Genomic DNA, 53,655 nt, shown 5'->3' on the forward strand with positions numbered 1-53,655 from the left:
TCTGGAAATGTCTTCATGGCTGAGTTATTGGCTCCAGAGTGACTCTGCGAAAGGATTCAGGATCAACTGTGCTGTATTATCGGATAGACCCCCACCAGTGTCCATGGCACGAGACCCACGCCCCTCAAACTCTCCTGGCGCTCGCGGCGCTCGGACAGACCGTGAATTCAACGTCCTTCGTTTGACAAAATTCTGGAGCGCTTTTAGTATCGGACTGACATTCAAAAAGGACTTTCCACATCATGCTTTTCTATCGCCGCCCCGACACCCGCCTTCGTCCTTGTACTCGCCAGCGTACTCCGCAGAACATTGTGACACGCCTCACATTATGCTCCGCGTAATCTTCTTCACCGGTCTTCTACTTTCCGAAACAGGAGCTTATTCCATGGGTTTACTGAACGCTGGGAAAGTGTGTCTTTTTTCCGAAATTTCGGGCGTAATCACGTTAAACGGCGAGCCTGCCGCTGGAGCGGAATTAACACGAACGGCGAACCTCAACAAAGACAAGGTTGATTACACGACCACGGATGATAGTGGACACTTTAAAATGCCGGCGGTCTTCCAACGAACCGTCACTCAGTTCCTGCCGCAGGAGTTCGTCGCCAAACAGGAAATTTACGTTTCCTATCAAGGAACACAGTACAGGATGTGGTCGGGCGTCAAGCGGAAGCCCGAGGAAAATGTGGAGTCTCGGGGAGAACCTTTAGTGGTTCATTGCGAGCTCCGGCTGGAAGAAGAAAATTATAAACGCATCGATGGCTCCCCGATATTTAGTCTTTGCACGTGGAACGCCGAACCCGACCCACCCTTTGAGCAACCCATTTTTGACACTGGCGAGCAGTAGCTAATTAACACTTCATACACAAAGGAATGATCATATGAACACTTTACGCCTACAACCTTCCTTCGTCGCCAGACTGGCTTACGATGTTTATTCATTAACCGGTGCTTCCGATTTAGAATCGGCTTACAAACAACTTAACAATGATTACAAAGGGGTTTTCGACATTTCCGAAAACCAATTAATCAAGGGAAAAACAGGTGCTTTCAAGCCCATAAGATCCAGGACAGCGTTTGGCTTCACGATAACAGGAAAGAATCAACTCAAAAATCATGCATTCATATTACTGCGGGGCTCTCACTATCTCGCAGACTGGCTAACCAATCTCAATGCAACATGCTCTCGCTCTGCATTTAATCAACTGGTCCACGACGGTTTCAACCAGGCGTTCAAAAGCATGATGCCGCAAATTGCAAAGTTTATGGAAACCTCGGTCGCCTCGGAAGGTATTCATACCATCCACTGTGTCGGACACAGCCTTGGTGGAGCTCTCGCCTCTTTGTGCGCGGAGTGGATAAAAGCGAACTATGGTCGACGATCATTGACCTACACGTTCGGCAGCCCCCGCGTCGGGCTTGAAGGATTTGCCAGCAACAGCACCCGCGAACTGGGCGGGGATTCCATGTTTCGCGCCTACCATAAAACGGACGTTGTACCCTATTTACCCGTATGGCCCTACGTGCACACCCCGAGCAATGATGCTTGCTATTACCTGCCCTCTCCGGGCGTTCTGCCCGGTGCCAAATATCACTCCATGAGCGAATATATGACTTCCGTCCGGGATAAATCCTGGCTGGCACTGTCGGCTTATCGTCCAGAGAATAAAAGTGATTTCAGTATAGCGGCATGGCTGAAAGAAGAAGGATGGATCTGCAGCACCGGATGAATAACATCGCTCGCCGAGCTCTCGATCAAGCGCTGGTCAATGGCAAGGCCGTTTAATGGAGAACGGCAAAAAAGAGGCAGGTTGAACACCAGAAACGAAAAAACCCTTGAACATCGACAGGACATTCAAGGGCTTAGACATCGGTATTTGGTCGGAACGGCAGGATTTGAACCTGCGACCCCTACACCCCCAGTGTAGTGCGCTACCAAACTGCGCTACGCTCCGATTGTGGCTGTGAGCGGCGTTCTCAGAGGGTTGGCCGTCACAGGGATGGGCATGATACCGCAATTTTGGGGTTTTGCAAGTGCCTGATTTAGCGGGTTTTCAGCACTTCCAGAACCTCTTCCAGCTCGGCGATCATCTGGTTGACGAGCTGGCCAAACTGGCTCGCATCGTGCTGCGCGGTTTCGCCTTCCATCTGTTGGCGGGCGCCACCAATGGTAAAGCCCTGATCGTACAGCAGCGCGCGAATCTGGCGGATAGTGAGCACGTCCTGGCGCTGGTAATAGCGGCGATTACCGCGGCGCTTGACAGGCTTGAGCTGGGGAAACTCCTGCTCCCAATAGCGCAACACATGCGGCTTGACGGCGCACAGGTCGCTGACCTCTCCGATCGTGAAGTAACGCTTGCCGGGGATGACCGGCAGCTCGTCGTTATGGCTTGGTTCCAGCATAGGCTTCTACTTTGGCCTTGAGTTTTTGTCCCGGTCTGAACGTTACGACCCGTCGGGCGCTGATGGGGATTTCTTCCCCGGTTTTCGGGTTGCGCCCCGGGCGCTGGCTTTTGTCTCTCAGGTCAAAGTTGCCGAAGCCGGACAGTTTTACCTGTTCGTTACTCTCCAGCGAGCGCCGGATTTCCTCAAAAAACAGTTCGACAAGCTCTTTGGCCTCACGTTTGTTGAGGCCAAGCTCGGTGTGCAGTTTTTCGGCCAGATCGGCTTTGGTCAGTGCCCCGCCCGACATAGTTCCTATCCCTATCTGAGGGTGGCAGAAAACTCCTCCTCAAGGCGCTTCACCACACGCTCAATGGAGGCGTTGATCTCTTCCTCGTTAAGAGTGCGCGATGGATCCTGAAAGGTCAAGCCCAAGGCGACACTTTTTCGTTGCGTATCAATACCTTTGCCCATATAGACGTCAAAAACCTTTAAGTCTTGAAGCTGCTCTCCCGCCGTGTTTTTAACGCAATCCAGCAGGCTCTGCGCCGTCACTCCCCGATCCACCAGCAGCGCCAGATCCCGACGCACAGAGGGAAAGCGCGACAAGGGTTGGAAGACCGGTTTACGGGCCGATTGCAGCCCTGCCAGAGACACCTCGAACACGAAAACATCACCGGGGATATCCACCTCCCGTTGCACCTGCGGGTGCAAGGTGCCCAGCACGCCAATGACCTCACCATCGCGCAAGATCTCGGCGCATTGCCCCGGGTGCAGCGCCGGATGGGCACCGGCCTGCATACGGAAACTGTCGGGCTCACCGGTCAGGGACAACAAAGCTTCGAGGTCGCCTTTCAGATCGTAGAAATCCACCTTGTCCTTGCGGTTAGCCCAGGCTTCGGCGTCGCGGGCACCGTAGATCAAACCGGCCAGCATGGGCTGCTGGCTCAAGGCCCCGGCTTCACCGGGCACAAAGCGCTGACCGCTTTCAAAGAGGCGCACGCGCTCTTGCTGGCGATTCAGGTTGCGTTGCAAGGTGCTGACCAAACCGGGCAACAGCGTGGGCCGCATCACGCTCATATCGGCGCTGATGGGGTTGCGTAGCGCCACCGGCTCCACTTCCGGTGCAAACAGTTTGCTCAGCCTGGGCTCAATGAAGCTGTAGGTGATGGCTTCCTGGTAGTCACGGGCCACCAGTTCACGGCGTATCCGTTCGATGGACAAGTGCGCTTCCGTTCGGGCGGGAATCGGCAAGGCCGCCGCCAGGCTGCGGCTCGGCAGGTTGTTGTAGCCATGAATTCGGGCCAGCTCTTCCAACAGATCCGCTTCAATTTCCAGGTCGAAACGGTAGCTGGGAATCGCGAAAGTCCAGCTGTCCTCGGAGCGATCACTCAGCGTCAGCCCGAGGCCGAGCAAAATGGCTTCCACTTCGCTGTCCGGCAACGCCAGACCCAGGCCGCTGGCCACGCGCTCGCGACGAAGCGTGACGGTGCGTCCAGCCGGGAGATGCTGTTCATTCGTCGCTTTGACCAGAGGCCCGGGTTCACCGCCGACAATCGCCAGCAGCAGCCCGGTCGCGCGCTCTATGGCCTGCTCCTGTAGTTCGTAGTCCACACCCCGCTCGAACCGGTGAGAGGAGTCGGTGTGCAAGCCGTAACTCCGAGCCTTACCGGCAATAAAGACCGGGTTGAAGTAGGCGCTTTCCAGGAAAATGTCGCGCGTGTCGGGACCCACGGCGCTGTCACGCCCCCCCATTACACCGGCCATGGCCAGGGGCTTTTCCTGGTCGGCAATCAATAGTGTGCCGTCGTTCAGGGTGACTTCCTGATCATCCAGCAGCACGAGTTTTTCATCCGCGTTTGCCATACGCACGTCGATACCGCCTTTCAGGCAACCGAGATCGAAAGCGTGCATGGGCTGGCCAAGTTCAAGCAATACGTAATTGGTCACATCCACCACGGCATCAATACTGCGCAAACCAGCACGGCGCAGTTTTTCCTGCAACCACAGCGGGCTTGGCTTGCCGATATCGATATTGCGCACGACACGGCCGATATAGCGGCTACATCCTTCGGGCGCACTCAAGGTGACCGGGAATGTGTCATCGACCTGCGCCGGGACCGGCACGATCTGCGGCTCGGTGACGGCAATGCGGTTGAGCACACCCACTTCCCGGGCAATGCCTTTAAGGCTCAGGCAGTCGCTGCGATTCGGCGTCAGGTCCACCTCGATGATGCGATCATTCAGGCTCAGGTATTCGCGAAGGTCCGTGCCGGTCGGGGCGTCAACCGGCAACTCCCACAAGCCATCATCATCCTCACCGGCTTCCAGCTCGGTTTGCGCGCAAAGCATGCCGAACGATTCCACACCGCGCAGCTTGGCCTTCTTGATTTTGAAGTCACCGGGCAGTTTGGCGCCCACCGTCGCAAACGGGACTTTGATACCCTCGCGGGCGTTGGGCGCACCGCACACCACTTGCTTGAGTTCATCACCGTCGCCGGCCACTTTGCAGACCCGCAGTTTGTCGGCGTCCGGGTGAGGCTCCACCGCCACGATTTCACCGACCACCACGCCGCTGAAGTCTCCCGCCACTGGGTCAATAGCGTCTACTTCCAAACCCGCCATGGTAATTTGTGCGGCCAGTTCATCAGTGGAAAGGGCCGGGTCTACCCACTCCCGCAACCAGGATTCACTTACTTTCATAATCGGACTCTTAAAACTGTTTCAGGAAACGCAGGTCGTTTTCGAAGAACAGACGCAAGTCGTTCACGCCGTAACGCAGCATGGCCATCCGCTCGACTCCCAGGCCAAAGGCGAAGCCACTATAGACTTCCGGGTCGACGCCGGATGCTTTGAGAACGTTCGGGTGAACCATGCCGCAACCGAGAATCTCGATCCAGCCGGACTGCTTGCACACACGGCAGCCTTTGCCGCCGCAGTGAGTACAGCCAATATCCACTTCGGCTGACGGTTCTGTAAAGGGGAAGTACGATGGGCGGAAACGAACCGGCACATCGGCCTCAAAGAACGCTTTCAGAAACTCGTCCATGGTGCCCTTGAGGTCGGCAAAGCTGATGCCTTTATCCACCACCAGCCCTTCAATCTGGTGAAACATTGGCGTGTGGGTCAGGTCGGAATCACACCGGTACACGCGGCCCGGACAAATGATGCGAATGGGAGGCTGGCGGTTTTCCATGGTGCGCACCTGCACCGGAGAGGTGTGCGTACGCAGTACGTGGCTGTCGTCCACGTAGAACGTATCGTGCATCGCCCGCGCGGGATGATGCGACGGAATATTCAGCGCTTCAAAGTTGTGGTAGTCGTCTTCGATTTCCGGACCTTCTTCCACGGTATAACCCACCGCGGAAAAGATGGCTTCAATACGCTCCAGGGTGCGAGTCACCGGGTGCAAGCCACCACTCTGGCTGTTGCGCCCAGGCAGCGTGACATCCAATGTTTCAGCGGCGAGCTGGGCGTCAATGGCGGCTTTTTCCAAGGCGGCCTTGCGTGCATTGAGGGCTTCCTGAACCTGGTTTTTGGCTTCATTGATTTTGGCACCCGCGGCAGGGCGTTCCTCGGCAGACAGTTGCCCCAGGGTTTTCATCTGGGCGCTGATACTGCCTTTCTTGCCCAGGTATTCCACCCGAACCTTATCCAGGCTGGCCAAATCGTCGGCGTCTTGCACCTGCTTGAGCGCCGCGTCGGTCAGCGCATTGAGATTTTCCATCAGTCGAAACCCATTTGTTCACTTGAGGGCATTTCACCCAAAACGAATACATCTGTAACCGAGAGAAGCCGCTCCTGCGCATCCATGCGCCCGCGGCATACCGTTCATCCTGAACATAAAAAAGGGAAGGACTGCATCAGCCCTCCCCTTTTGATCGTGCTCACTCGGACACCCCTAAGGGTTGTCTGACGTTGTTGCCGATTAAGCAGCCAGAGCTGATTTAGCCTGTGCAACAACGGCCGCAAACGCGGCTTTGTCGTGAACGGCCAGGTCGGCCAGAACGCGACGGTCCAGAGCGATATTGGCTTTTTTCAAGCCGGCGATCAACTGGCTGTAGGTCACCCCTTCAGCGCGGGACTGAGCGTTAATACGCGAAATCCACAGCTGGCGGAAGTTACGCTTTTTATTGCGACGGTCGCGATAAGCGTACTGACCGGCCTTGATGACCGCCTGCTTGGCTACGCGGAATACCCGTGAACGGGCACCGTAGTAACCTTTTGCAGCCTTTAGAACTTTTTTGTGACGACGGCGTGCTTCCACACCACGTTTTACTCGAGCCATTATTTACTCCTCAGAAAATTTCCAGTGACACAACGATCAGTTGGCACGCAGCATGCGTTTTACCGCCGGTACATCAGCCGCGTTCAGCGTGCTGGTACCGCGCAGCTGACGCTTGCGCTTGGTGGTCATTTTGGTGAGGATGTGGCTTTTGAAAGCGTGCTTGTGCTTAAAACCAGCCGCAGTTTTCTTGAAGCGCTTGGCGGCGCCACTGTGTACTTTAGCTTTTGTTGCCATGGGAATAACTCCGCATTCTAGGTTAGTAAAACAGTAACTCAGGCAGCTAAAAAGCCCAGCTACTTCTTCTTTTTCGGGGCGATCACCATGGTGAGCTGCCGGCCTTCCATCTTCGGCTTTTGCTCTACGGTGCCCAGCTCAATCAGGTCCTCTTCAACGCGCTGCATCATTTCCATGCCGAGTTCCTGGTGAGCCATTTCCCGGCCGCGGAACCGTAAGGTCACCTTGGCCTTGTCCCCGTTTTCAAGGAAACGCACGAGGTTGCGTAGTTTGACCTCGTAGTCCCCTTCCTCCGTCCCTGGACGGAATTTCATTTCTTTAATCTGCTGCTGCTTCTGTTTCTTCTTGGCAGCGGCCTTGGTCTTCTTCAGTTCAAACAGGTGTTTGCCGTAGTCCATTACCTTACAGACGACGGGGTCACTATCGGGCGATATTTCCACCAGATCCAGTTCTGCGGATTGGGCCGCTTCGAGGGCGTCGGCCAATGGTACAACACCAATTTGGTCGCCATTGGGGCCAATCAGGCGCACCTCACTGGCTTCGATTTGATCATTAATCCGAGCTTTTTTGGACTTGCCTTTAGGCGCTGGTCGTTTGATAGCTGTTATCTCCTGTTCGTTGAAAACGTGAGTCTGTATCCACAATGCTACCGGGGTTCGACTCGTCCGCGCCGGGCTACATCCGAGGCCAGGCGAGCGGCGAAATCATCCAGACTCATTACCCCCAGGTCTTTGCCATCGCGTGTCCGAACGGCAACATGACCGGATTCCATCTCCTTGTCGCCTATGACCAGGAGATAGGGAATGCGCTGAAGGGTGTGCTCGCGGATTTTAAAGCCGATCTTCTCGTTTCTCAAGTCCGAAATTGCCCTAAATCCTTTATCTCGCAGGGTTTTCTCTACTTTTTGGGCATATTCGGCCTGATTATCCGTGATATTCATCACAACGGCTTGCTCCGGAGCCAGCCAGGCGGGGAAAATGCCCTCGTAATGCTCGATCAAAATCCCGATAAAACGCTCAAATGAGCCCAAAATGGCCCGATGCAGCATCACCGGCACTTTGCGGGAGCCATCTTCCGCCACATATTGAGCATCCAAACGACCCGGCATCGAGAAATCCACCTGGATCGTGCCCAACTGCCAGACCCGGCCAATACAGTCTTTCAGGGAGAATTCGATCTTGGGCCCGTAGAAAGCGCCTTCGCCCGGAAGTTCCTCCCAATCGAGGTTTTTGGCGTTTAACGCCTCCGCCAACGCCTTTTCGGCCTTATCCCAGCTCTCTTCACTGCCCACGCGCTGTTCCGGGCGGGTAGAAAGACGATAAATGATCTCGCCGAAGCCGAAGTCCTGGTAGACCTCGTGCAGGAAGTCGATAAAGTCCGCCACTTCCGGCTGAATGGCATCCTCGGTGCAGAAGATATGGGCATCATCCTGCGTAAAGCCCCGCACCCGCATGATGCCGTGCAGTGAGCCGGAGGGCTCATTGCGGTGACAGGAGCCGAATTCCGCCAGCCGCAGCGGCAGATCCCGGTAACTTTTCAGGCCCTGATTGAATACCTGCACATGGCACGGGCAATTCATGGGCTTGACGGCAAAATCCCGCTCTTCAGATTTGAGGGTAAACATCCCGTCGCCGAACTTGTCCGCGTGGCCGGACTTCTGCCACAGCGTCATATCCACCACTTGCGGCGTGCGGATCTCCTGGTAGCCATGGCGGTTCTGCATCCCGCGCATGTAGTCTTCCAGGGTTTTGTAGATGGTCCAGCCCTTGGGGTGCCAGAACACCATACCCGGGGCTTCTTCCTGGGTGTGGAAAAGGTTGTGCTTTTTGCCCAGCTTGCGATGATCCCGCTTTTCGGCTTCTTCCAGACGCTGGATATAGCCTTTCAGCGCTTTCTTGTCGTTCCAGGCAGTACCGTAGATGCGCTGAAGCTGCTTGTTGCTGGAGTCACCCCGCCAGTAGGCACCGGAGACCCGCATCAGCTTGAAGTAGCGCATGACGCGGGTATTGGGCACGTGCGGGCCACGACACATGTCGATGTATTCTTCGTGGTGGTAGAGACCCACGGCTTTCTCGCCGGCTTTGATCAGGTCGTCGACCAGCTCTACCTTGAAGTCTTCACCCCGTCTGGCAAACACTTCACGGGCGCGCTCGATGGGTGTCATCTCCTTGATCACGTCGTAGTCTTTCTTGATCAGTTCCTGTACCCGCTGCTCAATGGCTTCTATGTCTTCCGGCGTGAGCGGGCGGGGGAAATCGATATCGTAATAGAAACCGTCTTCGATCACCGGACCAATGGCCATTTTGGCCTCGGGAAACAGCTGCTTCACCGCATGTCCCACCAGGTGGGCGAATGAGTGGCGAATGACTTCCAACCCTTCCGGGTCGCGACCGGTGATCAGGGTAATCTCAGCGTCTTCTTCAATCAGTTCGCAGGCGTCGACCAGTTTGCCATTGATGCGACCGCACACGGTTGCTTTGGCCAAGCCGGGACCAATATCCTCGGCCACTTGCATAAGCGTGACCGGCTGGGCGAATTCGCGTTGGGAACCATCGGGAAGTGTAATAACAGGCATGGTGTATCCTTGTATCAGTGGTGACCCCTACCAAAGGCCACGTGAGTGGAACTCCGCCGCCCTACGGGGCCGAAAGGCCCGGACGACAGCATTGCATCGGGAAAACCGGCGATTATAAAGAGGTATGCACGGCCATGGCAAATTACTGGTTGTTTAAATCCGAACCGGATGAATACGGCATTGAAGACCTGAAAAACGAGCCGCAAGGTATCGGGCGCTGGAACGGCATCCGCAATTATCAGGCCCGGAATTTCCTGCGCGACTCAGTGCGTGAAGGCGATCAGGTGCTGGTGTATCACAGCCAGTGCAAGGTGCCAGGCGTGGCGGGAACCGCCAACGTGGTCAAAGCCGCCTACCCTGACCCGGCACAGTTCGACGCGCAAAGCGCTTACTATGACCCCAAGGCCACGCCCGACAATCCCCGCTGGTTTTGTGTGGATATCCAATTTGCTTCGGTGTTTGATCAGGTAGTGCCACTGAAGACCCTCAAACAACAACCATCACTGAGCGAAATGGTGTTGCTAAAGCAGGGGCGGTTGTCGATTCAGCCGGTCACCGCCCTTGAGTGGCGCCACATTATAGGCATGGCGTCCTGACCAGACGCGCCGACACTATTCTTCCGCCGTGTAATAAACCCCGGGAAGCCAGCTCTTCTTGATGATCAGGGTACGACTCAGGTCATCCGCCATTTGCTCGGTGTATTGCACTGTATGGGTACCAATGCGAACCGATACCTCAGGCCCCAACAACGCCTCGGGCAACCGCTTATCATTCACCCAGACGCCATTGGTGCTGTGCAGATCTCGGATGCGAAACCCCTCGGCGGTGGCCTCGACCACGGCGTGATGGCCGCTCACCGTTGGATCATCCATTACCAGATGATTGTCCGGGCTGCGGCCAATGGTGAGCGCCTCGTTGGTCAACTCGTAATAGCCCACGCTGGAGCCGTTCAATTGATGGTGGAGATACGGCATAGAGCCCCCTTCCTCTTCTGCCGGTTACTGCTAAAGGTTAGCACAGAGTCTGCACTCACTGTGTGACCCCCTTCTCCCGCCGTCCTGCATTATTGCAACACGGACATCATTGTAGGCTAATAGTTAGCATGCTAACATTATGTTCAATACCTATTTTTTGAACAGCCAGAAGACTCGACAGCGAGGCCTCTTTTGAACACTCAATTTGCTCCCTCCCAATTCTTCGACGCCCTGACCACGGTAAGCCGCAAGATGCGCACCCTGTTCAACCAGCGCGTCACCGCGCAAGGCCTCACGTACCCTAGAGCCAGGGCGCTATTTCGCCTCGCCCGCCATCAGCCAATGACACAACGCCAACTGGCCTGTGAGCTGGAGCTTCAGCAGGCCACACTGGTGCGGTTGCTGGACCGAATGGAGGAGCACAATCTGATCGAACGTCGTGCCGCCGCGGGTGACCGACGCATCAAACACATTGTTCTGACCCCGCATGGCGAGCAGCAGGCGGAGCAGGTGCATCGCATTGCGGAGCACATGCGCCTCGAAGTGTTTCAGGACATCGATCCCGACCGGTTGGCCGAGACATTCTCTCTGCTTGAGCAAATCCAGCAACGGATTGCCAAACTGGAGGATACGGATGGCCACGAGCGGTGAGCGCCGCCTATATTCTCGCCGGCATTTTGCTGGCGTTGACGCAAGGGCTGGGGATGAGTTTTATCTCCGGGAACATCCGGGAGATTGCCGGCCCGATGGGGTTGACCCAACAGGAAGCCACCTGGCTGATCGCCGCTTATGTTTTCCCAAACGCCAGCCTGACTCTGCTGCTGTTCAAGGTGCGGGCTCAATATGGCTTGAGGCGTTTCGCGGAGATCACCATTGTGGTTTATGTGCTGGTTTGTCTTGCTCACCTGTGGGTGGACGGCTACCAGAGCGCTCTGATCATGCGATTTTTTGCCGGCGTTGCCGCTGCGCCGATGACCTCTCTCGGGTTTCTTTATATTCTCGAATCGATTCCACCAGAAAAGAAACTGAACGTCGGTTTATGCATCGCGCTGACCGCCATGGCATTGGGCCTGCCCCTGTCCGGGCTGATATCTCCAGCGCTGTTGGAGTCCGGCAATCCTCAGGTGTTGTATTTGATGGAACTGGGGCTGGCAATGATCGCGCTCGGCCTGGTTTATGCCTTTCCGTTGACGTCGCCGCCACGGCGCAAAGTGATCAGTAAACTGGATGTGCTCAGTTTTCTGTTTCTGGCAATGGCACTGGGCACTTTTGCCTCGGTACTGACCGTGGGGCGCGGTTATTGGTGGACCACCACCAACTGGCTCGGCATCTGGCTGATCGCGGGCATCGCGGCGGCGATTATTTTTGCCGTTATCGAATTGCACCGGGAAGAGCCACTGGTCGACGTTCGCTGGATTACGTCCCGGGAAATTCTGCATTTTATCGGCGCACTCATGGTGTTTCGCATTGTGCTGTCCGAGCAGTCTGGCGGGGCCATCAATTTTATGCGTAACGCCGGGCTGCTGAACGAGCAAATCGGTGGGCTGTATCTCGTGATGATCATTGCCACGATAGTCTCCGGCGCACTGTGTGCGGTGATCATGAAACCTGGGCGAGAACCCGCGTTGCACGCGGTGGCTTTATTAATGATTGCGGTCGGCAGTTACATGGACAGCCAGTCCACCATCCTGACCCGCCCGGAACAAATGTATGTCAGCCAGGCGTTAATCAGTTTTGCTGGTGGCTTGTTTCTGCCGCCAGCGCTGGCCATCGGATTAAATTCCGCGCTCAAGCGTGGCCCCAACTACATACTGTCATTCATCGTGGTCTTTCTGACCACGCAAAAAGTGGGAGGCTACCTGGGCAGCGCGTTGTACAGCACATTTGTCCAGTGGCGGGAACAGTTGCATTCAGCGCGCCTGGCCACCCAATTAAACACGACCTCGCCCTTGGTCAGTCAACGTATTGAAGCACTCGGTTATTCGTATCAGGGCGTTGTACAACCCGGTAGTGAGCAATCGACCCTCGGGGCCAATCTGCTGGCGCAGCAGGTGCAACAGCAGGCTTATGTGCTGGCGTACAACGATTCCTTTTTGCTCACCGGCGCGCTTTGCGTATTGGCTCTGATCTGGTTAAGCCTGCACGTACTGTGGCGACATCGACACCAGTGGCTGCCGCATCGGCTGCAAGCGGCGCACGGGTAAATTTTCTGCCAATACGGAGAGCCTTTGTTTTATGAGGAGCACTATTGTTTTATGACTCAAGTACTACGTTCCATTGCCACTTACATTACATTGCTGATCGGTGCCCTCGGGGTCGCTATCGTTTTATACGCCTGGGATCTGCCACCGTTCAATGGGTCGGAACAAACAACGGACGATGCCTATGTGCGAGGTCAGGTCATTCTGATTAGCCCACAGTTATCGGGCTATTTGGTGGACGTGCCGGTACAGGATTATCAACACGTTCGCGAGGGAGACTTAATTGCCAAAGTCGACGACCGAACCTACCGTCAAAAGCTGGCACAGGCCAAAGCGCAACTGGCCAAGGCGGAAGCGGCGCTGGCCAATTCGGAACAAAGCCGACAGTCCGCCCAGGCTCGTATCGAGTCCGCCCTGGCCGCCGTAGACAGCGCCAAAGCCAGGCGTGACGAAACAAAAACACAGTACCAGCGCGTGCATGCATTGCGTGACACGAATATGGCCAGTCAAAGCGAAGAGGAAAAAGCCAAAGCCAACTCCGATCAAGCCCAGGCGGCGCTTCGACAAGCCGAAGCGGCGGTGCAGGTAGCGCGGCAGGAACTGAATACCATTGTCGTCAGCCGCCGCTCGCTCGAAGCTTCTGTAGACAGTGCGCAGGCCGACGTTGAGCTGGCGAAAATCGATTGGCAGAACACCCGAATCACAGCGCCACAGGATGGAACATTGGGCGAGGTCTCTGCACAGATTGGTCAATACGTATCTGCCGGATCACGCCTTGCCTCTATCATTCCCCGACAAACCTGGGTCGTGGCAAACTTCAAGGAAACTCAGTTGCGTGGAATGGTAGACGGGCAAGCGGTCAATTTCACGGTGGACGCGCTGGGTGATCACCGCTTTGCAGGACACATTGAAAGCTTTGCCCCGGCGACCGGTTCAGAGTTCTCTGTCATAAAAGCCGATAACGCCACCGGGAACTTTACCAAAGTGGCTCAACGCCTGGCGGTGCGCATTGCCATTGATCCCGATCAGCCAATGGCCGAACAATTAGTGCCGGGCCTGTCCGTGGTGGTGCACGCGGATACCAATGCGCTTAAAGGGACACGACCGAATGGCACTCGCTCGACGGCAGGCCTCCTTCGTTAATCTCGGGGGCAGATAAGACGAGGCGCTCCAGCGCGGAGCGCGGTCCCAAATTGCGCAATCATTACTGCCATTAATAACCAGAGAGGCACCTGCCAGCTACCGAAGCCATCGTGCAGCGCTCCGAACAACACCGGCCCGACCGCCGCCATCAGGTATCCCACGGATTGGCACATGCCGGATAAACTCGCAGCGGTGGGTGCATCGGCGCCGCGTATTCCGATCAATGTCAGCGCCACACTAATCATGCTGCCCTGCCCCAGCCCCATGCAGATAGCCCATACATAAGGCCATTCCGTGGTCGCCAATACGAAGCCTGCCACACCCACCACGGCGGGCACATGCAACAGCGCCATTGCCAGAGCCTTGTTGCGCATCCGAGTGTAAATCAACGGAGCGAGAAACGTGGCGGGAATACCGAACAGGTTATAGAGCGTCAACAACGTGCCGGACTTTGCCTCACTCATTCCCGCGTCGGCAAATACCTTCGCCAGCCAGGCGATGCAGGTATAAAACACCATCGACTGGCAGCCGAAAAATACACTCAGCCACCAGGCCTCCGTATTGCGCCATAAAGAAACCGAACGGCGGTCCGGCACATCGGCCCGGTGCCGAAAACGCAACATGGGCAACCAGAGCAAAAAAGCGGCCGCCGCGAACAGCGCCCACAACCCGACCGGGTATTGCCAATTCCCTTTCATGGCGTCCCGCAACGGCACGGCGCTGAAGGCCGCCAGTGCGCCGACAGATGACATCGTCAAGGTATACACGCCCGTCATCAACGCAATGCGTGAGGGAAAACTGCGTCGAACCAGCGAGGGTGTCAGTACATTCATGAGCGCGATGGCAGCGCCCAGTATTACCGTGCCCAGCAGCATCACCGTGTAGTGGTCCACCGCCCGGAGTCCCTGCCCCACCGCCACCAAAGCGAGCGCACCCCAAAGCGTTAATTCCAATCCGTGACGACCGGCAATGCGCGGTGCCATAACAGAGAGCAACCCAAAACACAGAATCGGCACGGTGGTCAGCAGTCCCATTTGCACACTGGACAAGCTCAGGTCACGTCCAATGCTTTCAACCAGCGGCCCCACCACAACGAGACTGCCTCGCATGTTCGCGGCCAGCAATAACAGCGCAAGCACAAATCCCACTAACGGCAACCACGGGCGGGAAAAAAGAAACTTCACGATAACCTTCTCCAGGGGCTCCAGGCTCCAGGCGGGATGATTGACGGTAAACGCATAAAGGCCCCGAAGGGGCCTTTATCAACGTAATACTGCTATCAAAATATCACTACCGTCCTGCAATCGGCGCTATCTCAAGCCGGGACGATACCGATCTACTCTTTTTCCCGAAACACCAGCGCTGCCGTTACCGGCACGGCTGTTGCAATCGCATTCAATCCAGCCACTTCACGCAGCTTTTCAATACCGGTATCCAAACCGTGATCAGCCGCGTTCAGCATAATCGGCGTTTCCGTCACGGCCAGGAACGAGCCTTCTTCCAGAACACTGATTCTTAAGGTAGCGGGGTAGGATTTTGATGTGCCGTTCAGATCAACCGTTAGTGCCACTTCTTCCAGCAACAACTCTCCCGGTGCCAATGTCTCCAGCAACTCGGGATCAATATCGGCAGTAATCGTGGCCGTGGGCATTTTGGCTACGTTGAACAACATGTCCCGCATGCGCTCATTGCGGATGGGGATAGCGCTCTCGACGCTGGCCAACTCAATCTCGACCGTTGCTTTTCCCGATGCGTCAATGCCACCGGACAGCTCTTCAAAGTAATGAGCCTCGGCAATCGCATCGTTTTTGACAGAGACAAAGTGCAGGCTGGATTGCCCATCATCCAGTGTCCAGTCCGCCAGTGCGGGCGCTGCCGCAAGTCCTGCCAATGAGGCCGCGAGCATGGATTTGCAGAGCCATTGTTTAATCATACGAATACTCCTGAGCGTGTGGATGCCACTGTGAACAACACTCATAATACCCGTGTTTTCCGACCAGTAACAGGGACCGGGCTTTCCCCTCCCAGTATCTCTTTATTCCAGCACCGCGTCAGCCCAGCCCACGACCACGGGCAGAGGGTCCTGACGGGTTTGCCGCGCGACCAGCTCTACCATATCAACGCCCTGCACATCCACGTCCAGTGTGATCGGCTTATCGCTCACGCCCAGCGGTTTTGTAGCCGCCAGCTCGCGGCCATCACCGTACACCACGAAGGTGACCTCGCCGTCTTTCCCCAGGCTGCTCTCATCCACACCCACAATGGCGCTGAAGCGCGTGAACTCGTCCTGCGCGTTGATTTCCAGCCGTGAATTGGCCAGCGCACCAATCCCGTGACGATACCGTTGCCCGTTCAGCGTAATGGCATCGCCATACGGGGAAACATTGGCTCTCGGTCCGCCGAAACCGGGATAACTCTGTCGGTAACCGCTGCCCTTCCGCGCTGATTCGTGTTTCTCGGCGTGTTTCTGAGCGAGTGTACGGTGGGCTACCGGGTCCAACGACACCGCTTGCAGCCCATCGACGGCCACATTAATGCGGCCCGGCATTTCCGATAAGTAACGCCCCTTTTCCAGAGCCCGTTCGCCGGTCGCTTTAAAGGTCAATGAATCGTGAGGCGGTAATGTAAAGGTTTTTTTACCGACGAACTGGCCAGCCGACTTCTCCTGCCACAAATCCCGAAGCTGGACTGGCTTGTTTTCCTTCATACCCAGATCGGACGCCAACAAGGTGACCTCAACGGCGGCGTCGCTGCGATTAAACAACACCACGGCTTTTTCTCTCGGATGGCTCAGGCTTTTAACGATAACCTGACTGCGCTCATTATCCTGCATCAGCACGCCCTGATGGCCTCCGGCGTCCTGATTAATCGCAATTACCTCTTCCGCGCCCCAGATATCCAACAGAGAGGACGGCGCCTCTCTCAGATCAAAACCAATCATCAACGGCGCCGCCAACACGGCCCAGAGTGAAAAGTGCGTTTTCGCTTCAACCAGGTGATTCTCATCAAAATCCCCATGGCCGATATACAACATATCCGGATCGTTCCAGGTTCCCGGCCCGGCAAACAATGCGCGCGTCACCGCGCTGTCGAACACATGCAGCATGCTGTCCCAACTGGAGCGAATATCTTCGCTGGTACGCCACAGGTTTCCATAATTTTTACCCCAGGCGCGAACGTTCGCGGTTCCCCAGGTACAAATGGACAGCACGTAATCGTTGTCCTCGTTGACCGTCGCCAGCGTTTTCGACAAGTCACCGTAGAGTTTCTGAACGCCTGCAACGTCGGTATTCGGCAGATCCCCTCGTATAATCAGCGGCTCAAGTGGCTGGTAGTCATTTTCGGCGATAAACGGCTTGTCAGAACCATAGTCTGCAATCCCGCAGGCATCGACCTTGACGTAATCGAACCCCCACTCCTCGAAAAACAACGCAATATCCTGCGGCAAATGATTCCATAAACCCACCTCTCGCTCCGCCGTACTCCCTTCTGGCAAATTGGGGCTGTGCAGATCCCATACCTGGGAGCAGGCATTGCGCCCTACGTCGGTGTAAATGCCCGCCTTGAGCCCCATGGCATGCATTCGATCCACAAAGGGCCGAAAGCTGGTGTTCTGGTTCTCGCCCCGATCGGCACTGGGGAACAGCGCTGTGCGAATCACGATACGGCCATCGCTCTGGCGCCGCTTCAGCCACCAGCCATCATCGATATTGATGTACCGATAGCCTTTCCGGGCCAGCCCGGAATCCACGATGGTTTTCGCCGCGCCAACCACCTTGCTTTCATCCACATCGGTTCTGAACGCATTCCACGAATTCCAGCCCATCGGCGGAGTCGGCGCATTGCCTTTGGAGAACGCCGACCATTGGCCGGTAGGTTGCAGCGGGTCAGCATGGGGAGTGGGCGCTTCAGCAGCATGAATGTTCGCCGCCAACAGCAACGTGGACAGGATAATTGATGGCCATCTCAGTTTCATAAAGCGCCCAACATAGGTTTCATAAAGTTTCCTTTATCATAATAAAAGATCGAAAACAAAACAATAAAATGACAGGAAAACGTTTAAAATTCGCAAAAAACGACAAAACGAAACTAGGCACGCAGAATCAGGAGCGTTTTCGGCTTATATTTGGCGCGTAATGCGTTAATGAAAAAACCAATCGGAAAGAGCGGGAAGGTCAGTCTAAACAGGAGAGGTTTAAGAGGGAGCGGCGGTTTTTAAAGTGGCCTCAGCGGCCGACAGGTGCGGCCCTCCGTTAGAGGACCGCCTCATTCATCAATATTCAGCGTTGTGGTAAACATGCTGAACGTCATCCAGATAGTTCAGCAGATCAACCATTTTTTCGAATTGTTCCACATCCTCGCCTTCAATCGCGGTGGTCACCTGAGGAATAAACTGAACATCCTCGACATCAAATTCGATGCCTTCAAAAGCTTCTTTCAGGGCGTTGCGTGTTTTGGCGTATTCGGTCTGCGGAGCAAATACCGTAATCACGTCATCTTCGGCTTCGATATCGGTCACATCCACGTCGGCGTCAGCCAGGGCTTCCAGCACCGCGTCTTCATCCGGTCCGGAGAATCTGAAAATCGCACTGTGGTCGAACAAATGACTGACCGCGCCGGAGGCGCCCAGCTTGGCTTTGACTTTGTTAAAACAGGTGCGCACATCGCCGTAGGTCCGGTTGGGGTTGTCGGTCAGGCAGTCGACAATGATCATGGTATTGCCCGGCCCGAAGCCTTCATAACGCGCTACCGCAAAATCCTCGCCGCCCCCACCGGCGGCCTTGGCAATCGCCTTCTCAATCACGTGAGCGGGCACCTGCTCTTTCTTTGCACGCTCCAGCAGGGACGCCAGTGCCAGGTTGCCGGTGGGCTCGGTGCCGCCGGATTTGGCGCACATGTAAATCTCGCGGCTGTAACGGCTGTAAATTTTGGATTTCATGTCCGACGTTTTGGACATGGATTCTTTGCGGTTCTGGTAGGCTCTGCCCATGGGTGAATACCGGGTTCGTTAATTATTGATGCTGGCCGTCAACTGACGGCCTACTCCCACTCAATGGTGGCCGGTGGCTTACTGGAAACATCGTAAGTCACCCGTGACACACCGGAAATTTCATTGATGATGCGATTGGAGACTGTCTCCAACAGTTCGTAAGGCAGGTGCGCCCAACGCGCGGTCATGAAATCGATGGTTTCAACAGCGCGCAGTGCGATCACCCATTCGTAGCGCCGGGCATCGCCCACCACGCCCACGGATTTGACCGGCAGGAACACGGCGAAGGCCTGGCTGGTTTTGTGATACCAGTCGGCGTTGTGCAATTCCTCGATAAAAATGGCGTCAGCTTCGCGCAGGATGTCGGCGTATTCTTTTTTAACTTCGCCAAGAATACGCACTCCCAAACCCGGCCCCGGGAATGGGTGGCGATAAACCATATCGTAGGGCAGCCCCAGTTCAAGCCCGATTTTACGCACTTCGTCTTTGAACAGTTCGCGCAACGGTTCGACCAGCTGCATTTTCATGGTTTCCGGCAGACCGCCCACGTTATGGTGGGACTTGATGACATGCGCCTTCCCGGTTTTGGAAGCGGCGGATTCGATCACGTCCGGGTAGATAGTGCCCTGGGCCAGCCAGTTAACGTCCTTGAGCTTGGTCGCCTCTTCATCGAATACGTCGATAAAGGTGTTGCCAATCACTTTGCGCTTGGCTTCGGGATCTTCGATGCCGTGGAGCTTGCCGAGAAACAAATCCTCAGCATCAGCGCGAATCACTTTGACGCCCATATTCTGGGCGAACATTTCCATCACCTGATCGCCTTCGTTCTTGCGCAACAAACCGTTGTCGACGAATACGCAGGTCAGTTGATCACCGATGGCTTTGTGCAACAAGGCGGCCACTACGGATGAGTCCACACCACCGGAGAGGCCCAGCAGCACTTTATCGCTGCCGACCTGTTCGCGCACTTTTTCGATGGCGTCATCCACGATTTTGGCCGGTGTCCACAGCGCGTCGCAGCCACACAGGCCGAACACGAAGTGTTCCAGAATCCGCTTGCCTTGCAGGGTGTGGGTCACTTCGGGATGGAACTGCACACCGTAGAACCCTTTGTCTTCGCAGGCCATACCCGCGATGGGGCAACTCGGGGTGGAGGCCATGACGTCGAACCCTGGGGGCATGGAGATGACTTTGTCACCGTGGCTCATCCAGACGTCCAGCAATGCCTCGCCGTTGTGATCAACGTGGTCTTTGATGTCGTGCAGCAGTTGGGTTTGGCCGTGTACTTTAACCTGGGCGTAACCAAATTCCTGGACTTTGGAGCCCTGCACGGAGCCGCCGAGTTGTTGGGCCATGGTCTGCATGCCGTAGCAGATGCCGAGCACGGGAACGCCGAGTTCGAACACGCTCTGGGGCGCGCGCGGGCTGCCTTCGGCGTGGACGGATTCGGGACCGCCGGCGAGGATGATGCCGTTGGGGTTGTAGTCCCGGATTTCGTCGTCGCTCATGTCGAAGGCGCGGATTTCGGAGAAGACGCCGATTTCGCGTACTCTTCGGGCGATCAGTTGGGTGTATTGGGAGCCGAAGTCGAGGATGAGGATGCGTTGGGCGTGGATGTCTTGGGTCATGGGGGCTCTTGGTGTCGGGTGTCAGCTTGTCGGGTCAGGGTTGGAGCTTTGTAGCCGACCCGGGGCGGGACAGACCGCTTGAAGACGCGCCGTGAACCCTTCCCTGGGGGGTTTCATGTCGGCATTCATGCCTCCAAGAGTCTTCAAGCGGTCTGCCCCGCCCCGGGCCTTCCTTTTGTGAGGCTCCAGGCAAAACCCGCCCGAGCCTTGCGTTTAATGGGTTAGCGGCCTACCGGATAGTTGGGGGCTTCTTTGGTGATTTGTACGTCGTGGACGTGGCTTTCACCCATGCCGGCGGCGGTCACTCGGACGAACTGCGGTCGGGTGCGCATGTCGTCGATGCTGTGGCTGCCGGTGTAGCCCATGGCGGCGCGCAGTCCGCCCATCATTTGATGGACGATGACGTTGAGCGGGCCTTTGTAGGGTACGCGGCCTTCAATGCCTTCCGGTACCAGTTTTTCGGCACCTTCGCTGGCGTCCTGGAAGTAGCGGTCGCTGGAGCCCTGGGTCTGGGACATGGCGCCCAGGGAGCCCATGCCGCGATAGGCTTTGTAGGTGCGACCCTGGAACAGTTCGACTTCGCCCGGTGCTTCTTCGGTACCGGCAAACATGGAGCCCATCATGACGGTGTGGGCGCCGGCCACGACGGCTTTGGCGAGATCGCCGGAGAAGCGAACGCCACCGTCGGCGATGACGGGCACGTCGGTGTCTTTCAGCGCGGCCACGACGTTGGCGATGGCGCTCACTTGCGGTACGCCCACGCCACTGACGATGCGGGTGGTGCAAATGGAGCCGGGGCCGATGCCGACCTTAACGCCGTCCGCACCGGCTTCTACCAGTGCCAGGGCGGCTTCACCCGTGGCGATGTTGCCACCGATTACTTGCAGCTCCGGGTATTGGGCTTTAATACGCTTGACGCGTTCCAGCACGTTTTTAGAGTGGCCGTGCGCGGTGTCCACGACGATGACGTCAACGCCGGCCTGAACGAGGGCTTCCACGCGGTCATCGGTGTCGGGGCTGGTGCCGACGCTGGCACCGACGCGCAAGCGTCCTTCCGGGTCTTTGCAGGCGTTGGGGTATTTTTCCGCCTTGTTGATGTCCTTGACGGTAATCAGGCCTTTCAACTCGAAGTTGTCGTTAACCACCAGGACTTTTTCAATCCGGTGCTTGTGCAGCAATCCGCGTACTTCGTCGTTGCTGGCGCCTTCTTTTACCGTAACCAGACGATCTTTCGGCGTCATGATGCTGGCCACTTTGGCCGCATGATTGGTTTCAAAACGCACATCGCGACCGGTCACGATGCCCACCAGATCACCGTTGTCCAGCACGGGCAGGCCGGAGAAGTTATTCTGGCGGGTCAGCGCCAGCAAATCACTGATGGTCGCACTCGAATCAATCGTGATGGGGTCCTTGACCACGCCGGCCTCAAACTTCTTGACCTGACGTACCTGCTGGGCCTGCTTTTCGATACTCATGCTTTTATGGATGATACCGATGCCGCCTTCCTGCGCCATGGCGATGGCCAGACGGGCTTCGGTGACGGTATCCATAGCAGCGGAGATCAGCGGGATATTCAGTTGAATGCCACGGGTCAACCGGGTCTTCAGGGAGACGTCTTTGGGCGTGACGTCTGAGTAGCCCGGCAGGAGCAGAACGTCGTCAAACGTGAGGGCTTCTTCAGCAATACGCAACATACAGCCAACCTTGATCCTGAGTTTGAGTAAACCGTCAATTATACACGCGAGAGGGCCTCCGGGTAAACGGGTCCAATGCCAGCAAAAGCCCGCAGCGCGCGGCCCCCGCGTTCACTTCATCAGGTATAATGCCGGGCATGTTTAATGATGATGCCCTCTCCCCCGCCCAGGAACGCCAGGTGCTTTCGGTCAGCCAGTTGAATCGGCGCGCCAAGCAATTGCTGGAAACCCACCTTCCCCTGCTTTGGGTCGAGGGTGAAATTTCCAATCTGGCTCGCCCGTCATCCGGGCACTGGTACTTCACGCTGAAAGACGACGGCGCCCAAGTGCGCTGCGCCATGTTCCGGGGCCGCAATCAATCGGTGCGCTTTCAGCCGCAGCAGGGGCAGCAGGTGTTGTTGCGGGCCCGCGTCAGCCTGTACGAGAATCGCGGCGACTACCAGTTGATCGCCGAACACATGGAAGAGGCCGGGCACGGAGCATTGCAACGGGCCTACGAGGCGCTCAAACACAAGCTCTCGCAGGAGGGGCTGTTTGATCAGGAGCGCAAGCGCCCTCTTCCCGCCCTGCCACGTCATATCGGGGTGATTACCTCCGGCACTGGTGCCGCACTGCGAGATATTCTCACCGTCCTTAAGCGTCGCTTCCCCGGCATTCCCGTCACGCTGATTCCGGTGCCGGTTCAGGGTAAGGAAGCCGCACCCGCCATCGTCGACGCCCTGGCTCTGGCCAATCGGGCCGGGTTGTTTGATGTATTGATTGTCGGTCGCGGCGGCGGCTCCCTGGAAGACCTGTGGCCGTTTAATGAGGAAGCGGTGGCGAGAGCCATCGCCGACAGCGAGGTGCCGGTGGTCAGCGCCGTGGGGCACGAAGTGGATTTCACCATCGCCGACTTTGTCGCCGATCTGCGCGCACCCACGCCTTCCGCCGCTGCTGAGCTGGTGGTACCGGACGCCACAGAATGGCTCGCCCGCTTTGCGGGCTATGAACAACGGCTCGCACAGCTAATGAATCGTCGGTTGCAGGCAGAGCGCCAGCAGGTTCAACACCTGGGCAAGCGCCTGCGTCACCCCGGCGAGCGACTGCAACAACAAAGCCAGCGCCTGGATGGACTTGAACTGCGTTTGAATCAGATCATGCGCCAGAAGCTGTCCCTCTCCCGGCAGCGCGTGGAAGGCTTGACCCTGCGTTTGCGCACACGCCGACCGGACATGCGCGTGTGGCGACAAAAAATGGACCAGTTGGACGAGCGCATGCAGCGGCAAATGCAACACACGCTGCAACAGAAACGCCAACGCTTCGCCGAGGCCAGCCGGTTACTGCACAGTGTCAGCCCGTTGAGCACCCTGGAAAGGGGGTACGCGATCGTACACACAGAAAGCGGCGATGTCGTGCGGGACGAAGCGCAATTGAATACCGGCGACCGAATCCGCACACGGGTGGCACACGGGGAAATTATCAGCCGCGTGGAATAAAACGGCGGCCGGTGTTAGTGATTGCTGTGGCGATCACTGTGCCCCAGATCCCGCTCGGGAGAGACTCGGTCGCGCACCAACTGCTTCACTTCCTTCGCTTCAGGAAAACGCCCTTCCGCCCGACGCGAATACAGCAGCACACCATCACAGCGAACCTCGAAGATACCGCCGGTACCCGGCACCAGCGCCACTTCTCCCAGCTCACCGTTATCAAACGTGGTCAACAATTCCTGGGCCAGCCAGGCCGCCCGCAGCAGCCAGCGACACTGGGTACAAAATTCGATTTCAATACGGGGTTGGGCCATGGGGTTCCTCGCGTTGACTGCCGTGAACATTGCCGTTGATTCTACCATTGCCAGTGGTTACTATTGAGCCCACTTGTCGGGGTGCCCCGTCGCGTCCATCACGTCACGCGTCGAGCTGAGATCGGTCGAGCCGAAACCCGTTGAACCTGATCAGGTTGATACCTGCGGAGGAAACAAGCATGTCCGGTTCTGAATCCATCGGCATTGCCGGTGCCGGCCTGTTAGGCCGACTGCTCGCCTGGCGCTTATTGCGCCTCGGTTACCGCGTAACCCTCTACGACGCTGGCGCCCCCGATGCGCAACAGGCCGCTGGGTGGACAGCCGCCGGCATGGTGGCGCCCCTGAGTGAAGCCGTGGTATCGGAACGCCCGGTTTATGAGATGGGCCTTTACGCACTCAGTCGCTGGCCCGAGTGGCTGGCACAGTTGCCTTTATCCTTCTCTCAAGCCTCAGCCTCTCCGCAATCCCTGTGGAATCACAACGGCAGCCTGGTGGTGGCCCACTCCCAGGACGAGGCCGAGCTTTACCAATTTCATCGCGAACTTCAATTCGGAACCGGCAGCGCCGACGGCTACCAGTGGCTGAACGATGCGGAATTACAGCGGTTGGAACCCGATCTCAGCCACCGTTTTCAACGGGGGCTGTTGCTGGAGCACGAAGGGTTTCTCGATAATCGCGCGCTGCTAGCGGCGCTGCTCGACGCCATTGAAACGCTGGGAGGCACCACCCACTTCCACACGCCGGTAACCGTGGATGACACCACCTTGTGCAGCGCTGGCGGACCGGATCGCTTCGACCGTGTGGTGGACTGCCGGGGCGTGGGCGCCAAGCCCGACCATTCCGATCTGCGCGGTGTGCGCGGTGAAATCCTGCACGTACACACCCGGGACTTAACCCTGCAACGCCCCGTGCGCCTGGTACATCCGTGCTACCAGTTGTATGTGGTTCCCAAACCAAACCAGCACTTTGTTATCGGTGCTACCCAGATCGAAAGTGAAGACCGCTCTCCCATGACGCTGCAATCTTCACTGGAGCTGAGCAGTGCGCTGTACACCCTGGCACCGGCGTTCGCCGAGGCGCGCATTATTGAGCAATCCGTCAACTTGCGTCCCACGTTTGCCGACAACAACCCGCGCATCCAGCGGCGCGGTCAGCACATCAGCGTCAACGGCCTGTTCCGACACGGCTACCTGCTCGCCCCTGCGGTCGTTGAACAGGTGTTAACCCATTTCACCGGCAGCGATGACACGCCGTTCGCCGCTTTTCTGCAAACTGAAGAGGATGCCGGATATGATTAACGTCAGCTTGAACAATCACGCCACCGAACTGCCGGACAATACACCGCTCAGCGAGGCGCTGACGCAGTGGCAATACGGCGGCAAAAAGCTTGCCGTCGCGATTAACGGCACCTTTGTACCGCGCTCGCAATACGCGCATTATCGTCTGCAAGAAGGCGATCAACTCGACATTGTACGACCTGTGGGAGGCGGCTAATGAGCACGACCCAATTACCGGCCTGCGACGCCGATACGCTGACGCTGTATGGCGAAACTTTTCAAAGCCGCTTTCTACTCGGCACGGCGTTGTATACGTCGCCAGCGGTCATGCGCGATGCCATTCATGCCTCGCGCTGCGACATCGTCACGCTGGGGCTGCGCCGACAAAATCCGAACGACGGCGGCGGCGATGCCTTCTGGCAATATATTCGTGACTGCGGTTGCCGGTTACTGCCCAACACCGCCGGCTGCAAAACCGTCAAGGAGGCGGTCACTCTGGCCGAAATGTCGCGGGAAATGTTCGAGACGCCCTGGATTAAACTGGAAGTGGTGGGCGACGACTACAATCTGCAACCGGACCCCTTCGGTCTGATCGAGGCCGCCCGCGAACTGATAAACCAGGGGTTTAAGGTGTTGCCCTACTGCACCGATGACTTGATGGTCGGCCAGCGGCTGCTGGATGTCGGGTGCGAGGTGCTGATGCCCTGGGGGTCGCCCATCGGAACGGGTCAGGGATTATTGAACCGCTACAACCTGCGAACCTTGCGCGACCGTTTACCGAATACACCACTGATTGTGGATGCCGGTCTCGGCGCTCCTTCACAGGCCGCCGAGGCGATGGAAATGGGTTTTGATGGTATTTTGCTGAATACCGCTGTCGCCAAGGCACACCGCCCGCCGCTGATGGCCGAAGCGTTTGCCGATGCCATTGACGCTGGCCGCAAGGCATTTCACGCGGGGTTAATGGAAAAACGCCAGACCGCCAGCCCGAGTACACCCACCATCGGACAACCGTTTTGGCATCAGTAAAGCGACGCCGACCGGAGAGGTCTTAGAGAACGTAGAAAACTTATAGCAACAAACTCCACAGCGGCACCGTCAACAACGACAGCAGCACACCGTAACCGACCACGGTAGACACCAGCCTCGGCGCCAGTCCGTGCGCCATGGCCACCACGCCAGCCGATATCATCGACGGCATAGCTGTCTGCAACGCCACCGTCTGGGCCGCGATGGAGTGCCAGCCCAGCAGCGCAAACAGCGCAAATACCAGTGCCGGTATCAGGATCAACTTGTACCCCAACCCAATACTGGCCGGTGCCAGATGCTCACGATCCAGTCGCAACTGCCACTGCAACCCTACCGCGACCATCACCACTGGCACCAGGCTTTCACCGATGCGGCTGGTGGTGTAACGCAACCATTCGGGATACTCCATGGAAAGCGTAAGAAAGGCCACCACGAGCGCAATCAACGGCGGAAACATCACGATGGATTTACCGAGTTCCCGCCACGAGGTTTGCTGCCCGCTGTACCAGGCCGCCACAATAACTGCATAAGTATTCAGCGCAATCACCGTACCGGTTTGATCGTAGAGCAGCGCGTAGGGAATCGCCTCCGGTGGCAGCAAGGCTTCAATAAGCGGCAAGCCGATGAATGAGGTGTTGCCGAGCACGATGATCAACATCAAAGCGCCGGTCACCCCGCGGGACCAGTTTAGCCAACGCGCCGTCAACCACACCAAACAGGCGGTAAACCCCATCACCAGCCAGGACGCAACCACCGGCAGCAATGCGCGTTGATCCAGCGTGAGCTTGGGCAGTTCAGTGAGAATGACCGCGGGCAACGCTACGTAGAGCACGTAAAGATTCAGCGCTATACCGGCATCTTTCGGCATTTTCCGCACACGCTGTAAACCCAGGCCGATGCCCAGGCAAACCACGATTAACAACAAGTGTGCCATCGGTGCTTATGAGCCTTTGCGCGGACGCCGACGATCCTTGGTTGCACTGCTGAGCTTGCTGCGCCCACCATTGTTTTTCGGCTTCTTGCGGTCGGCATAGGGGTTATCACTGGAGCGGAACTCAATACGCACCGGTGTACCTTCCAGGCCCAACACCTGCCGGAAGGTTTTTTCCAGATAGCGCGCGTAGTGATTGGGCACGGAGGCGGTCTGGTTGCCATGAATCACCACAATCGGCGGGTTGTGGCCGCCGGGGTGCGCGTAACGCAACTTGATACGACGCCCGTTAATCATCGGCGGCTGATGTTCACGAACGGCGTCTTGAAGCACACGGGTCAGGAAGTTGGTGGAAAACTTCTCCGTGGCGGAACGATAGGCGCTCTCCACGGATTCATACAGATGACCGACGCCCGTGCCATGCAGTGCGGAAATAAAATGGATGTTGGCAAAATCCACAAAGCGCAACCGGCGCTCCAGTTCATTGCGCACGTATTGTTTGTGACCGTCCTCCAGACCATCCCACTTATTCAGCGCCACCACCAAACCTCGACCGGCATCCAGCACATTGCCCATCAGGTGCAAATCCTGATCCACCACGCCTTCGCTCGCATCCATCACCAGAATGGCCACATGGGAGTCGTCAATCGCCTGCAAAGTCTTGACGATGGAGAATTTTTCCACGGATTCCGACACATTTTTGCGCCGACGAACGCCCGCCGTATCGATCAGCGTGTAATGCTTTTCAAAACGTTCATAGTGAATATAAACGCTATCACGAGTGGTGCCCGGTTGATCGTAAACCACCACCCGGTCTTCGCCCAGCATGCGGTTCACCAGTGTGGATTTGCCCACGTTGGGGCGCCCCACAACAGAAATCTTGATGCCCTGCTCCACGGGCGAACTTTCGTCTTCCTGCGGCGGCGGTAAATCTTCCACCAATTGGCTCATCATGGTTTTGACGCCACGACCGTGCGTCGCCGTGGTGGGAAAAATCTCGCCCAGGCCCAGCTCGTAAAACGGCGCCAGTGCCAGATCCGGATCTACGCCGTCAATTTTGTTGGCCACCAGATAGGTTTTCTTGTTCTGCACCCGCAGGTGACGGGCAATCATGTCATCCGCTGCTGTCAGACCCGCTCGGGCGTCCAGAATAAACAACACAATGTCGGCTTCCTGGATAGCCAGCAGCGACTGGCCGGCCATCACGCTGTCGATGCCTTCTTCCTCGCCGCTGATCCCGCCAGTGTCGATCACCATAAAGCGCCGCCCGTCCACCTCAGCTTCGCCGTATTTGCGATCCCGGGTCAGACCGGCGTAGTTGGCCACCAGGGCGTCGCGACTGCGAGTCAGGCGATTAAAGAGTGTGGATTTGCCCACATTGGGGCGGCCCACCAGGGCAATGACTGGAATCATAAAAGCGGTATCGGGGGTTGGTGAGAGCAAAGGCGCCTAGGATAGCGGATTGGCGAGATTTTATACAGGGGAAAGAAGTGGAAGAGAAGCAACAGGCGAAGCCTTCGGGCTTCGCCTGCGGCGAGCAGGGCGGGCCTACTCCTCGTCGTTGATTGACTCGATTCGCAGCGCCACCAGACGCCCGGAATCCGCCAATACGTACAGAGTGTCACCATTGCTGACCATTGTGCCGGAAATACTGCCCCGATCAATGCGTTTACGAGCGGCAAATTCGCCATCCGAGCGATTCAGGAAATGCAGGTAACCATCATAGTCGCCGACCACCACATAATCGCCCAGCACCTGGGGGCCGTTGAGGTGGCGACGCAGCATTTGATCGTTCTCCCAGCGTATTTCGCCGGTGCTGGTGCTGTAGGCGCATACCACGCTGTCGGCCTGCGAGAGATAGAGCGTCCGTCCGGCCACGGCCAGATCACGGTGCGTTGAGGCCTCCTGTGTCCAGATTGCCCGCCCGCTGTTGCGACTGAGCGCCATTACATTGCCCTGAAACGAGGCCGTGTAGATGACGTCGTCCACCAGCAGCGGAGCGGCATCCACATCCACCATGCGTTCAATTTCAGAGCGCCCCTGGGGCAGCGCCACGCGGCGCTCCCAGAGCACCAGACCGTTATTGGGGTTAAACGCCATGACCTTGCCAGTCGCGAAACCGACGATCACCGCCGAATCGGTCACCAGAGGCGTAGCGGCACCGCGAAGCGTCAGTACCGGAGGCGGACTGTCGTACCGCCACAGGCGTTCGCCATTTTCCGCGTTCAGTGCATACAACTGCCCGTCCATGCTTTGCGCCACGGCTATGCGGCCATTGGTTTGCGGCACCGACAGCACTTCACTGGTCAGCATGGTACGCCACAACTCTTCACCGTTTTCATTGGACAACGCCACGACTTCGCCCTGGCCGGTGCCGTAAAGAAGGATGCCCTGATTGCTGCTGATCCCGGCGGTAATGGGATCGCGCGTCTTGACGCGCCACAAGCGCTTGCCGTTTTCGCGGTTAAAGGCGTAGACCTCACCATCGGTATCCGCCGTGTACAAACGATCACCATCCAGCGCTGGCTGTAGCTTCACCACCGCACCATCGGTGCCGTCGCCCGCGCCGCTGCGCCAGACAACGTCAACCTTGGCCGAGGGTTCAAATTCCACCAGATCCACTGGCTCTGTACCGTCTTCTTTCGAAAACAGTGCACAACCTGACATCGTGGACAACAACAGGCCGCAAAGCGCTAGTGCGCGTAACCTCATGAAGCATTCTCCTCGGTGGCCGGTGCATTGCTGACATCAACCGGCCGGACATTATCGAGTTTCATTTGCAGCAGCCTGTAACGATTCTGCTGCTGCGCATCCAGCGATTCCATAGCACTCTGGTAAGCATCGGCGGCGGCGTCATTGTCGCCGCGAGCTGCCAGCACATCACCACGTGCCTCGGCATATTGAGACACCAGGCTCTGGGCCGGGGACGCTTCGTCAAGCACGCTTAACGCGCCGTCCAACTCGCCCTGCCCTGCCAGAACCCTGGCCAGGCGCAGCCGTGTCAACTGTGCAACGGCCGCTTCCGGCTCCTGATCCAGCACCCAGCGCAGCTCCCCGGCCGCCGTTTCCAGATCGCCTTCGTCCACCGCCCACCGGGCGTGCATCAAAGCCGCATTCACACCGTAGGCGCTATCGCTGTAATCGGCTTTAAGCTGCTCGGACAATTCCACGGCGCGGGCACGGTTTTCATCGGATATCGCTTCGCCTTCGTCGACCGCCAAAGTATCCAACAGTTCCGTATAAAGCGCAGAACCGGCTTCGGCGGACTCCTGTTGCTGCGTTTGATAGCTGGTCCAGCCAAAATACCCGCCAGCGGCAATCACAATGGCCGCCACGATCCACTTGCCATTTTCCTTCCACCAGCGCTTGAACGCCTCAAGCTGTTCTTCTTCGGTCAGATGATCGCTCACGATGTGCTCCTGTTATTGTGCAATATCAAAAAATCTGAATACTCGGGCCCGAACGGTTACAGACAATACTCCGGCCAGCGTTCCTGCAACAGCTGAATAACGTCATCGACGTTCAATGTCTGCTGTGGCTGCTCTTCACGCAGGTACTTTAGCGTTAACTGCCCGTTGGCCATCTCTTCCTCACCAAGGATCAGGGCCAGCTCCGCGCCACTGCGGTCCGCCTTTTTCATTTGGCTTTTAAAGCTGCCGCCACCGCAATGTGTGAGCAACGGCAAGCCCGGCAGGGCGTCGCGTAACTGTTCAGCCAGGGTCAAAGCCCGTGATTGTACCTCACCCACGGCCACCAGGTAGACCTGTATGTGACGATCCAGCCCTTCCGGCATCTGGCCGGTGGCCTGCAACAACAGCAACAGGCGCTCCAGGCCAATGCCAAACCCGATGGCCGGCGTCGGTTTGCCCCCTAACTGTTCGACCAGTCCATCGTAGCGGCCACCCGCACAGACGGTGCCCTGGGCGCCCAACGCGTCGGTCACCCACTCAAAGGCGGTCTTGCCGTAATAGTCCAGGCCGCGAACCAGTCTGGGGTTGACCTCAAACGAGACACCCGCGTCGCGAAGCATGGTCTGTAATTGTTCAAAATGCGTTTTGGAGTCCTCATCCAGGTAATCCAGCAATACCGGCGCGCCATCCAGCAGGGCTTGTGTCTCCGGGTTTTTGCTGTCCAGAATGCGCAGCGGGTTGCTGTCCAAACGGCGCAGGCTGTCATCATCCAGCGACTCTTTGTGACCGTTTAAGAACGTCACCAGCGCGTCCTTATAGCGGGCGCGGGCCTCGCTGCTGCCCAGGCTGTTCAGTTGCAACGTCACTTGGTCGGCCACGCCAAGGTCACGCAGAATACGGGCACTCAACAGTAGGACTTCAGCATCGATATCCGGGCCAGCCATCCCGAATACTTCCACACCCAGTTGGTGGAACTGGCGGTAGCGCCCTTTCTGCGGGCGTTCGTGACGAAACATGGGGCCGGTATACCAGAGCCGCTGAGTCTGGTTGTACAGCAAGCCGTGCTGCTCGCAGGCGCGCACACAGCTGGCCGTGCCCTCGGGGCGCAGCGTCAGGCTATCGCCGTTGCGATCCTCGAAGGTGTACATTTCCTTTTCGACGATATCGGTCACTTCACCAATGGAGCGTTTGAACAGCTCGGTGCTCTCAACAATGGGAAAGCGAATTTCCCGGTAACCGTATTGCTGGAGAATCGTCTTCAGTACGTCTTCCAGGTATTGCCACTGCCCGGAGTCGTCCGGTAACAGGTCGTTCATTCCTCGAATGGCTTGAAGCTTTTTCAAAGTGTATCCCTAAATCGTTCTGTTCTACGCGTAGGCATTCTACGTGCGGAGTGTGCGTGTGGGGTGTATGTATGGTGTTTTCGGTTGCCGGGCTCACGCCCGGGCAATGACATTCTCTTTGTCTTTTTCCAGACGTATCTTTTTCTGCTCGGCTTTCTCGCGAATCAGTCGCTCGAGATTGTCCACCAGATCCTCATTGCCGAGTTTCTGGCTGGGCGCACCGTCTATATAAATCAGATTGTTGGGCGTGCCGCCCGCCAGGCCGAGATCGGCCTCTTTCGCCTCACCCGGACCATTCACTACGCAGCCAATTACCGCGACGTCCAGCGGCACCGTGATATCTTCTACGCGCTGTTCCAGCTCGTTCATGGTTTTAATCACATCGAAGTTCTGGCGCGAGCAGCTCGGGCAGGCGATAAAGTTCACGCCCTTATTGCGCAGCTTCAGGCTTTTGAGCAAATCCCAACCAACCTTCACTTCTTCCACTGGGTCCGCTGCCAGTGAAATCCGCACAGTATCGCCGATACCGTCCATTAACAGCGCACCCAATCCCACTGAGGATTTCACCGTGCCGGACCGGAGGCCCCCGGCCTCGGTAATACCCAGGTGCAACGGTTGATCAATTTCTTTCGCCAGTTGCCGATAGGCGCCCACCGCCATAAACACGTCAGAGGCTTTCACGCTCACTTTGAAGTCGTAAAAGTTCAGCTGATCGAGAATATCGACATGGCGTAGCGCGGATTCCACCAGTGCTTCCGGCGTTGGTTCTCCGTACTTTTTCTGAAGGTCTTTTTCCAGGGAACCCGCGTTGACACCGATGCGAATAGGGATGCCCAGATCGCGGGCCTTGTCCACGACGGCGCGAATGCGTTTCTCCCGACCGATATTGCCGGGGTTAATGCGCAGACAGTCTACGCCCAGGTCCGCTACCCGCAGCGCGATGCGGTAATCAAAGTGGATATCGGCCACCAAAGGCACTTCGACTTGTTGACGGATTTTGCCGAAGGCTTCCGCCGCCTCCATGGTGGGCACCGACACGCGCACGATATCCGCACCGGCCAGTTGCAGGCGCTGAATTTGCTCGACGGTAGCGGCCACGTCCATGGTGTCGGTGTTGGTCATGCTTTGCACGGAAATCGGGGCGCCGCCACCCACGGGTAAGTTGCCCACCATAATCTGGCGGGACTGACGACGTTTTATCGGCGATTCACTGTGCATAGAAAAATCCTGTGAAATCAGATCAGGGGTTAGCGCTGACGGTCAGCGTCATTAACCGGCCATTCGAGGGGGGTGTGAACTCGAACGCCTCGCCATTCAGCACGACATCCACAGCCGAGGAGTTGCCCAGCTTGACGGTAAAGGGCGCCTCACCATTCAGGGTCAGGTCCCGACCTGCCTGGAACAGGTTGGTTTCCAGCACGTCACCGCGACTGTCCGTGACTTCCACCCAGCATTCATCGCTGAAACTTAACTGCAATTCATCCAGAGCCGCTTCGAATTCGGCGGCAGGCTCAGCAGCCCGGCTAGCGGCAAGGGGTTCTACATTATCAGGCACCGAACTTGCGGCGGAGATCTCCTCTCGCGCCGCGTCAGTCGTCATGTTGGGAGCAGGCCCAGCGGCATCGGACGCCGAGGGTTCACCACGGTCCTCAACGGTGCGGGTTGCAGCAGCGGTCTCAGAAACCGGGGCCGAATCAAGGTTGGTCACCGCAGCAGTCTGGGTCGCCGTCCCTTCAATGGCGCCTTCGCCTGAGGTGGCGGAGGAACGGGTAGAAGGCGCTTCATCCATCGGCTCCGCAAAGCCCACCGGTTCCGATGACATGGGACGGTTGCCCAGAAACCATACCGAGAGCGCCCAGATGCCGGCGAGTAACAACAGAATCCAGATGGCGAATTTCCACAAGGAGCGATTCTGCGCTGGCACATTGATCTGCAACGGACTCTCTTCCGGCCCGTCGCCGAAACCGGCCGCGCGCCGGTGTGCCTGATAGGCCTCCAGAACAGGCGCCGGGTCCATACCCAACAGCTTGGCGTAGGTGCGCAGGTATCCCCGAATAAAAATATCGGAATGCAGCCGTTCATAGTCGTCTGCTTCCAGGGCGCGCACCTTGGTCACGGTCATACTCATTTCGCGTGCCACGTACTCTTCGCTCAGTTTGGCGTCCTCACGAGCGGCTTTGAGCATGGCGCCGGGCTGCGGTGTCGGCTCTGCGTCCGGCACCTCGGAATCAGGTGTATTCTCTTCGGCTGACATCAGGACCTCATTGAATCATGTCGCGTTTGTATTCCAGATACTCTTCGGAATAGGGAAAGCGATTTTTCAACGCCAGTACGTAGCTGGCTTCCTTATCCTTGTTGCCAAAAATCCGCTCGATTTTGATTCCCAACAGTAGCGTGCGGGCTGATTGACCCGCGATTTCCGTGTACTGGTCCAGGTAACGCTTCGCCTCGGCGTACTCCTGTTCCCGGAAGCTGATATCCGCCAGTTCAACCAGCACTGAAGCCAGGCGACGATCCAGCATATAGGCATGTTCAAACGCCGCTCTGGCCCGGGCTTCACGCCCCAGCTCCAATGCCGAGCGACCGAGATTCAGCAGCGCCCGCGCGCGACTGTCGTAATTGAGGTCTTCACTGACGATGGAAAACTGCTCGTAGGCTTCTTCATAACGGCCCTGCTGGTACAAAAAAGCACCGTAATTATTCCGTGCCTGGGAAAAACCGCTGTCGCGGCGCAGCGCCTGCTTGAAGCTGGCCTCCGCCCGCTCCATTTCACCTTCCAGTTGGAATAACATGGCCTGAGCGGCATAGGCTCTGGGCGAATTCCGTTCCAGCTCGAAGGCTTTCTGAATGTGGTGACGGGCGGATTCGCGATTGCGGTTTTCGATGTACGCCATAGCCAGACGGTAATGCGTATCGAGTGCGGCCTTGCGATCCACATCCGGGCCGGAGTTCTGAGTGACACACCCGGACACTCCCAACACGATACCCAACAACATCAGAGAAACAACGTACACTCGCCCAAACCTCATGGCCGCTGTACTGAGTGATCTGGTCATTGCTGCCCGCCTCTCGGTCTGCGCACAGTCAGGGTGACGGTGCGATGATTTTCACAGTTTGCAGTTCATCGGGCCGATGGTCGGCGTTCTCTCCCTCGGCTCTTTCCCCAAAACGGGACCGATATCGCTCACTGCGACGGGTGATGTCATTGACTGTGCCCGCCAGCTGCCCGCAAGCCGCATCGATGTCGTCACCCCGGGTGGTACGAATGGTCGTGATATAACCCGCTTCCATCAAAATGGTCTGGAAGCGGCGCATGGCATTGTTGCTCACCCGCTTGTAATTCGACAACTTGAAGGGGTTGAACGGTATCAGATTGATCTTGACCGGCACATCTTTCAGCAGCTCTGCCAGCTGGTGCGCATGCTCCGGGCGATCATTAACGTGGTCAATCAGGGTGTACTCAATGGTAATACGCCGATGGGTATCCGGCAGCCCGTCGATATAGCGCTTGGCCGAGTCGAGCAGCACCGCGATCGGGTATTTTTTATTGATGGGAACCAGCTCATTGCGCAGCTCATCGTTGGGCGCGTGCAGGGAGATGGCCAGGCAGGCATCGGTGTATTGTCCGAGGCGGTCCAGCGCCGGGACGACGCCGGAGGTGCTGAGCGTGACGCGCCGCTTGGAGATACCGTAAGCGTTATCATCCATCATCAGGTTCATGGAATCGACGACGTTGTCGAAGTTAAGCAGTGGCTCACCCATGCCCATCATGACCACGTTCGTGACTTTGCGCGGCCCGTTGGGGCTGAGCTGGTTAAACGATTTGGCGGCAATCCAGACCTGGCCGATAATTTCAGCGGCGGTCAGGTCGCGGTTAAAGCCCTGCTTGCCCGTGGCGCAAAAGCTGCAATCCAGCGAACACCCCACCTGGGACGACACACACAGGGTGCCCCGCTCCCCTTCCGGGATAAATACGGTTTCCACCACACTGCCGCCGCTGACACGGATCAGAAACTTGCGAGTGCCGTCGCGGGAATCGAGTTGCTGAATCACCTCGGGTGCGCGAATGTCCGCGTGAGCCTTGAGCTTTTCCCGCAGCACTTTGCTGATATTGGTCATCTCGTCGAAGTTTTCCGCACCGCGCTGATGAATCCACTTCAACACCTGGGTAGCGCGAAAGCGCTTCTCACCCAGCGTCTCGAAAAAAGCCACCAGTTTTGACTCGGGCAAGCCGAGCAAATTAACGCGCGCCGCTTGTTCAGCGGGAGGCGTATCGGTGGTGGTAGCGGTGGCAGCAGTCATGACGTTGAACCTGTGGGTCTGTGTTCCGACAAACGGTTTGCGGCGCGAGTCTCAGGCGACCTAGCGGGCAAAAATTTCATCGGCTTCAAAAAAATAAGCAATCTCGCGCTCGGCGGAGGTTGGCGAGTCAGAGCCGTGGACGGCGTTAATCGACACGCTTTCGGCAAAATCGGCCCGCAATGTACCCGGCGCGGCGTCCGCCGGATTAGTCGCGCCCATCAACTCGCGGTTGCGGGCAATGGCGTTCTCACCCGCCAGCACCTGTACGCAGACGGGTCCGGAGGTCATAAATTCTACCAGTCCGTCGAAAAACGGCTTGCCTTTGTGCTCGGCGTAAAAGCCCTCGGCTTTTTCGGACGACAGTGTGATCATCTTAAGTGCCACGATCTTGAGGCCAGCTTGCTCAAAACGGCTCTCAATTTCGCCGATCAGGTTTTTCCGTACCGCGTCCGGCTTGATGATCGAGAGGGTTTGTTGCTCTGGCATTGCTCACTCCACGGGTCAAATCACAGATTGAATTTCGTTGTTGTTGGACTCCGCCATACGCGGAGAAATGCGGGAATTATACGCGGGTTGCGGCTATAAACCACCCCAACCTCATCAGCCCTGTTGCCGGGTTTCAGCTCCGACGGGCAATTTCCTGGATGCGGGCCACCATGGCGCGCAAACCATTGCCTCGGGTAACGCTCAAGTGCTTTAGCAGGTTGAGTTCGTGAAAATAGCCTTCAATATCAAACGCCAGCACGTCTTCGGGCGTTTTGCCATTATAGGCGGCCAGAACCACACCGAGCAGCCCGCGCACGATAAAGGCATCGCTGTCGGCATCAAAGTACAGTCGCCCGCCTTCCTCGCGGTGGACAAGCCACACTTGGCTTTGACAGCCCCGCACCAGATTCTCTTCGATTTGCTGGGCCGACTCCAGGGCAGGCACCTCTTTGCCCAGATCGATAATGTACTTGTAACGATCCTCCCAGGTATCAAAAAAACCGAGGGTTTCTACAATATCGTCGGCGGTGATCTCGGTGCCAAATTTCGAGTTGGGCGTCAATTCAGGCATGGGCTCTATACTTCCTCAGAAAAACAGGCCGGTTTCAAGCTGGGCTTCTTCGCTCATCATTTCCCGGCTCCAGGGCGGATCAAATACCAGATCGACCACCACGTCACGGACATTCGGCACTTTGGCCACCCGACGCTCTACATCGCCGACCAGAACCGGCCCCATACCGCAGCCGGGGGCGGTCAGGGTCATGGAGACATCAACCCGACCGGTGCCTTGCTCGATATTCAGGCGGTATATGAGCCCAAGATTAACCAGATCCACCGGAATCTCGGGATCATAGACCGTTCCCAGCGCTTCCCATACCTGATCCTCGCAAATGCCATCGCCTGCCGGTTCGGGAAAGTCCAGCACCTGGGGTTCCAACCCCAGAGCGGCGGCATCAGTGCCATCGACCCTCACCATCTGGCCGTGATAGGTCAACGTGTAGTTACCACCCAGCGACTGGGTAATGGTAACGAACGTATCCTGGGGAATGGTTAGCGGGGTGCCATCGGGCACTCGGCGGGCCGGGCAGTCCGCCTGAGTCACCACCATGCGTCGTTCAGTCATCGGCCGGTCAGTTCACGCTAAAGCTTTCACCGCAGCCACAGTAATCCTGGGCATTGGGGTTAATGAATTTAAGCTGGCGATTGACGCCTTCCAGCACGTAATCAATTTCGGTGCCGGTGACGACCGACAGGCTTTCCGGGTCTATATAGAGGGCGACATCGTCCGACAAGGCATAGTACACATCACCGGGCCGTCCATCCTCAACCAGATCAACAACGTACATAAAGCCGGTACAGCCACTTTCTTTCACACTCAAGCGCACGGCCCGGGATTTCTCCTCTTTGGCCAACTGGCGACGAAAGTGCTCCACGGCCGCTGGCGTGACCACCACGGCCTGGCGAGTGGGATCATAAGACTCTACTGCCATCTCACTCTGCTCCTGTGTTAAATGGAAAACGGGCTCAACCGAAAAACTGCCGGGCTTTTTCCAGCGCCTCGAACAGCCGATCCACCTCTTCGAAGGTGTTGTAAAAACTGATGCTGGCACGCACTGTGCCGGGAATACCATACTGCGCCATAATGGGCTGGGCGCAATGATGGCCGGTGCGCACCGCAATCCCCTGCTGGTCCAGCAGAAAACCGAGATCATTTGGGTGGGTGCCTTCTACCAAAAAGCTGAGCACACTCACACGCTCGGCCGCTGTACCCACCAGGGTGATGCCCTCGGAGGCCTTTGCCTTTTCCTCGGCGTAGGCCAGCAACGCTTTTTCGTGAGCCATGGCCGCATCGCGGTCCAGCCCGTTCAGGTAATCAATGGCAGCCGCCAAGCCAATGGCACCCGCAATATCTGGCGTACCCGCTTCAAATTTGTAAGGCAACGCGCCGTAGGTCGTTCCCTGGAAGCTCACCGCTTCGATCATTTCCCCACCGCCCTGATAGGGAGGCATTGCCTCCAGCCATTCGCGCTTGCCGTACAAGACACCAATGCCGGTGGGACCAAACAGTTTGTGTGCGGAGAACGCATAAAAATCGCAATCGAGCGCCTGCACATCCACCGGCCAGTGACTGACCGCCTGGGCACCGTCGATCAGCGTCAATGCACCTGCCGCTTTGGCCAGCTCGACGATCTCTCTGACCGGATTGACTGTGCCCAAGGCGTTGGACACATGCCCGACGGAAACCATCCGGACGTGCCCCTCGGCCAGCAGCGCTTGCAGCGCCACCAGATCCAGTGTTCCGGTTGCATCGACCGGAATGGCTTCAACGCGCGCGCCGGTATCCTGGGCCACCATCTGCCAAGGCACGATATTGGAGTGATGCTCCATGGCAGAGACCAGCACCCGGTCACCGGGTTGCAACTGGCTGCGCCCCCAGCTCTGGGCCACCAGGTTAATTCCTTCCGTGGTGCCCCTCGTCCACAGGATCTGCTCGCGGGCCGGCGCGTTCAGGAACGTCGCGACCGTGTCGCGCGCGCCTTCAAATTTTCGCGTGGCCCGATCAGCCAAGGCGTGGGCACCGCGATGCACATTACTGTTGTCGTGCAGGTAGTAGTGGCTGATCGCATCGATCACCGCTTGCGGCTTCTGCGTCGTGGCGGCGTTGTCCAGGTACACCAGCGGATGCCCGTTCACCTGCTCTTGCAGAATGGGGAAGTCCCGACGCACGGCGTCCACATCGAAGTGGCGAGTGGTGTCTGTACTTTCCGCTTTATTCATAAAAAACTCACTGCTCGAGCTGTACATGCTTCAACAGCGTTTCATCCACGCTGAACAGTTTGGCCAACCGCGCGCCCAAATAGTCCCGAACGGACGGCTCGGCCACTTCTTGCAACAACTCGTTAATGAAACCAAAACTCAACATGACCTGCGCTTCGTCGCGACCAATGCCGCGCGACTGCAGGTAGTAAAGCGCGGTTTTGTTCAGCTGACTGACCGTTGCACCGTGCGCACATTTAACATCGTCGGCGTAGATTTCCAGCTCCGGCTTGGTATCCACTTCCGCCTTGGGCGAGGTCAGCAGGTTTTTGTTGCTCAGCTCCGCCAGGGTTTTCTGTGCGTCCTGGTGAATGTGAATCCGGCCATTGAATACCGCGTGGGCCGAATCACTGATAATGCCGCGAAATACTTCGTTCGTGGTGCAGTGCGGTACGCAGTGCTGCACATTGGTGTGGTAGTCCACAAACTGGTTGTTGCGCGGTAAATATATACCCTGCAAATCCAGGTGCGCCCCTTCACCGCGATGATTCACCTGGTAATCAATGCGCTTGAGCCGACTGCCCTGGGCAATGGTAAACCCGCGCAACTGCGCGCTGCGTGCCAGATTGGCGTGAACACCCCCGACGTGCAGCAAATGCTCTTCTTCCAGATTGATGCGGTAATGATGCAAGTGCGCATTGTCGCCAAGGCTGACTTCCGTCAGGCTGTTGACGAAGCCATCCTGGGTTTCATCGGTGGACACAAAATGTTCCAGCACGCTGGCTTGCGCCCCGGTACCCAACACCGCCAGAACACGCTGGTTCGCGGTGGCCGGTGTGCCGGTCGGTGTGGACACATGCACGATGTACAACGGCTTGCGCAACACGGCGTTGGCCGGCACGTGAAGCAGTACGCCCTCTTCCGACGCCCAGGCATTACTCAACGCGGCAAACAAATGCTGCTCGCTGTCGACGATCTGCCCCAGATGCTCGGCAATGACCGCTTGCTGTTCGGCATTCGCGTTGCCAAAGCGCACGATCTCGGGGGGCAATTCCGCACTGGAGGCTTCGGCATCAAAGTGGCCATTGACGAACACCAGGCGAGTGGCGTCCAACTCCAGAAACTCAATTTGATTCTGCCAGTCGGCGGTGTGGCCCGCCCATTCCTGGAAGCCGCTGCGTTGCAGCGGGGCCAGGGGCGTGTATTTCCAGTGTTCGGTTTTACGGGTCGGCCAGGGCGTTTTCAGCCATTGCCGCGCGCCGGTCGTCCGCACGTCCGCCAGCCACTCCGGCGTGTCCTGCTGCCCCGCCAACTGAAGCGCCTGCTGCTGAAAATCACTCATGCTCAGGCCACCCCCTCTTCGAGCCAGCTGTAACCTTTGGCTTCCAGCTCATGGGCCAGTTCCTTGCCGCCGGATTTAACAATTCGTCCACCGGCCAGGACATGTACCTTGTCCGGCACGATGTAGTTCAACAGGCGCTGGTAGTGAGTCACCACCAGAAAGCTGCGGTCTTCCGCACGCATGGCGTTGACCCCATTGGCCACCACTTGCAGGGCGTCGATATCGAGGCCCGAGTCAGTCTCGTCGAGAATGCATAGCTTCGGTTTGAGCAGCATCATTTGCAGAATCTCATTCCGCTTTTTTTCACCGCCGGAGAAACCTTCGTTCACACCGCGTTTGAGAAACGAGGGGTCGAGGTCTACCGCCTTGCAAGTTTCCCGGGCCAACTTCAGGAAGTCCACCGAGGAAATGGCCTCTTCGCCAAGGTGTTCACGGTGCGCGTCCACAGCCGCTTTCAGAAATTCCATATTGCTGACGCCCGGAATCTCCACCGGGTATTGAAAGGCCAGAAACAACCCTTCGCGCGCACGCTCCTCAGGCTCCTGATCAAACAGATCCTTGCCGAGAAAATTTACGCTGCCGCCGGTGACTTCGTAGCCTTCACGGCCGGTCAGCACATTGCCGAGGGTACTTTTCCCAGAGCCGTTGGGGCCCATGATGGCGTGCACTTCGCCCGGCTTGATGTCCAGATTCAGGCCTTTGAGGATTTCTTTCTCTTCCACGCTGGCACGCAGGTCTTTAATGGTCAGCATAATCTCGGTTTCCAATCTCTTTAAAAACGCATGTTCGGTTTTGTATCAGTGGATGCCTTACCCAACAGAGCCTTCCAGGCTCACCTCCAGCAGTTTGCCGGCCTCCACGGCGAACTCCATGGGCAACTCCTTGAACACTTCGCGGCAGAAGCCGTTCACGATCATGGAGACGGCCTTTTCCGGGTCCAGACCGCGCTGTTGGCACAGGAACATCTGGTCCTCGCTCACTTTGGAGGTGGTGGCTTCGTGCTCGATCACCGCCGTCGGGTTTTTGCTTTCGATGTACGGGAAGGTGTGAGCACCGCAGCGATCACCGATGAGCAGCGAATCACATTGGGTGTAGTTGCGCGCGCCCTCGGCACCGGGGTTCATACGCACCAGCCCGCGATAGGCATTGGAGCTGCGCCCGGCGGAAATTCCCTTGGAAATAATCGTGGACCGGGTGTTTTTGCCGATGTGGATCATCTTCGTGCCGGTGTCGGCCTGCTGGAAATTGTTGGTCAACGCCACCGAGTAAAACTCGCCGACGCTGTTGTCACCCCGCAAAATGCAGCTCGGGTATTTCCAGGTAATGGCTGAACCGGTTTCCACCTGCGTCCAGGAAATCTTGGCACTGGTATGGCAAACGCCGCGTTTGGTCACAAAGTTGTAGATTCCTCCCTTGCCGTTCTCATCACCGGGGTACCAGTTCTGCACGGTGGAGTATTTGATTTCGGCATTGTCGAGCGCTACCAGTTCCACGACAGCCGCGTGCAGCTGATTTTCATCGCGCATGGGCGCAGTGCAGCCTTCGAGGTAGCTCACATAAGCGCCCTCTTCCGCCACGATCAACGTGCGCTCGAACTGTCCGGTATTCTGCTCATTGATCCGGAAGTAGGTCGACAACTCCATGGGGCAGCGCACCCCTTTCGGGATGTACACAAAAGAGCCGTCGGAAAACACCGCCGAATTCAGCGCCGCGTAGTAGTTGTCTTTTTGCGGCACCACGGTACCAAGGTATTTTTTTATCAGCTCCGGGTACTCATGGACTGCTTCACTGATGGAACAGAAGATAACGCCGGCTTCTTTGAGCTTTTCCCGGAAGGTGGTCACCACAGACACCGAGTCGAACACCATGTCCACGGCGACGCCCGCGAGCATTTCCTGCTCGTGCACGGGGATGCCCAGCTTTTCGTAGGTGCGCAGCAGCTCGGGGTCGACTTCGTCCAGGCTTTTGGGGCGGTTTTCCATGCTTTTCGGCGCGGAAAAGTAGGACAGCGCCTGGAAGTCCACCGGTGGATAATCCACGTGTGCCCAGTTGGGCTCTTCCATTTTTTCCCAGGCGCGAAACGCCTGCAGGCGCCAGTCGAGCATCCACTCGGGCTCGCCCTTTTTGGCGGAAATAAAGCGCACCACGTCTTCGTTCAAGCCCGGCGGCAACGTGTCGGTATCCACCAGTGTGTGGAAGCCGGCGGCGTATTCGCGCTTGATCAGCTTTTCAACTTGCTCTTCAGCCATTTAATCACCTCTGCCTCCGTTACCGGAGTGAGTTCGCTAAAAACGGTTCATGAATTCTTTCAGTCAGCGCTCTGCGGCGCCTTTAATGTAACTGATTAACTGCTTTCGCTCAGGCGCGCTTGCGCTGTAACTGGGGCACAATGTCGCGAATGTGCTGTACCACAAAATCCACCTCTTCCCGGGACGTCCACCGTCCGAGACTGATCCGCAGTGACGATTGCGCCAGCTCATCACTCAGGCCCACGGCCCGCAGCACATAACTCGGTTCCAGGCTGGCCGATGTACACGCCGAGCCGGTCGCTACAGCCATCTTGCGAAGAGACAACAGCAGCATTTCCCCATCGCACCCACCAAACGCCACGTTCAAATGGCCGCAGGCGGTACTGTCCAGCTCGCTGTTGAGCTGCACGCCGGGCAAATGCCGAATGCCCTCCCAAAGCCGGTCGCGCAGAGCCGCGATGGCCACCGGATCGCTGTCCAGCCTTGCCACCGCCAGCGCCGAGGCTTCGCCCATGCCCACGCACTGGTGCGTCGGCAATGTACCGGAGCGCATACCGCGTTCGTGACCGCCGCCGTGCATCTGTGCGGCAATACGTACGTCGGGATGGCGACGCACGTACAGCGCGCCAATGCCCTTGGGGCCGTACATTTTGTGCGCCGACAGGGACAAGAGGTCCACACACTGGTCGCCGACCGCGATGGGCAACTTGCCCGCACTTTGCGCGGCGTCCACATGAAACAGGATGCCGCGTTCCCGGCACACGGCACCCAGTGCCGCAATATCATTGACGCTGCCCAACTCATTGTTGACATGCATCACGCTCACCAAAAAGGTGTCGTCACGCAGTGCGTCCCGAAGCGCTTCCGGTGAAACGCGTCCCTGCCGATCGGTCGCCAGGCGAGTCACGGCGACGCCCTGCGCCTCCAGCCACTCGGCCGGGTCCAACACTGCTTTGTGCTCAATGGCCGACACGACAATATGCCCACCATTCGGAAACTGCTCGCCTGAGCGACTCCGCCACGCCTCCCAGGCTCCCTTCAATGCGAGGTTATCGGCTTCGGTGGCACCGCTGGTCCACACGATTTCGCGCGGGTCCGCCCCGACCAGGTCAGCCACTTGCTGCCTGGCATTTTCCACCGCTTCTTCCGCCTGCCAGCCGTACAGGTGGGAGCGGGACGCCGGGTTGGCAAAATTACCCTCCCGGGTCAGACACGCCGCCATACGCTCAGCCACCACCGGATCCACCGGCGTGGTGGCCGCGTAATCAAGATACACGGGCGAGCGAATTGCGCTGTCTGTCATCGACGTAGTCGCCTCCGGTCGGTCTGAATTACACTTGCGTGCAAGCAATCTGTTCGGCGCTGATGCGCTGGTGATCGTCCTGGCGCGCACGAACCGCCTGGATGTCCCGGCGCGCCACCAGGTCCGCCAGGGAAATTTCGTTCAGGAAGTGGTGAATCTGGGAACTGAGGTCTTCCCATAAATGGTGCGTCAGGCAGACCTCGCCGTGCTGGCAATCGCCCTTGCCTTCGCAGCGGGTGGCGTCAAGCGATTCGCTGACCGCATCCACCACCTGCGCAACAGAAATGCCTTCCAGTGGCTCGGCCAGCCGATAACCTCCACCCGGCCCGCGCACACTGGACACCAGTTTCTGGCGCCGAAGTTTGGCAAACAGCTGCTCCAGATACGACAGGGAAATGCCCTGTCGCTGGGAGATGTCCGCCAGGCTGACCGGTCCCTGTTCACTGTGCAGAGCCAGATCCAGCATTGCGGTGACCGCGTAGCGACCTTTGGTGGTAAGTCTCATGCCTGGATTCGCCTATCGTTGCCGAGGGTGCTCGCGCCGCCCCATACTCAGTACCAGAACCCGGACTTGCCAGGCCCCTTCCTATAACCAAGTATTTTACTCAACTATTCCTCATTATCCAAGCGCTTTTCCCCGCCGGACGCCGCCTCCAGCGTTTTTAGCTTCTGATCCGTGTGGTAAATGTAGTTCTGCGTGGCCGTCAACACGCCCCTCAGGATGCTCAACTCCATTTCGTCCGGACGGATGCGGTGGTACAGGCGACGCAGGCGCGTCATGGTCTGGCGAGGGTTGTCCGGCGTCAGGAAGCCCAGGGTTTCCAGCGTCTCCTGCAGGTGCTCGAAATAACGCTCCAGCGCCTCGCTCTTAGCGGGCGGCATATCCCACTCGGTGCGCCCCAGCGGACCACCCTCCTGAGCCGACAGCGACGCCATGCGCAGCTCATAGCAAAGCACCTGGACAGCGGTGGCCAGATTCAGGGAGCTGTACTCCGGATTGGCGGGAATATGCACGTGATACTGGCACTTGTGCAGCTCTTCATTGGTAAGCCCACGGTCTTCACGGCCAAACAGCAAGGCAATGTCGTGCTCTCCCGCCTCTTGCCAGCACCGCTCACCACACTGACGCGGATCGACCAGCGGCCAGGGGATACGGCGCTCGCGAGCGCTCGTGCCGACGACCAGCCCACAGCCCTCAATCGCCTCCTCCACGGATTCCACCACTACGGCCTTATCCAGCACGTCCAGGGCGCCAGCGGCGCGCCACAGCGCTTTCTCCGAGGGAAATTCCTTGGGCTCCACCAGATACAGGCGGGAGAGCCCCATGTTTTTCATGGCCCGCGCCGCGCCGCCGATATTGCCGGGGTGCGAGGTGTTCACCAGCACAATGCGAATATTGTCGAAGGGGTTGGCGCTCATAAAAGCCTCTCGAAAACAGGGGTGCCCAAATAAAGGCGCGCATTCTAGCACGAACGCACCTCGCCAGAGGCCCGAATCCACCGCGCTCAACGCTGGCGGGGGCCGACGCTTGCCGTTATACTGTGCGGCCTTCGCGAGGCTCGCCCTCGCCCCGTTCTTTCCCACTGCTCAAAAGACTGATTGCCCTATGGAACCCATGCTGAATATGGCCTTGCGCGCGGCGCGCAAAGCCGGTGAACTGATTGAACGCGCCTATGGGCGCCCCGACACCGTGAAGGTGGAAACCAAGCGCCCCAACGACTTCGTCACCGAGGTGGATCGCGGTGCCGAACAGGCGATCATTCAAGTGTTGCGCAAAGCCTATCCCGACCACAGTTTCCGGGGTGAGGAAAGCGGCACAACCCAAGGGAACAATCCCGATTACGTCTGGGTCATCGACCCTCTCGACGGCACAACCAACTTTGTCCACGGCATGCCCCACTTTTCTGTTTCCATCGCCTGCTTTTATAAAGGCCAGGTGGAACACGCCGTGGTGCTGGACCCGATCAAACGGGAAGAATTCACGGCCAGCCGTGGCCGCGGTGCGGCGCTCAACGGTCGCCGCATTCGCGTTTCCTCGCGCCGTGGGCTGGAAGGCGCCCTGCTCGGCACCGGGATTCCATTCGACGGACCGGCTTACGCCAAGATTCAGCCGTTCCTGACCTGTGTGGCCGAGCTGGCCGGTCAGACCTCGGGCATTCGCCGCGCTGGCTCAGCCGCACTGGACCTGGCCTATGTGGCCGCTGGCCGTTATGACGCTTTCTGGGAAATGCACCTGAATGAGTGGGATTTCGCCGCTGGCGTGCTGTTGGTGAAGGAAGCCGGCGGCCTGGTGAGTGATTTCCGTGGCGGTAAGGCGTATATGGAAACGGGCCATATTGTGTGTGGTACACCGAAGGTGTTTAAACCGGTGCTTCAGGTGATTGAGAAGCATCTGGGGCATGTGAAGTAAGTATCGTGGCCGGGGCTCAGCTCCGGCCGGTTTCGTTTTCTATGACGGGTTCTAAGTGACGGATGTTATTGATCTGGTATATCACCACGGCGGCCACGAGTAACCCGACGGCGACATAGCTCCAGTGAGCAGGCAGCTGCCAATAGGCCGTTGCAAATCCAGCAACGATACCCAGAACAATAAAAAACAATAGATTCAGGGCTACACCAAACCGCCCCAGACGGGACTTTCTTTGCGGAAAAATCAGCCTTTGCCTCTGGCAATCCTTGCCGTTTTTGGCCAGCGTACAAACCACCGGGCCATTTAGCAGACTCTCAATATACAGTGTTATCGAGTAGTCATTCTCACCAATGCGGAACGTCTTCGATGACTGTTTAGAGAGGTTTGTCTGGGACAGAACCATCTCGCCATTAACAAATACTTTTTCACGCCCGGACAACGCACTGAACCAGGCCTCAATAACCCGCCCTTCATCCTCAAACCGAAACGCGTAGCCCTTTACCAGGCTGAATGTCTTGTTACTCATATAAAGTCGCACCTATAACTTCTTCCCGAGTCTCTTCTCGATCTGCTTTCTTTCCCAGTTGGGCATGAAGAAGTCAAAAATCTCAAATACGCTCAAACCATGAGAAATTACCCCCACTCCCCAACCGAATGCAACCCACTTGGCCCAGACAAATTCGGGAGACACTGTGAAATTAAATACAAAAAGCCCGCTAATCACCACAATATAGATCAGCAAATGTGAGTAAAAACCTTTTAAATCTCTCACATACTCAATAACTCTTCTCTCTTCGTCAAAGCATTCTTGATCTGTGGTCATGGCTACCTCCTTTTCCAGATCAACGACTTGAACGTCAAATACAGCAGCCAAGGACTTCAACGACTCAAGGCCCGCCTTCTGCCCACGCTCAATACGCTGGATAGTGCGAACGCTCAGCCCACTGAGTTGAGCCAGCTGATCCTGAGACCAGCCTCTTTGAAGCCTTAACTTTCTTACCATCATTTACACATATCCTTTAGCTGCTCGCGAGAAGACACTATGGGCCAACATCTGTGTCAATCGCCACGACTTATTGGTGACAGAAACATGACATATCTTAAAAATCAATTAGTTAGGGTACATACAATCCAGGCACTACAATATAAACGCATCCACACTCACGACCATTTAGCTATTTCGGCACGCTCCAGCGCCTAGAACTTTAGACGTTTGATCACCGAATTATTATGAACAGGACAAACGTTTTTTTCATTTCATAAAAATTCTCGTCCTGCCCGTCGATTCGGTATCCAAGTTTCTGATAGAACGAGATGGCTCTTTTATTAACTTTAAACGTTGAAAGAGTGACTTTAGCGTCGAGACCAGCCGAACGTTCCAACTTCTCCATGATTTGGCTTCCCAAGCCTGCCCCCTGGAAAGATTTATACAACAGAAACAAAGACAAATGCAGGGCCACTTCAAGTTTACTAAAACAAGCCAACCCAATACGGCGTCCACTTCCGTCATTCAGCCAAAACAGCGTTTCTAAAGAATAGGATGATCGGAAACGGTCTCTCTGAAACGCCTCGTCCCATCCGAATGTTTGATCAATAAATCCAAACAGGCACTGCTTGTACAGATCATAAGCGTCATCGACTTCATAAGGATGCACACCCTTAAAGCTGATTTCATCTTTCATTTTTAACTTTGTCCAGCCAGTTAGACAGCCTCTCCTCTACTGCTCAAGTAAAAATCAATGACAAAGCAGTCCGACTCATTTAGCTTCAGTATTTTCCCATCAAATTCGGATCTCACCGAGCCCGGGTCACTGAGCTCTTTCACATTAACGTAGCTCCAAACAAGATTGGCCAGAAGCTCCCTCTCCACATGCCTCTCGTTCCGTACAACCTCCATCTCACAATTAGAGAACAGGTTTTGTGCTTCAAAATCACGAAATCCTTGTTCAAAAAGCGCGAGTTCTTCATGGGTGCCTCTGGGTATGTAAAAATCGGGAAGTACCTGCCCAATGGTTGCATCAATAGCGGCGTACACCTGCTCAGAAAACCGAGGTTGATGCCATACTGCCACCAGCTTTCCACCGGGCTTCAAGCATTGTCTTATTTTCGAATACGCTACGTGCTTCCGAACCCAGTGAAGTGCGCTCGCGGAGAAAACCAGGTCATATTCTCTGTCTGGTTTAAACTCTTCAAACGTCTCATTAATAACAGTTACATTTTTGTTCGACGAGAACTTCTCTCTGAGACGCCGACAAAAATTAGAGCCAGGCTCCACGCAGTCAATGCGGCTGGAGACTTTCAGCAAGCCCACAGTAGCCTGACCTGAGCCACTACCAATCTCCAACGTAACACCTGGATTAATATTCTCAAAAAATTTTTCCGGGTAACTTGGCCTAGCGTGATCATAAGCCCCGGCCACCAAATCGAAACCTTCAGCTCCCGAAAGGTTTTCATTAAAGTACATAAGAATTACTCATTGTTGTAACGGCAAGCACAGATGAGAAAACCACTAAAAATGCGATATTACGCGCCAGATTACGAAATTTCTCTGGATTATAACGGTACTTTGTACGCTGCCGTGCCAAACCAAAAAGGATCGCAGACAAACCAATGAATGATACGACCAAATACTTTCCGGGAGTAAAAAGAGAATAAATTCCCACACTAGCTATAGCTATCGAAAGGGAGCCCCAGAACATCGCCAAATATTTATTTTCTCTGAGGGAACAGGTCAAATCCATTACTCCTTCTAATATCTTTATCTATCACTACATACACCTATCAACCAACACCGCTGTAATCACATAGGATTATCGAGTGGATCTGCACAACAACAATCAATATCAGCTGAGAGCATCCGCACAGAAACCTGGCTGCGATCAGCAGAATTGTTAATCACTACGGCGCACCATGCAAATTATATCTATATAGTCAGACTCAACTCGAACAGCCTCCCTTTTTATGCCCTCCACTGCAAAACCCGTTTCACGGTATAGCTCTATAGCTGGAAAATTGTTTGAAAAAACCTCAAGCTCTATGCGTTTTAATCGGTTTTTCTCGGACCATACAAACAACTCATCCAGCAGGGAACGACCAACACCCTGACGACGAAACTCATTCAAAACTGACATGCCAAAACTGGCGCAGTGCGACCTCTGTGAATTTTTATCTACACTTGCGTCTAACATTCCGATTATTTGACCGCAATCATTTACAGCAACGAGTAACAATTTATTTGGGTTAAAGTGGCTCCTTATAAAGTCAACCACTTTCTCCAAAGAGGGTGGCTCCGTTTTAGCATATAAAACTGGAAGGTTCTCGCAAACAACCTTCTGTAGATACCTCTCAAGATATTCCTCATCATCTAAGCAGGCTTTCCTTATCATGATTTGAAGCACTTTTCCTTCCCACCGTTAAAGTTTTACGAAAATGGTAAAAATATCGAAAACAGATTCAGGATAATGACTTAACACAGCGTCGATGATTTTTCATCACTATAGAGGTTCATAGAGAAAAACCTTTCAAGTTGCTAACGCCCAAAGCTCAGGAAAACTCTCAGCGCAGCGGAAAATAAGTACCTGCGCCAAAGATTGTCAAGACACTTCTGACGCATCCAAGCACTCCTCGATCGAGCTTTTCATATAGGAAACAAGTGCTTCAAAACCTTCCTGTTTACCCCAGCGGTCCTCAATCAGCCCCAGATAACCTTCCCGCGCATACTTCAGTAGCACTCCGTAATGAGGAGGTGCCTGCTTTTCCGTCCATTTCGCAGCCGCATCTTTTGGAGCAATATCGCCGGTCGCAGCGGTCAGCCACATACGTGACAGGGTCAGAACGACATTGCGTTCATCTCCCGCCGTATCAGCCAGAAGATTGGGCAAAGAATCACGGATGGCCCTGCGGATATCAGTCATTGGCACCAGATCGAAGACCTTTTCTGCATGGCTTCCACACAACGGCAAGCTGTTATCGATCACTTTTTTCAGAACAATGGCAAGATCAGGATCGCAGACTGGTCCTGGAACGCTTCCAGCTTCGAATTCCTCTCGCAACCATTCACCGTAGACAAACTCAGCCCGAGGAGGAAACTTCCAAGGTATGACATCAGAAACCGTTATCACAGTTAACTCTAGTGGCCTGATGGCTTGTGGATTTCCAATCTTTCCGGATACGCTCATTAACTGAAATACCAAGACCTTCCTTTTCTCAAAGGTCGGCGATTCCGAGACTGCGACCAAAATATCTACATCGCTGTCGCGCTTCAAACCACCAACGACGGCAGAGCCGAAGAGATAAATACCGATAACAGATTCACCAAGCACGCCTTCAACGACTGACTGTGCCTGTTTCGCTTCATCGGGTATTTCTATATTTTCCATATACTTCGGGATCTCCTCTCGCTCAAGCGGCAAACTCACAGGGGAACCGCAGGACGATTTCTGTGCAACGAATTGCCATTTGGTGTTTTCGAAGCTTTTAAGCCCTAATATCCACTCAGACACAGGACTTCAAATTAATTGAACAGTGAGTTGCTGTCCGTGAAAGTGATATAAGATCAGTGGCCGTAAGGCGCCGATAGGCACGTACTGGTGCGTTTGGTTATGCAAGGTTGGAGCCCGAGCCCATAATTTTTAACCCCACGATCCCAGCAATGATAAGGCCTATACAAGCAATTCGTTTCAAATCTGCGACTTCGTTAAACCAAATAATACCGACAACAGCAACGCCAACAGCCCCGATACCAGTCCAGACGGCGTAAGCATTGCCGAGGGGTATGGTTTTCAAAGCGTATGACAGACAGCCAAAACTTATCCACATAGCCGCAATAGTAAATACCGAAGGCCAAAGCTTAGTGAAACCGTCGGTATACTTAAGGCCAACGGCCCATACAATTTCAAAAAGCCCGGCCACTACTAAAAACGCCCATCCCATACAATTCTCCTTAGAGTGCATAATGCCCGTAACATAAGCCGGAGCGCCCAGCGTGCGGAGGTCCATTTGCACGAACATGATTATGATTGTTATGTGCTCTGATCACTTTCGGTTCCGTCATTTTTGACCTTGCAGATATGCACCGAAATTAGCGCTAATCCAGAACCTATAGCGCCAACGCTAACTCCCATGAAATAACCACCATCGAAAGTAAGGCTCAGTATTCCAAAAAGAACGCCATTACAAAGAAGTACAATTCCTAAAATCATAAACACTTTTGAATTTTTCATTCACGACCTCTCCGTTTTAGTTGATCCATGGGTTTACATAAACGCTAAGCTTTGGGGCGGCTGAAGCAACGCGTAAGCCGTCCCAGCCACGGACGTGGCGACAACAGAGCCTTGTATGAGTTTCACCCCCAGGCTTACCGAGATACCCCGCCGCTTCAAAATAATAACTGGATGCTTCTTGGATAGTGGAGAATGACTTGGTGTTACTTTTTGCTCCTCGATCCTGATTGTAGCAAGCATAACCATAAGTAGCTTTTACGAGATAAAAGCCATCAAATGTATTTGGCTCGAAATAGTGCCAGCCATCACCAGTAAACTCGTCAAAAACTTCATCAGTGGTAAACAGCTCTAGAACCCTGCTTTCGTCACCAGCTAATTTTTCTTCGATAAGTTTACCGATAGTTGGCATAGCTATTACTCATAACGTTGCCGTCATCCGGGCCAGAAGTGGCGCGTCAGCGACGCTTCTGGCCTCCGGTGCACGGCTTTGTTAAACATAGCTACTCCCGATAGTCCTGTGCTTATTCAACTACTTACATACAATTTTTACTGGCACACCTAGAGCTGTCGCCCTATATATGCCGACCCCCAAGGAGTTATTTACGACCTTTCCTTGATGGCCAGAAAATCCGCCGTATACGTTAAATCGGTAGCCTAATATAGCGTTGTACCCGTTACGCAAAGCTTTTTCGTATATAGTTTTTCTCAGGGAATTTTCATCTATTTCGTTCAAATACGAATGCCTATCATCGACATATTGGTTGTACGTTCCTACTGTGCTGAATGCGTACATAGACTCTGTTGATACAACCTTACACCTGTCGACAGGATAGCTGTCTGTGGTATAGAAGCCGAGAAAGCCATCAGCATTTACTATAGAGGAGAAGAACATTAGAACTAAAACTATGCGTTTCATAATACCTCTTGAAATTTAACGCCCGCCATAAACGGCCGAGTGAAACGAGGTCCGGCGACCGAAGGGAGCGTATTTAATGGCTTGGTTATACGTTCTTCTCACAACACCACCTTAATGCACCTTCAAGACTTGACGTATTAGTCTTCTGTAGTATTTCGTTTTCATACTCTTTCATCAGTGGAGTTGAAATACCTTGCCTTTTTACCGAAAGAAGGTAGCTGATACCATCTTTCCCGGCTTTCCCAGCTTTTTCCTTCGCGCTTTTGATTGCAAGATCAGCCAACTTAGCGGCACTTCGATCTGTGATATTGGCGCCAAGCTTCGTATAGATTACAACGTCGATTCCCGTGAAATTATCCAGCTTCTCCACCACCATTCTGTTTGGGTTTGGCTCGACTGGAGGTGTGTAATGCCTATTGGTAGTTTCGTTTCTTGTCTCTCTCCGCCACAACAAGTCTTGCGCCTTCTCTAAGCTGACAGCGGCATCCAAGATAAGGATTGTGGCATGTACGGAACTTCCACCGCTTTCGACAGGAACGACTGTGGGCGCGCCATCGCGCGTAGAGCTAGACCGAGCAAATTCTATCGAGAATGGAGTTTCGACCTTTTCTTTCCGTTCGCTAATAAGCGGCTTAATTTCCGTGCCTGGATCTTCGATTAAAGATCCGTAGGCGAGAATCCCAACTCTATTCATATGTGCGCCTCTTGACACGTATAACGCCGCGATAAACGGTGGTTTTTAAGTTGCACTTTTGCCACAAAATGGAGCGAAGCGGAATGGCAAAAGAGCAA

Annotated in this window: 59 protein-coding genes, 1 tRNA gene and 1 riboswitch (1 of these 61 running past the window's edge); of the genes, 11 read left to right on the forward strand and 49 right to left on the reverse strand. The window is 56.0% G+C overall.

Annotated features, from left to right (window positions below; translation table 11 throughout):
- Positions 1–17 carry the 5' portion of a paraquat-inducible protein A gene (locus ACQCLF_RS12905; RefSeq protein ID WP_426987910.1) on the reverse strand. It extends 673 nt beyond the left edge of the window, so only the first 17 of its 690 coding nucleotides appear in the window; its start codon is at positions 15–17; its stop codon lies off the left edge, out of view.
- Between the two features lie 368 nt (positions 18–385).
- Here ACQCLF_RS12905 and ACQCLF_RS12910 point away from each other — a divergent pair, with 368 nt between their 5' ends.
- Together ACQCLF_RS12910 and ACQCLF_RS12915 are read left to right on the forward strand one after the other, a co-directional pair.
- Complete coding sequence (locus ACQCLF_RS12910) at positions 386–844, forward strand: DUF6795 domain-containing protein (protein ID WP_426987912.1); 459 nt, start codon at positions 386–388, stop codon at positions 842–844.
- A 34-nt stretch (positions 845–878) separates the two neighbouring features.
- Positions 879–1,727, forward strand: a complete 849-nt coding sequence (locus ACQCLF_RS12915) for a lipase family protein (RefSeq protein ID WP_426987913.1) — start codon at positions 879–881, stop codon at positions 1,725–1,727.
- Between the two features lie 148 nt (positions 1,728–1,875).
- On the opposite strand, the gene ACQCLF_RS12920 is transcribed toward ACQCLF_RS12915, so the two are convergent.
- The 9 genes from ACQCLF_RS12920 to thrS all read right to left on the reverse strand — a co-directional run bounded on the left by ACQCLF_RS12920 (position 1,876) and on the right by thrS (position 9,476).
- Positions 1,876–1,952, reverse strand: a tRNA-Pro gene (locus ACQCLF_RS12920).
- An 88-nt stretch (positions 1,953–2,040) separates the two neighbouring features.
- Positions 2,041–2,400, reverse strand: a complete 360-nt coding sequence (locus tag ACQCLF_RS12925) for a MerR family transcriptional regulator (RefSeq protein ID WP_426987915.1) — start codon at positions 2,398–2,400, stop codon at positions 2,041–2,043.
- Entirely contained in the window at positions 2,381–2,689 is a 309-nt protein-coding gene (gene ihfA, locus ACQCLF_RS12930) for an integration host factor subunit alpha (protein WP_027329102.1), read from the reverse strand. The genes ACQCLF_RS12925 and ihfA overlap by 20 nt, the downstream gene beginning before the upstream one ends.
- 11 nt (positions 2,690–2,700) lie before the next feature.
- Positions 2,701–5,082, reverse strand: coding sequence for a phenylalanine--tRNA ligase subunit beta (pheT, locus tag ACQCLF_RS12935; protein ID WP_426987917.1), 2,382 nt, complete (start codon positions 5,080–5,082; stop codon positions 2,701–2,703).
- A 10-nt stretch (positions 5,083–5,092) separates the two neighbouring features.
- Positions 5,093–6,106 (reverse strand): phenylalanine--tRNA ligase subunit alpha, encoded by a 1,014-nt coding sequence (gene pheS, locus ACQCLF_RS12940; protein ID WP_426987919.1) that lies wholly within the window; start codon positions 6,104–6,106, stop codon positions 5,093–5,095.
- Between the two features lie 201 nt (positions 6,107–6,307).
- The gene (rplT, locus tag ACQCLF_RS12945) at positions 6,308–6,667 is read right to left on the reverse strand and encodes a 50S ribosomal protein L20 (protein WP_426987921.1); all 360 of its coding nucleotides are present in this window, start codon (positions 6,665–6,667) and stop codon (positions 6,308–6,310) included.
- Positions 6,668–6,703: 36 nt separating this feature from the next.
- Positions 6,704–6,901 carry a 50S ribosomal protein L35 gene (gene rpmI, locus ACQCLF_RS12950; protein ID WP_426987923.1) on the reverse strand — a complete coding sequence of 66 codons (198 nt, stop codon included), beginning with the start codon at positions 6,899–6,901 and terminating at the stop codon, positions 6,704–6,706.
- Positions 6,902–6,960: 59 nt separating this feature from the next.
- Positions 6,961–7,545, reverse strand: coding sequence for a translation initiation factor IF-3 (infC, locus tag ACQCLF_RS12955; protein ID WP_426987925.1), 585 nt, complete (start codon positions 7,543–7,545; stop codon positions 6,961–6,963).
- 2 nt (positions 7,546–7,547) lie between these two features.
- Complete coding sequence (gene thrS / locus ACQCLF_RS12960; RefSeq protein WP_426987927.1) at positions 7,548–9,476, reverse strand: threonine--tRNA ligase; 1,929 nt, start codon at positions 9,474–9,476, stop codon at positions 7,548–7,550.
- A gap of 134 nt (positions 9,477–9,610) precedes the next feature.
- Here thrS and ACQCLF_RS12965 point away from each other — a divergent pair, with 134 nt between their 5' ends.
- Positions 9,611–10,072 carry an EVE domain-containing protein gene (locus tag ACQCLF_RS12965; RefSeq protein ID WP_426987929.1) on the forward strand — a complete coding sequence of 154 codons (462 nt, stop codon included), beginning with the start codon at positions 9,611–9,613 and terminating at the stop codon, positions 10,070–10,072.
- A gap of 15 nt (positions 10,073–10,087) precedes the next feature.
- On the opposite strand, the gene ACQCLF_RS12970 is transcribed toward ACQCLF_RS12965, so the two are convergent.
- On the reverse strand, positions 10,088–10,450 hold the full coding sequence (locus tag ACQCLF_RS12970; RefSeq protein ID WP_426987931.1) for an FHA domain-containing protein: 363 nt from the start codon (positions 10,448–10,450) through the stop codon (positions 10,088–10,090).
- A 192-nt stretch (positions 10,451–10,642) separates the two neighbouring features.
- On the opposite strand from ACQCLF_RS12970, the gene ACQCLF_RS12975 reads away from it, so the two are divergent.
- From ACQCLF_RS12975 to ACQCLF_RS12985, 3 genes are read left to right on the forward strand one after another with little or no spacing between them, the layout of a single operon-like run.
- Positions 10,643–11,101, forward strand: a complete 459-nt coding sequence (locus ACQCLF_RS12975) for a MarR family winged helix-turn-helix transcriptional regulator (protein WP_426987933.1) — start codon at positions 10,643–10,645, stop codon at positions 11,099–11,101.
- The gene (locus ACQCLF_RS12980) at positions 11,098–12,654 is read left to right on the forward strand and encodes an MFS transporter (protein WP_426987935.1); all 1,557 of its coding nucleotides are present in this window, start codon (positions 11,098–11,100) and stop codon (positions 12,652–12,654) included. Before ACQCLF_RS12975 ends, ACQCLF_RS12980 begins: the two co-directional genes overlap by 4 nt.
- 51 nt (positions 12,655–12,705) lie before the next feature.
- Positions 12,706–13,794, forward strand: coding sequence for an HlyD family secretion protein (locus ACQCLF_RS12985; RefSeq protein ID WP_426987937.1), 1,089 nt, complete (start codon positions 12,706–12,708; stop codon positions 13,792–13,794).
- Here the strand turns inward: ACQCLF_RS12985 and ACQCLF_RS12990 are convergent.
- From ACQCLF_RS12990 to guaB, 6 genes are all read right to left on the reverse strand, one after another.
- Positions 13,791–14,978, reverse strand: coding sequence for a CynX/NimT family MFS transporter (locus ACQCLF_RS12990; protein ID WP_426987939.1), 1,188 nt, complete (start codon positions 14,976–14,978; stop codon positions 13,791–13,793). The two genes, ACQCLF_RS12985 and ACQCLF_RS12990, sit on opposite strands and share 4 nt — an antisense overlap.
- A gap of 152 nt (positions 14,979–15,130) precedes the next feature.
- On the reverse strand, positions 15,131–15,727 hold the full coding sequence (locus ACQCLF_RS12995; protein ID WP_426987941.1) for a YceI family protein: 597 nt from the start codon (positions 15,725–15,727) through the stop codon (positions 15,131–15,133).
- 102 nt (positions 15,728–15,829) lie between these two features.
- Positions 15,830–17,770 (reverse strand): NPCBM/NEW2 domain-containing protein, encoded by a 1,941-nt coding sequence (locus ACQCLF_RS13000; protein ID WP_426987943.1) that lies wholly within the window; start codon positions 17,768–17,770, stop codon positions 15,830–15,832.
- A gap of 297 nt (positions 17,771–18,067) precedes the next feature.
- Positions 18,068–18,784: a YebC/PmpR family DNA-binding transcriptional regulator gene (locus tag ACQCLF_RS13005; RefSeq protein WP_426987945.1), complete on the reverse strand. Its 717-nt coding sequence runs from the start codon at positions 18,782–18,784 to the stop codon at positions 18,068–18,070.
- Between the two features lie 50 nt (positions 18,785–18,834).
- Positions 18,835–20,412: a glutamine-hydrolyzing GMP synthase gene (gene guaA / locus ACQCLF_RS13010; RefSeq protein ID WP_426987947.1), complete on the reverse strand. Its 1,578-nt coding sequence runs from the start codon at positions 20,410–20,412 to the stop codon at positions 18,835–18,837.
- A 221-nt stretch (positions 20,413–20,633) separates the two neighbouring features.
- Positions 20,634–22,106 carry an IMP dehydrogenase gene (gene guaB, locus ACQCLF_RS13015; RefSeq protein WP_426987949.1) on the reverse strand — a complete coding sequence of 491 codons (1,473 nt, stop codon included), beginning with the start codon at positions 22,104–22,106 and terminating at the stop codon, positions 20,634–20,636.
- A 137-nt stretch (positions 22,107–22,243) separates the two neighbouring features.
- Here guaB and xseA point away from each other — a divergent pair, with 137 nt between their 5' ends.
- On the forward strand, positions 22,244–23,581 hold the full coding sequence (xseA, locus tag ACQCLF_RS13020) for an exodeoxyribonuclease VII large subunit (RefSeq protein ID WP_426987951.1): 1,338 nt from the start codon (positions 22,244–22,246) through the stop codon (positions 23,579–23,581).
- A 14-nt stretch (positions 23,582–23,595) separates the two neighbouring features.
- Here the strand turns inward: xseA and ACQCLF_RS13025 are convergent, their stop codons facing one another.
- Positions 23,596–23,886 carry a SelT/SelW/SelH family protein gene (locus ACQCLF_RS13025; protein WP_426987953.1) on the reverse strand — a complete coding sequence of 97 codons (291 nt, stop codon included), beginning with the start codon at positions 23,884–23,886 and terminating at the stop codon, positions 23,596–23,598.
- A gap of 67 nt (positions 23,887–23,953) precedes the next feature.
- Positions 23,954–24,076, forward strand: a riboswitch (TPP riboswitch).
- Between ACQCLF_RS13025 and thiO the strand changes: the two genes are divergently transcribed.
- The 3 genes from thiO (at position 24,066) to ACQCLF_RS13040 (ending at position 26,192) form a co-directional block, all read left to right on the forward strand.
- Positions 24,066–25,184, forward strand: coding sequence for a glycine oxidase ThiO (thiO, locus tag ACQCLF_RS13030; protein ID WP_426987955.1), 1,119 nt, complete (start codon positions 24,066–24,068; stop codon positions 25,182–25,184). (Overlaps the previous riboswitch by 11 nt.)
- A complete protein-coding gene (gene thiS / locus ACQCLF_RS13035) occupies positions 25,177–25,380 on the forward strand; it encodes a sulfur carrier protein ThiS (protein WP_426987957.1) in 204 nt (67 codons plus the stop codon). The genes thiO and thiS overlap by 8 nt, the downstream gene beginning before the upstream one ends.
- Positions 25,380–26,192 carry a thiazole synthase gene (locus tag ACQCLF_RS13040; protein ID WP_426987959.1) on the forward strand — a complete coding sequence of 271 codons (813 nt, stop codon included), beginning with the start codon at positions 25,380–25,382 and terminating at the stop codon, positions 26,190–26,192. The genes thiS and ACQCLF_RS13040 overlap by 1 nt, the downstream gene beginning before the upstream one ends.
- A gap of 40 nt (positions 26,193–26,232) precedes the next feature.
- Here the strand turns inward: ACQCLF_RS13040 and ACQCLF_RS13045 are convergent, their stop codons facing one another.
- The 20 genes from ACQCLF_RS13045 to trmJ all read right to left on the reverse strand — a co-directional run bounded on the left by ACQCLF_RS13045 (position 26,233) and on the right by trmJ (position 45,734).
- The gene (locus ACQCLF_RS13045; protein WP_426987961.1) at positions 26,233–27,126 is read right to left on the reverse strand and encodes an AEC family transporter; all 894 of its coding nucleotides are present in this window, start codon (positions 27,124–27,126) and stop codon (positions 26,233–26,235) included.
- A gap of 6 nt (positions 27,127–27,132) precedes the next feature.
- Entirely contained in the window at positions 27,133–28,536 is a 1,404-nt protein-coding gene (gene der / locus ACQCLF_RS13050) for a ribosome biogenesis GTPase Der (RefSeq protein WP_426987963.1), read from the reverse strand.
- 135 nt (positions 28,537–28,671) lie between these two features.
- The gene (bamB, locus tag ACQCLF_RS13055; RefSeq protein WP_426987965.1) at positions 28,672–29,835 is read right to left on the reverse strand and encodes an outer membrane protein assembly factor BamB; all 1,164 of its coding nucleotides are present in this window, start codon (positions 29,833–29,835) and stop codon (positions 28,672–28,674) included.
- Positions 29,832–30,533, reverse strand: a complete 702-nt coding sequence (locus ACQCLF_RS13060; RefSeq protein ID WP_426987967.1) for a YfgM family protein — start codon at positions 30,531–30,533, stop codon at positions 29,832–29,834. Before ACQCLF_RS13060 ends, bamB begins: the two co-directional genes overlap by 4 nt.
- Before the next feature lie 56 nt (positions 30,534–30,589).
- A complete protein-coding gene (gene hisS / locus ACQCLF_RS13065) occupies positions 30,590–31,876 on the reverse strand; it encodes a histidine--tRNA ligase (protein ID WP_426987969.1) in 1,287 nt (428 codons plus the stop codon).
- A gap of 93 nt (positions 31,877–31,969) precedes the next feature.
- A complete protein-coding gene (gene ispG, locus ACQCLF_RS13070) occupies positions 31,970–33,094 on the reverse strand; it encodes a flavodoxin-dependent (E)-4-hydroxy-3-methylbut-2-enyl-diphosphate synthase (protein WP_426987970.1) in 1,125 nt (374 codons plus the stop codon).
- Between the two features lie 22 nt (positions 33,095–33,116).
- Positions 33,117–34,130, reverse strand: coding sequence for a RodZ domain-containing protein (locus ACQCLF_RS13075; RefSeq protein WP_426987972.1), 1,014 nt, complete (start codon positions 34,128–34,130; stop codon positions 33,117–33,119).
- A gap of 7 nt (positions 34,131–34,137) precedes the next feature.
- Positions 34,138–34,932 carry a type IV pilus biogenesis/stability protein PilW gene (gene pilW / locus ACQCLF_RS13080; RefSeq protein WP_426987974.1) on the reverse strand — a complete coding sequence of 265 codons (795 nt, stop codon included), beginning with the start codon at positions 34,930–34,932 and terminating at the stop codon, positions 34,138–34,140.
- A 28-nt stretch (positions 34,933–34,960) separates the two neighbouring features.
- Positions 34,961–36,178, reverse strand: coding sequence for a 23S rRNA (adenine(2503)-C(2))-methyltransferase RlmN (gene rlmN / locus ACQCLF_RS13085; RefSeq protein ID WP_426987976.1), 1,218 nt, complete (start codon positions 36,176–36,178; stop codon positions 34,961–34,963).
- Positions 36,179–36,238: 60 nt separating this feature from the next.
- A complete protein-coding gene (gene ndk / locus ACQCLF_RS13090; RefSeq protein ID WP_426987978.1) occupies positions 36,239–36,664 on the reverse strand; it encodes a nucleoside-diphosphate kinase in 426 nt (141 codons plus the stop codon).
- A 133-nt stretch (positions 36,665–36,797) separates the two neighbouring features.
- Positions 36,798–37,235, reverse strand: a complete 438-nt coding sequence (locus ACQCLF_RS13095) for a SufE family protein (RefSeq protein ID WP_426987980.1) — start codon at positions 37,233–37,235, stop codon at positions 36,798–36,800.
- Positions 37,236–37,250: 15 nt separating this feature from the next.
- Complete coding sequence (sufT, locus tag ACQCLF_RS13100) at positions 37,251–37,787, reverse strand: putative Fe-S cluster assembly protein SufT (RefSeq protein WP_426987982.1); 537 nt, start codon at positions 37,785–37,787, stop codon at positions 37,251–37,253.
- A 7-nt stretch (positions 37,788–37,794) separates the two neighbouring features.
- Positions 37,795–38,154 (reverse strand): HesB/IscA family protein, encoded by a 360-nt coding sequence (locus ACQCLF_RS13105; RefSeq protein ID WP_426987984.1) that lies wholly within the window; start codon positions 38,152–38,154, stop codon positions 37,795–37,797.
- Between the two features lie 34 nt (positions 38,155–38,188).
- Positions 38,189–39,442 carry an aminotransferase class V-fold PLP-dependent enzyme gene (locus tag ACQCLF_RS13110; RefSeq protein ID WP_426987986.1) on the reverse strand — a complete coding sequence of 418 codons (1,254 nt, stop codon included), beginning with the start codon at positions 39,440–39,442 and terminating at the stop codon, positions 38,189–38,191.
- A 7-nt stretch (positions 39,443–39,449) separates the two neighbouring features.
- The gene (sufD, locus tag ACQCLF_RS13115; protein WP_426987988.1) at positions 39,450–40,763 is read right to left on the reverse strand and encodes a Fe-S cluster assembly protein SufD; all 1,314 of its coding nucleotides are present in this window, start codon (positions 40,761–40,763) and stop codon (positions 39,450–39,452) included.
- Positions 40,764–40,765: 2 nt separating this feature from the next.
- Positions 40,766–41,515 carry a Fe-S cluster assembly ATPase SufC gene (sufC, locus tag ACQCLF_RS13120; RefSeq protein ID WP_426987990.1) on the reverse strand — a complete coding sequence of 250 codons (750 nt, stop codon included), beginning with the start codon at positions 41,513–41,515 and terminating at the stop codon, positions 40,766–40,768.
- Positions 41,516–41,572: 57 nt separating this feature from the next.
- Positions 41,573–43,012, reverse strand: coding sequence for a Fe-S cluster assembly protein SufB (sufB, locus tag ACQCLF_RS13125; protein ID WP_426987991.1), 1,440 nt, complete (start codon positions 43,010–43,012; stop codon positions 41,573–41,575).
- 109 nt (positions 43,013–43,121) lie between these two features.
- Entirely contained in the window at positions 43,122–44,315 is a 1,194-nt protein-coding gene (locus ACQCLF_RS13130) for an IscS subfamily cysteine desulfurase (protein WP_426987993.1), read from the reverse strand.
- Positions 44,316–44,343: 28 nt separating this feature from the next.
- Entirely contained in the window at positions 44,344–44,820 is a 477-nt protein-coding gene (gene iscR / locus ACQCLF_RS13135) for a Fe-S cluster assembly transcriptional regulator IscR (protein WP_426987995.1), read from the reverse strand.
- Positions 44,821–44,924: 104 nt separating this feature from the next.
- Positions 44,925–45,734, reverse strand: coding sequence for a tRNA (cytosine(32)/uridine(32)-2'-O)-methyltransferase TrmJ (gene trmJ, locus ACQCLF_RS13140; RefSeq protein ID WP_426987997.1), 810 nt, complete (start codon positions 45,732–45,734; stop codon positions 44,925–44,927).
- A 187-nt stretch (positions 45,735–45,921) separates the two neighbouring features.
- On the opposite strand from trmJ, the gene ACQCLF_RS13145 reads away from it, so the two are divergent.
- Entirely contained in the window at positions 45,922–46,725 is an 804-nt protein-coding gene (locus ACQCLF_RS13145) for an inositol monophosphatase family protein (protein WP_426987999.1), read from the forward strand.
- 16 nt (positions 46,726–46,741) lie between these two features.
- Here ACQCLF_RS13145 and ACQCLF_RS13150 read toward each other — a convergent pair whose 3' ends face one another.
- From ACQCLF_RS13150 to ACQCLF_RS13200, 11 genes are all read right to left on the reverse strand, one after another.
- Positions 46,742–47,251, reverse strand: coding sequence for a hypothetical protein (locus ACQCLF_RS13150; protein ID WP_426988001.1), 510 nt, complete (start codon positions 47,249–47,251; stop codon positions 46,742–46,744).
- Positions 47,252–47,263: 12 nt separating this feature from the next.
- Entirely contained in the window at positions 47,264–47,731 is a 468-nt protein-coding gene (locus tag ACQCLF_RS13155) for a 2TM domain-containing protein (RefSeq protein WP_426988003.1), read from the reverse strand.
- A gap of 211 nt (positions 47,732–47,942) precedes the next feature.
- On the reverse strand, positions 47,943–48,407 hold the full coding sequence (locus tag ACQCLF_RS13160) for a GNAT family N-acetyltransferase (protein WP_426988005.1): 465 nt from the start codon (positions 48,405–48,407) through the stop codon (positions 47,943–47,945).
- A 20-nt stretch (positions 48,408–48,427) separates the two neighbouring features.
- Positions 48,428–49,189, reverse strand: a complete 762-nt coding sequence (locus ACQCLF_RS13165; protein ID WP_426988007.1) for a class I SAM-dependent methyltransferase — start codon at positions 49,187–49,189, stop codon at positions 48,428–48,430.
- On the reverse strand, positions 49,179–49,466 hold the full coding sequence (locus ACQCLF_RS13170) for a hypothetical protein (protein ID WP_426988009.1): 288 nt from the start codon (positions 49,464–49,466) through the stop codon (positions 49,179–49,181). Before ACQCLF_RS13170 ends, ACQCLF_RS13165 begins: the two co-directional genes overlap by 11 nt.
- A 150-nt stretch (positions 49,467–49,616) precedes the next feature.
- Positions 49,617–50,111 carry an N-acetyltransferase family protein gene (locus ACQCLF_RS13175; RefSeq protein ID WP_426988011.1) on the reverse strand — a complete coding sequence of 165 codons (495 nt, stop codon included), beginning with the start codon at positions 50,109–50,111 and terminating at the stop codon, positions 49,617–49,619.
- A 207-nt stretch (positions 50,112–50,318) separates the two neighbouring features.
- Entirely contained in the window at positions 50,319–51,104 is a 786-nt protein-coding gene (locus tag ACQCLF_RS13180; RefSeq protein WP_426988013.1) for an aminoglycoside adenylyltransferase family protein, read from the reverse strand.
- Positions 51,105–51,324: 220 nt separating this feature from the next.
- Entirely contained in the window at positions 51,325–51,657 is a 333-nt protein-coding gene (sugE, locus tag ACQCLF_RS13185) for a quaternary ammonium compound efflux SMR transporter SugE (protein ID WP_426988015.1), read from the reverse strand.
- An 89-nt stretch (positions 51,658–51,746) separates the two neighbouring features.
- Positions 51,747–51,947: a hypothetical protein gene (locus ACQCLF_RS13190; RefSeq protein WP_426988016.1), complete on the reverse strand. Its 201-nt coding sequence runs from the start codon at positions 51,945–51,947 to the stop codon at positions 51,747–51,749.
- Positions 51,948–51,963: 16 nt separating this feature from the next.
- Positions 51,964–52,356, reverse strand: a complete 393-nt coding sequence (locus tag ACQCLF_RS13195; RefSeq protein WP_426988018.1) for a hypothetical protein — start codon at positions 52,354–52,356, stop codon at positions 51,964–51,966.
- A 592-nt stretch (positions 52,357–52,948) separates the two neighbouring features.
- Positions 52,949–53,557, reverse strand: a complete 609-nt coding sequence (locus ACQCLF_RS13200; protein ID WP_426988020.1) for a hypothetical protein — start codon at positions 53,555–53,557, stop codon at positions 52,949–52,951.
- Positions 53,558–53,655 lie beyond the last annotated feature (98 nt).

The organism is Marinimicrobium sp. ARAG 43.8 (assembly GCF_050113635.1).
Classification (GTDB): domain Bacteria; phylum Pseudomonadota; class Gammaproteobacteria; order Pseudomonadales; family Cellvibrionaceae; genus Marinimicrobium.

What these genes read in the sequence shown, in the direction of transcription:
- ACQCLF_RS13005 (WP_426987945.1), bottom strand. Translation starts at nt 18,784, where the DNA reads ATGGGCAGAGCCTACCAGAACCGCAAAGAATCCATGTCCAAAACGTCG.
- rplT (WP_426987921.1), bottom strand. Translation starts at nt 6,667, where the DNA reads ATGGCTCGAGTAAAACGTGGTGTGGAAGCACGCCGTCGTCACAAAAAA.
- thrS (WP_426987927.1), bottom strand. Translation starts at nt 9,476, where the DNA reads ATGCCTGTTATTACACTTCCCGATGGTTCCCAACGCGAATTCGCCCAG.
- sufB (WP_426987991.1), bottom strand. Translation starts at nt 43,012, where the DNA reads ATGGCTGAAGAGCAAGTTGAAAAGCTGATCAAGCGCGAATACGCCGCC.
- ACQCLF_RS13130 (WP_426987993.1), bottom strand. Translation starts at nt 44,315, where the DNA reads ATGACAGACAGCGCAATTCGCTCGCCCGTGTATCTTGATTACGCGGCC.
- bamB (WP_426987965.1), bottom strand. Translation starts at nt 29,835, where the DNA reads ATGAGGTTACGCGCACTAGCGCTTTGCGGCCTGTTGTTGTCCACGATG.
- ACQCLF_RS13180 (WP_426988013.1), bottom strand. Translation starts at nt 51,104, where the DNA reads ATGGAAAATATAGAAATACCCGATGAAGCGAAACAGGCACAGTCAGTC.
- rpmI (WP_426987923.1), bottom strand. Translation starts at nt 6,901, where the DNA reads ATGGCAACAAAAGCTAAAGTACACAGTGGCGCCGCCAAGCGCTTCAAG.
- pilW (WP_426987974.1), bottom strand. Translation starts at nt 34,932, where the DNA reads ATGACCAGATCACTCAGTACAGCGGCCATGAGGTTTGGGCGAGTGTAC.
- sufC (WP_426987990.1), bottom strand. Translation starts at nt 41,515, where the DNA reads ATGCTGACCATTAAAGACCTGCGTGCCAGCGTGGAAGAGAAAGAAATC.
- ACQCLF_RS13000 (WP_426987943.1), bottom strand. Translation starts at nt 17,770, where the DNA reads ATGAAACTGAGATGGCCATCAATTATCCTGTCCACGTTGCTGTTGGCG.
- ACQCLF_RS13105 (WP_426987984.1), bottom strand. Translation starts at nt 38,154, where the DNA reads ATGGCAGTAGAGTCTTATGATCCCACTCGCCAGGCCGTGGTGGTCACG.
- thiO (WP_426987955.1), top strand. Translation starts at nt 24,066, where the DNA reads ATGTCCGGTTCTGAATCCATCGGCATTGCCGGTGCCGGCCTGTTAGGC.
- ACQCLF_RS12985 (WP_426987937.1), top strand. Translation starts at nt 12,706, where the DNA reads ATGACTCAAGTACTACGTTCCATTGCCACTTACATTACATTGCTGATC.
- ACQCLF_RS12965 (WP_426987929.1), top strand. Translation starts at nt 9,611, where the DNA reads ATGGCAAATTACTGGTTGTTTAAATCCGAACCGGATGAATACGGCATT.
- ACQCLF_RS12910 (WP_426987912.1), top strand. Translation starts at nt 386, where the DNA reads ATGGGTTTACTGAACGCTGGGAAAGTGTGTCTTTTTTCCGAAATTTCG.
- guaA (WP_426987947.1), bottom strand. Translation starts at nt 20,412, where the DNA reads ATGACCCAAGACATCCACGCCCAACGCATCCTCATCCTCGACTTCGGC.
- iscR (WP_426987995.1), bottom strand. Translation starts at nt 44,820, where the DNA reads ATGAGACTTACCACCAAAGGTCGCTACGCGGTCACCGCAATGCTGGAT.
- ACQCLF_RS13165 (WP_426988007.1), bottom strand. Translation starts at nt 49,189, where the DNA reads ATGTACTTTAATGAAAACCTTTCGGGAGCTGAAGGTTTCGATTTGGTG.
- ACQCLF_RS12915 (WP_426987913.1), top strand. Translation starts at nt 879, where the DNA reads ATGAACACTTTACGCCTACAACCTTCCTTCGTCGCCAGACTGGCTTAC.
- ACQCLF_RS13155 (WP_426988003.1), bottom strand. Translation starts at nt 47,731, where the DNA reads ATGATGGTAAGAAAGTTAAGGCTTCAAAGAGGCTGGTCTCAGGATCAG.
- xseA (WP_426987951.1), top strand. Translation starts at nt 22,244, where the DNA reads ATGTTTAATGATGATGCCCTCTCCCCCGCCCAGGAACGCCAGGTGCTT.
- ndk (WP_426987978.1), bottom strand. Translation starts at nt 36,664, where the DNA reads ATGCCAGAGCAACAAACCCTCTCGATCATCAAGCCGGACGCGGTACGG.
- ACQCLF_RS13160 (WP_426988005.1), bottom strand. Translation starts at nt 48,407, where the DNA reads ATGAAAGATGAAATCAGCTTTAAGGGTGTGCATCCTTATGAAGTCGAT.
- ACQCLF_RS13110 (WP_426987986.1), bottom strand. Translation starts at nt 39,442, where the DNA reads ATGAATAAAGCGGAAAGTACAGACACCACTCGCCACTTCGATGTGGAC.
- ACQCLF_RS13170 (WP_426988009.1), bottom strand. Translation starts at nt 49,466, where the DNA reads ATGGATTTGACCTGTTCCCTCAGAGAAAATAAATATTTGGCGATGTTC.
- pheS (WP_426987919.1), bottom strand. Translation starts at nt 6,106, where the DNA reads ATGGAAAATCTCAATGCGCTGACCGACGCGGCGCTCAAGCAGGTGCAA.
- ACQCLF_RS12995 (WP_426987941.1), bottom strand. Translation starts at nt 15,727, where the DNA reads ATGATTAAACAATGGCTCTGCAAATCCATGCTCGCGGCCTCATTGGCA.
- der (WP_426987963.1), bottom strand. Translation starts at nt 28,536, where the DNA reads ATGATTCCAGTCATTGCCCTGGTGGGCCGCCCCAATGTGGGCAAATCC.
- trmJ (WP_426987997.1), bottom strand. Translation starts at nt 45,734, where the DNA reads ATGAGCGCCAACCCCTTCGACAATATTCGCATTGTGCTGGTGAACACC.
- ihfA (WP_027329102.1), bottom strand. Translation starts at nt 2,689, where the DNA reads ATGTCGGGCGGGGCACTGACCAAAGCCGATCTGGCCGAAAAACTGCAC.
- thiS (WP_426987957.1), top strand. Translation starts at nt 25,177, where the DNA reads ATGATTAACGTCAGCTTGAACAATCACGCCACCGAACTGCCGGACAAT.
- ACQCLF_RS13150 (WP_426988001.1), bottom strand. Translation starts at nt 47,251, where the DNA reads ATGAGTAACAAGACATTCAGCCTGGTAAAGGGCTACGCGTTTCGGTTT.
- ACQCLF_RS13195 (WP_426988018.1), bottom strand. Translation starts at nt 52,356, where the DNA reads ATGCCAACTATCGGTAAACTTATCGAAGAAAAATTAGCTGGTGACGAA.
- ACQCLF_RS13175 (WP_426988011.1), bottom strand. Translation starts at nt 50,111, where the DNA reads ATGATAAGGAAAGCCTGCTTAGATGATGAGGAATATCTTGAGAGGTAT.
- ACQCLF_RS12970 (WP_426987931.1), bottom strand. Translation starts at nt 10,450, where the DNA reads ATGCCGTATCTCCACCATCAATTGAACGGCTCCAGCGTGGGCTATTAC.
- sufD (WP_426987988.1), bottom strand. Translation starts at nt 40,763, where the DNA reads ATGAGTGATTTTCAGCAGCAGGCGCTTCAGTTGGCGGGGCAGCAGGAC.
- ACQCLF_RS13075 (WP_426987972.1), bottom strand. Translation starts at nt 34,130, where the DNA reads ATGTCAGCCGAAGAGAATACACCTGATTCCGAGGTGCCGGACGCAGAG.
- pheT (WP_426987917.1), bottom strand. Translation starts at nt 5,082, where the DNA reads ATGAAAGTAAGTGAATCCTGGTTGCGGGAGTGGGTAGACCCGGCCCTT.
- ACQCLF_RS13190 (WP_426988016.1), bottom strand. Translation starts at nt 51,947, where the DNA reads ATGAAAAATTCAAAAGTGTTTATGATTTTAGGAATTGTACTTCTTTGT.
- ACQCLF_RS13200 (WP_426988020.1), bottom strand. Translation starts at nt 53,557, where the DNA reads ATGAATAGAGTTGGGATTCTCGCCTACGGATCTTTAATCGAAGATCCA.
- ispG (WP_426987970.1), bottom strand. Translation starts at nt 33,094, where the DNA reads ATGCACAGTGAATCGCCGATAAAACGTCGTCAGTCCCGCCAGATTATG.
- sufT (WP_426987982.1), bottom strand. Translation starts at nt 37,787, where the DNA reads ATGACTGAACGACGCATGGTGGTGACTCAGGCGGACTGCCCGGCCCGC.
- guaB (WP_426987949.1), bottom strand. Translation starts at nt 22,106, where the DNA reads ATGTTGCGTATTGCTGAAGAAGCCCTCACGTTTGACGACGTTCTGCTC.
- ACQCLF_RS13045 (WP_426987961.1), bottom strand. Translation starts at nt 27,126, where the DNA reads ATGGCACACTTGTTGTTAATCGTGGTTTGCCTGGGCATCGGCCTGGGT.
- ACQCLF_RS13025 (WP_426987953.1), bottom strand. Translation starts at nt 23,886, where the DNA reads ATGGCCCAACCCCGTATTGAAATCGAATTTTGTACCCAGTGTCGCTGG.
- ACQCLF_RS13095 (WP_426987980.1), bottom strand. Translation starts at nt 37,235, where the DNA reads ATGCCTGAATTGACGCCCAACTCGAAATTTGGCACCGAGATCACCGCC.
- ACQCLF_RS13145 (WP_426987999.1), top strand. Translation starts at nt 45,922, where the DNA reads ATGGAACCCATGCTGAATATGGCCTTGCGCGCGGCGCGCAAAGCCGGT.
- sugE (WP_426988015.1), bottom strand. Translation starts at nt 51,657, where the DNA reads ATGGGATGGGCGTTTTTAGTAGTGGCCGGGCTTTTTGAAATTGTATGG.
- ACQCLF_RS12925 (WP_426987915.1), bottom strand. Translation starts at nt 2,400, where the DNA reads ATGCTGGAACCAAGCCATAACGACGAGCTGCCGGTCATCCCCGGCAAG.
- rlmN (WP_426987976.1), bottom strand. Translation starts at nt 36,178, where the DNA reads ATGACTGCTGCCACCGCTACCACCACCGATACGCCTCCCGCTGAACAA.
- ACQCLF_RS13040 (WP_426987959.1), top strand. Translation starts at nt 25,380, where the DNA reads ATGAGCACGACCCAATTACCGGCCTGCGACGCCGATACGCTGACGCTG.